Source organism: Paracoccus pacificus (assembly GCF_042680785.1).
Taxonomy (GTDB): Bacteria; Pseudomonadota; Alphaproteobacteria; order Rhodobacterales; family Rhodobacteraceae; genus Paracoccus; species Paracoccus pacificus.
Map to the genome: position 1 here is coordinate 1 of NZ_JBHUEN010000031.1, position 54,876 is coordinate 54,876.

The 54,876-nt window shown below is 65.9% G+C and carries 58 protein-coding genes and 1 tRNA gene (1 of these 59 only partly in view); 26 read left to right on the forward strand and 33 right to left on the reverse strand.

Going from position 1 to position 54,876, the window contains the following annotated elements; genetic code table 11:
• Positions 1-27: 27 nt before the first annotated feature.
• The 3 genes from ACFSCT_RS10755 to gltX all read right to left on the reverse strand — a co-directional run bounded on the left by ACFSCT_RS10755 (position 28) and on the right by gltX (position 2,513).
• Positions 28-765, reverse strand: a complete 738-nt coding sequence (locus ACFSCT_RS10755; protein ID WP_379142638.1) for a TIR domain-containing protein — start codon at positions 763-765, stop codon at positions 28-30.
• A 244-nt stretch (positions 766-1,009) separates the two neighbouring features.
• A tRNA-Met gene (locus ACFSCT_RS10760) sits at positions 1,010-1,086 on the reverse strand.
• A 107-nt stretch (positions 1,087-1,193) separates the two neighbouring features.
• The gene (gene gltX / locus ACFSCT_RS10765) at positions 1,194-2,513 is read right to left on the reverse strand and encodes a glutamate--tRNA ligase (protein WP_379142639.1); all 1,320 of its coding nucleotides are present in this window, start codon (positions 2,511-2,513) and stop codon (positions 1,194-1,196) included.
• Between the two features lie 78 nt (positions 2,514-2,591).
• On the opposite strand from gltX, the gene ACFSCT_RS10770 reads away from it, so the two are divergent.
• Both ACFSCT_RS10770 and ACFSCT_RS10775 read left to right on the forward strand, forming a co-directional pair.
• A complete protein-coding gene (locus tag ACFSCT_RS10770; protein WP_379142641.1) occupies positions 2,592-2,999 on the forward strand; it encodes a metallopeptidase family protein in 408 nt (135 codons plus the stop codon).
• Positions 2,996-3,943, forward strand: a complete 948-nt coding sequence (locus ACFSCT_RS10775; RefSeq protein WP_379142642.1) for a 1-phosphofructokinase family hexose kinase — start codon at positions 2,996-2,998, stop codon at positions 3,941-3,943. The genes ACFSCT_RS10770 and ACFSCT_RS10775 overlap by 4 nt, the downstream gene beginning before the upstream one ends.
• An 85-nt stretch (positions 3,944-4,028) precedes the next feature.
• Here ACFSCT_RS10775 and ACFSCT_RS10780 read toward each other — a convergent pair whose 3' ends face one another.
• From ACFSCT_RS10780 to ACFSCT_RS10835, 12 genes are all read right to left on the reverse strand, one after another.
• The gene (locus tag ACFSCT_RS10780; RefSeq protein ID WP_379142643.1) at positions 4,029-4,835 is read right to left on the reverse strand and encodes a purine-nucleoside phosphorylase; all 807 of its coding nucleotides are present in this window, start codon (positions 4,833-4,835) and stop codon (positions 4,029-4,031) included.
• Positions 4,832-5,206, reverse strand: coding sequence for a hypothetical protein (locus tag ACFSCT_RS10785; RefSeq protein ID WP_379142644.1), 375 nt, complete (start codon positions 5,204-5,206; stop codon positions 4,832-4,834). Before ACFSCT_RS10785 ends, ACFSCT_RS10780 begins: the two co-directional genes overlap by 4 nt.
• The gene (locus tag ACFSCT_RS10790) at positions 5,190-6,242 is read right to left on the reverse strand and encodes an ABC transporter permease (protein ID WP_379142645.1); all 1,053 of its coding nucleotides are present in this window, start codon (positions 6,240-6,242) and stop codon (positions 5,190-5,192) included. Before ACFSCT_RS10790 ends, ACFSCT_RS10785 begins: the two co-directional genes overlap by 17 nt.
• A gap of 3 nt (positions 6,243-6,245) precedes the next feature.
• Entirely contained in the window at positions 6,246-6,512 is a 267-nt protein-coding gene (locus ACFSCT_RS10795; RefSeq protein ID WP_379142646.1) for a hypothetical protein, read from the reverse strand.
• Positions 6,509-7,606, reverse strand: coding sequence for an ABC transporter permease (locus ACFSCT_RS10800; protein ID WP_379142647.1), 1,098 nt, complete (start codon positions 7,604-7,606; stop codon positions 6,509-6,511). Before ACFSCT_RS10800 ends, ACFSCT_RS10795 begins: the two co-directional genes overlap by 4 nt.
• 19 nt (positions 7,607-7,625) lie before the next feature.
• The gene (locus ACFSCT_RS10805) at positions 7,626-8,126 is read right to left on the reverse strand and encodes a hypothetical protein (RefSeq protein ID WP_379142648.1); all 501 of its coding nucleotides are present in this window, start codon (positions 8,124-8,126) and stop codon (positions 7,626-7,628) included.
• Between the two features lie 14 nt (positions 8,127-8,140).
• Positions 8,141-9,805, reverse strand: coding sequence for an ABC transporter ATP-binding protein (locus ACFSCT_RS10810; protein WP_379142649.1), 1,665 nt, complete (start codon positions 9,803-9,805; stop codon positions 8,141-8,143).
• Positions 9,805-10,794, reverse strand: coding sequence for a BMP family lipoprotein (locus ACFSCT_RS10815; RefSeq protein WP_379142650.1), 990 nt, complete (start codon positions 10,792-10,794; stop codon positions 9,805-9,807). Before ACFSCT_RS10815 ends, ACFSCT_RS10810 begins: the two co-directional genes overlap by 1 nt.
• Positions 10,795-10,868: 74 nt before the next feature.
• Entirely contained in the window at positions 10,869-11,300 is a 432-nt protein-coding gene (locus tag ACFSCT_RS10820; RefSeq protein ID WP_379142651.1) for a GNAT family N-acetyltransferase, read from the reverse strand.
• Positions 11,297-11,962 (reverse strand): tRNA (adenosine(37)-N6)-threonylcarbamoyltransferase complex dimerization subunit type 1 TsaB, encoded by a 666-nt coding sequence (gene tsaB / locus ACFSCT_RS10825; RefSeq protein ID WP_379142652.1) that lies wholly within the window; start codon positions 11,960-11,962, stop codon positions 11,297-11,299. The genes ACFSCT_RS10820 and tsaB overlap by 4 nt, the downstream gene beginning before the upstream one ends.
• Positions 11,952-12,521: a NifU family protein gene (locus ACFSCT_RS10830; protein ID WP_379142654.1), complete on the reverse strand. Its 570-nt coding sequence runs from the start codon at positions 12,519-12,521 to the stop codon at positions 11,952-11,954. Before ACFSCT_RS10830 ends, tsaB begins: the two co-directional genes overlap by 11 nt.
• Positions 12,522-12,675: 154 nt before the next feature.
• Complete coding sequence (locus tag ACFSCT_RS10835; protein ID WP_379142655.1) at positions 12,676-13,131, reverse strand: universal stress protein; 456 nt, start codon at positions 13,129-13,131, stop codon at positions 12,676-12,678.
• 243 nt (positions 13,132-13,374) lie between these two features.
• Between ACFSCT_RS10835 and ACFSCT_RS10840 the strand changes: the two genes are divergently transcribed.
• The gene (locus ACFSCT_RS10840) at positions 13,375-14,073 is read left to right on the forward strand and encodes a sugar transferase (protein ID WP_379142656.1); all 699 of its coding nucleotides are present in this window, start codon (positions 13,375-13,377) and stop codon (positions 14,071-14,073) included.
• Here the strand turns inward: ACFSCT_RS10840 and truA are convergent.
• Complete coding sequence (gene truA, locus ACFSCT_RS10845; protein ID WP_379142658.1) at positions 13,973-14,821, reverse strand: tRNA pseudouridine(38-40) synthase TruA; 849 nt, start codon at positions 14,819-14,821, stop codon at positions 13,973-13,975. The two genes, ACFSCT_RS10840 and truA, sit on opposite strands and share 101 nt — an antisense overlap.
• Before the next feature lie 86 nt (positions 14,822-14,907).
• Between truA and ACFSCT_RS10850 the strand changes: the two genes are divergently transcribed.
• Both ACFSCT_RS10850 and ACFSCT_RS10855 read left to right on the forward strand, forming a co-directional pair.
• Entirely contained in the window at positions 14,908-16,308 is a 1,401-nt protein-coding gene (locus ACFSCT_RS10850; protein ID WP_379142661.1) for a YcjX family GTP-binding protein, read from the forward strand.
• A gap of 54 nt (positions 16,309-16,362) precedes the next feature.
• Positions 16,363-17,550: a YcjF family protein gene (locus ACFSCT_RS10855; RefSeq protein WP_379142663.1), complete on the forward strand. Its 1,188-nt coding sequence runs from the start codon at positions 16,363-16,365 to the stop codon at positions 17,548-17,550.
• Positions 17,551-17,597: 47 nt separating this feature from the next.
• On the opposite strand, the gene ACFSCT_RS10860 is transcribed toward ACFSCT_RS10855, so the two are convergent.
• The 4 genes from ACFSCT_RS10860 to folK all read right to left on the reverse strand — a co-directional run bounded on the left by ACFSCT_RS10860 (position 17,598) and on the right by folK (position 21,520).
• Entirely contained in the window at positions 17,598-18,314 is a 717-nt protein-coding gene (locus ACFSCT_RS10860) for a DUF2062 domain-containing protein (RefSeq protein WP_417629387.1), read from the reverse strand.
• A gap of 32 nt (positions 18,315-18,346) precedes the next feature.
• Positions 18,347-20,467, reverse strand: a complete 2,121-nt coding sequence (locus ACFSCT_RS10865; protein WP_379142890.1) for a RelA/SpoT family protein — start codon at positions 20,465-20,467, stop codon at positions 18,347-18,349.
• Between the two features lie 28 nt (positions 20,468-20,495).
• Positions 20,496-20,852 (reverse strand): DNA-directed RNA polymerase subunit omega, encoded by a 357-nt coding sequence (gene rpoZ, locus ACFSCT_RS10870; RefSeq protein WP_379142665.1) that lies wholly within the window; start codon positions 20,850-20,852, stop codon positions 20,496-20,498.
• 71 nt (positions 20,853-20,923) lie between these two features.
• Positions 20,924-21,520, reverse strand: coding sequence for a 2-amino-4-hydroxy-6-hydroxymethyldihydropteridine diphosphokinase (gene folK / locus ACFSCT_RS10875; RefSeq protein WP_379142667.1), 597 nt, complete (start codon positions 21,518-21,520; stop codon positions 20,924-20,926).
• 115 nt (positions 21,521-21,635) lie between these two features.
• Between folK and ACFSCT_RS10880 the strand changes: the two genes are divergently transcribed.
• From ACFSCT_RS10880 to ACFSCT_RS10905, 6 genes are all read left to right on the forward strand, one after another.
• Positions 21,636-22,205, forward strand: a complete 570-nt coding sequence (locus ACFSCT_RS10880) for a LabA-like NYN domain-containing protein (protein WP_379142669.1) — start codon at positions 21,636-21,638, stop codon at positions 22,203-22,205.
• A gap of 105 nt (positions 22,206-22,310) precedes the next feature.
• Entirely contained in the window at positions 22,311-23,267 is a 957-nt protein-coding gene (ispH, locus tag ACFSCT_RS10885) for a 4-hydroxy-3-methylbut-2-enyl diphosphate reductase (protein WP_379142670.1), read from the forward strand.
• 56 nt (positions 23,268-23,323) lie between these two features.
• Entirely contained in the window at positions 23,324-23,929 is a 606-nt protein-coding gene (locus ACFSCT_RS10890) for a glutathione S-transferase family protein (RefSeq protein ID WP_379142671.1), read from the forward strand.
• Positions 23,926-24,528 carry a LysE family translocator gene (locus ACFSCT_RS10895; protein WP_379142672.1) on the forward strand — a complete coding sequence of 201 codons (603 nt, stop codon included), beginning with the start codon at positions 23,926-23,928 and terminating at the stop codon, positions 24,526-24,528. The genes ACFSCT_RS10890 and ACFSCT_RS10895 overlap by 4 nt, the downstream gene beginning before the upstream one ends.
• The gene (gene rnhA / locus ACFSCT_RS10900; RefSeq protein ID WP_379142673.1) at positions 24,525-24,992 is read left to right on the forward strand and encodes a ribonuclease HI; all 468 of its coding nucleotides are present in this window, start codon (positions 24,525-24,527) and stop codon (positions 24,990-24,992) included. Before ACFSCT_RS10895 ends, rnhA begins: the two co-directional genes overlap by 4 nt.
• Positions 24,989-25,618: a trimeric intracellular cation channel family protein gene (locus ACFSCT_RS10905; protein WP_379142674.1), complete on the forward strand. Its 630-nt coding sequence runs from the start codon at positions 24,989-24,991 to the stop codon at positions 25,616-25,618. The genes rnhA and ACFSCT_RS10905 overlap by 4 nt, the downstream gene beginning before the upstream one ends.
• Here the strand turns inward: ACFSCT_RS10905 and ileS are convergent, their stop codons facing one another.
• Positions 25,619-28,561: an isoleucine--tRNA ligase gene (ileS, locus tag ACFSCT_RS10910; protein WP_379142675.1), complete on the reverse strand. Its 2,943-nt coding sequence runs from the start codon at positions 28,559-28,561 to the stop codon at positions 25,619-25,621.
• Positions 28,562-28,746: 185 nt separating this feature from the next.
• Between ileS and ACFSCT_RS10915 the strand changes: the two genes are divergently transcribed.
• Complete coding sequence (locus tag ACFSCT_RS10915) at positions 28,747-29,922, forward strand: FAD-dependent oxidoreductase (RefSeq protein ID WP_379142677.1); 1,176 nt, start codon at positions 28,747-28,749, stop codon at positions 29,920-29,922.
• 33 nt (positions 29,923-29,955) lie between these two features.
• On the opposite strand, the gene ACFSCT_RS10920 is transcribed toward ACFSCT_RS10915, so the two are convergent.
• Positions 29,956-30,423, reverse strand: a complete 468-nt coding sequence (locus ACFSCT_RS10920; protein ID WP_379142680.1) for a GNAT family N-acetyltransferase — start codon at positions 30,421-30,423, stop codon at positions 29,956-29,958.
• A gap of 143 nt (positions 30,424-30,566) precedes the next feature.
• Between ACFSCT_RS10920 and ACFSCT_RS10925 the strand changes: the two genes are divergently transcribed.
• Together ACFSCT_RS10925 and ACFSCT_RS10930 are read left to right on the forward strand one after the other, a co-directional pair.
• Positions 30,567-30,968 (forward strand): group III truncated hemoglobin, encoded by a 402-nt coding sequence (locus ACFSCT_RS10925; RefSeq protein ID WP_379142682.1) that lies wholly within the window; start codon positions 30,567-30,569, stop codon positions 30,966-30,968.
• A gap of 145 nt (positions 30,969-31,113) precedes the next feature.
• Positions 31,114-31,551, forward strand: coding sequence for a hypothetical protein (locus tag ACFSCT_RS10930; protein WP_379142892.1), 438 nt, complete (start codon positions 31,114-31,116; stop codon positions 31,549-31,551).
• A gap of 45 nt (positions 31,552-31,596) precedes the next feature.
• On the opposite strand, the gene ACFSCT_RS10935 is transcribed toward ACFSCT_RS10930, so the two are convergent.
• From ACFSCT_RS10935 to ACFSCT_RS10950, 4 genes are all read right to left on the reverse strand, one after another.
• Positions 31,597-32,514: an MBL fold metallo-hydrolase gene (locus ACFSCT_RS10935; protein WP_379142683.1), complete on the reverse strand. Its 918-nt coding sequence runs from the start codon at positions 32,512-32,514 to the stop codon at positions 31,597-31,599.
• Between the two features lie 132 nt (positions 32,515-32,646).
• Entirely contained in the window at positions 32,647-33,408 is a 762-nt protein-coding gene (locus tag ACFSCT_RS10940; RefSeq protein ID WP_379142685.1) for an ABC transporter permease, read from the reverse strand.
• A complete protein-coding gene (locus ACFSCT_RS10945) occupies positions 33,405-34,331 on the reverse strand; it encodes an ABC transporter ATP-binding protein (protein WP_379142686.1) in 927 nt (308 codons plus the stop codon). The genes ACFSCT_RS10940 and ACFSCT_RS10945 overlap by 4 nt, the downstream gene beginning before the upstream one ends.
• 69 nt (positions 34,332-34,400) lie before the next feature.
• Positions 34,401-35,099: a GcrA family cell cycle regulator gene (locus tag ACFSCT_RS10950; RefSeq protein WP_379142688.1), complete on the reverse strand. Its 699-nt coding sequence runs from the start codon at positions 35,097-35,099 to the stop codon at positions 34,401-34,403.
• Positions 35,100-35,238: 139 nt separating this feature from the next.
• Between ACFSCT_RS10950 and ACFSCT_RS10955 the strand changes: the two genes are divergently transcribed.
• The 3 genes from ACFSCT_RS10955 (at position 35,239) to ACFSCT_RS10965 (ending at position 37,818) form a co-directional block, all read left to right on the forward strand.
• A complete protein-coding gene (locus ACFSCT_RS10955; RefSeq protein ID WP_379142691.1) occupies positions 35,239-36,063 on the forward strand; it encodes an ABC transporter permease in 825 nt (274 codons plus the stop codon).
• Complete coding sequence (locus tag ACFSCT_RS10960) at positions 36,060-36,455, forward strand: VOC family protein (RefSeq protein ID WP_379142693.1); 396 nt, start codon at positions 36,060-36,062, stop codon at positions 36,453-36,455. The genes ACFSCT_RS10955 and ACFSCT_RS10960 overlap by 4 nt, the downstream gene beginning before the upstream one ends.
• A gap of 181 nt (positions 36,456-36,636) precedes the next feature.
• Positions 36,637-37,818, forward strand: a complete 1,182-nt coding sequence (locus ACFSCT_RS10965) for an aspartate aminotransferase family protein (RefSeq protein WP_379142694.1) — start codon at positions 36,637-36,639, stop codon at positions 37,816-37,818.
• A 115-nt stretch (positions 37,819-37,933) separates the two neighbouring features.
• On the opposite strand, the gene efp is transcribed toward ACFSCT_RS10965, so the two are convergent.
• Positions 37,934-38,500: an elongation factor P gene (gene efp / locus ACFSCT_RS10970; RefSeq protein ID WP_379142697.1), complete on the reverse strand. Its 567-nt coding sequence runs from the start codon at positions 38,498-38,500 to the stop codon at positions 37,934-37,936.
• Positions 38,501-38,596: 96 nt separating this feature from the next.
• Here efp and epmA point away from each other — a divergent pair, with 96 nt between their 5' ends.
• Together epmA and argF are read left to right on the forward strand one after the other, a co-directional pair.
• Positions 38,597-39,658, forward strand: a complete 1,062-nt coding sequence (gene epmA / locus ACFSCT_RS10975; RefSeq protein ID WP_379142700.1) for an EF-P lysine aminoacylase EpmA — start codon at positions 38,597-38,599, stop codon at positions 39,656-39,658.
• A gap of 194 nt (positions 39,659-39,852) precedes the next feature.
• Positions 39,853-40,779 (forward strand): ornithine carbamoyltransferase, encoded by a 927-nt coding sequence (argF, locus tag ACFSCT_RS10980; RefSeq protein ID WP_379142701.1) that lies wholly within the window; start codon positions 39,853-39,855, stop codon positions 40,777-40,779.
• A 33-nt stretch (positions 40,780-40,812) separates the two neighbouring features.
• Here the strand turns inward: argF and hrpB are convergent, their stop codons facing one another.
• Complete coding sequence (gene hrpB / locus ACFSCT_RS10985) at positions 40,813-43,233, reverse strand: ATP-dependent helicase HrpB (RefSeq protein ID WP_379142703.1); 2,421 nt, start codon at positions 43,231-43,233, stop codon at positions 40,813-40,815.
• Positions 43,234-43,378: 145 nt separating this feature from the next.
• Between hrpB and ACFSCT_RS10990 the strand changes: the two genes are divergently transcribed.
• The 4 genes from ACFSCT_RS10990 to ACFSCT_RS11005 all read left to right on the forward strand — a co-directional run bounded on the left by ACFSCT_RS10990 (position 43,379) and on the right by ACFSCT_RS11005 (position 45,918).
• Positions 43,379-44,452, forward strand: a complete 1,074-nt coding sequence (locus ACFSCT_RS10990; protein WP_379142705.1) for a bifunctional transcriptional activator/DNA repair enzyme AdaA — start codon at positions 43,379-43,381, stop codon at positions 44,450-44,452.
• A gap of 163 nt (positions 44,453-44,615) precedes the next feature.
• Positions 44,616-44,906: a 50S ribosomal protein L28 gene (gene rpmB / locus ACFSCT_RS10995; protein ID WP_379142707.1), complete on the forward strand. Its 291-nt coding sequence runs from the start codon at positions 44,616-44,618 to the stop codon at positions 44,904-44,906.
• A gap of 136 nt (positions 44,907-45,042) precedes the next feature.
• Entirely contained in the window at positions 45,043-45,387 is a 345-nt protein-coding gene (locus ACFSCT_RS11000) for a hypothetical protein (RefSeq protein ID WP_379142708.1), read from the forward strand.
• Positions 45,388-45,417: 30 nt separating this feature from the next.
• The gene (locus ACFSCT_RS11005) at positions 45,418-45,918 is read left to right on the forward strand and encodes a copper chaperone PCu(A)C (RefSeq protein ID WP_379142711.1); all 501 of its coding nucleotides are present in this window, start codon (positions 45,418-45,420) and stop codon (positions 45,916-45,918) included.
• 48 nt (positions 45,919-45,966) lie between these two features.
• Here ACFSCT_RS11005 and ACFSCT_RS11010 read toward each other — a convergent pair whose 3' ends face one another.
• Genes ACFSCT_RS11010 through ACFSCT_RS11020 form a run of 3 tightly spaced genes read right to left on the reverse strand, consistent with a single transcriptional unit; the run spans position 45,967 to position 50,346 of the window.
• Positions 45,967-47,373 (reverse strand): FAD-binding oxidoreductase, encoded by a 1,407-nt coding sequence (locus tag ACFSCT_RS11010; RefSeq protein ID WP_379142712.1) that lies wholly within the window; start codon positions 47,371-47,373, stop codon positions 45,967-45,969.
• Positions 47,374-47,378: 5 nt separating this feature from the next.
• Entirely contained in the window at positions 47,379-48,041 is a 663-nt protein-coding gene (locus ACFSCT_RS11015; RefSeq protein ID WP_379142714.1) for an arylesterase, read from the reverse strand.
• A gap of 40 nt (positions 48,042-48,081) precedes the next feature.
• On the reverse strand, positions 48,082-50,346 hold the full coding sequence (locus tag ACFSCT_RS11020) for a heavy metal translocating P-type ATPase (RefSeq protein WP_379142716.1): 2,265 nt from the start codon (positions 50,344-50,346) through the stop codon (positions 48,082-48,084).
• Between the two features lie 491 nt (positions 50,347-50,837).
• Here ACFSCT_RS11020 and ACFSCT_RS11025 point away from each other — a divergent pair, with 491 nt between their 5' ends.
• Both ACFSCT_RS11025 and mnmH read left to right on the forward strand, forming a co-directional pair.
• Positions 50,838-51,431, forward strand: a complete 594-nt coding sequence (locus tag ACFSCT_RS11025) for a L,D-transpeptidase (RefSeq protein ID WP_379142717.1) — start codon at positions 50,838-50,840, stop codon at positions 51,429-51,431.
• A gap of 10 nt (positions 51,432-51,441) precedes the next feature.
• Positions 51,442-52,518 (forward strand): tRNA 2-selenouridine(34) synthase MnmH, encoded by a 1,077-nt coding sequence (gene mnmH, locus ACFSCT_RS11030; RefSeq protein ID WP_379142894.1) that lies wholly within the window; start codon positions 51,442-51,444, stop codon positions 52,516-52,518.
• On the opposite strand, the gene ruvX is transcribed toward mnmH, so the two are convergent.
• Both ruvX and ccmI read right to left on the reverse strand, forming a co-directional pair.
• Positions 52,506-52,973 carry a Holliday junction resolvase RuvX gene (ruvX, locus tag ACFSCT_RS11035; protein WP_379142719.1) on the reverse strand — a complete coding sequence of 156 codons (468 nt, stop codon included), beginning with the start codon at positions 52,971-52,973 and terminating at the stop codon, positions 52,506-52,508. The genes mnmH and ruvX overlap by 13 nt on opposite strands.
• Positions 52,970-54,205, reverse strand: coding sequence for a c-type cytochrome biogenesis protein CcmI (ccmI, locus tag ACFSCT_RS11040; RefSeq protein ID WP_379142721.1), 1,236 nt, complete (start codon positions 54,203-54,205; stop codon positions 52,970-52,972). Before ccmI ends, ruvX begins: the two co-directional genes overlap by 4 nt.
• Before the next feature lie 160 nt (positions 54,206-54,365).
• Between ccmI and ACFSCT_RS11045 the strand changes: the two genes are divergently transcribed.
• Positions 54,366-54,876, forward strand: partial view of a sarcosine oxidase subunit beta family protein gene (locus ACFSCT_RS11045; RefSeq protein WP_379142723.1) — the start only. The gene runs 782 nt beyond the window's last position; 511 of the gene's 1,293 nt are visible here — the first part of the coding sequence; the start codon lies at positions 54,366-54,368; the stop codon falls past the right edge of the window.

Below are 54,876 nucleotides of genomic sequence, written 5' to 3' on the forward strand. Positions count from 1 at the left end.
GACCTGCTACCGTGGAACTTCAAGCCGTCAAGCTAAGTCGACAGTGGGGGCCAGCGACCGCTTACAATCATCCAGATAGTTCATCAACTCGTCGCCCGCTGGATCAAGCCGCTCGGGCGGGCGGAACCGCTCAAGTTCAGCGGTGAACTTCTCAAGGTATTCTTGAGCTGCTCCCTTTGCGAAGGATTTGCTGTTCGTCAGCGCGTCAACGGCTCGTCTGGACGCAGCACCCGTCGGCATCCGAACGGCGTCTTGATCGTTCGTGATATAGTGCGGGGCGGTTCCGAGTTCCGGCTTCTTGTGAAAGGGCTTGTCGAATAGCCATCTAAGAAGTTGCTCAAACCTTTCGGTTCGACGACTGTCGTCGGTGAAGTCCACGAAAATCCGCGAAGTGTAGTAGGCTGGAACAAGCGGCTTTCCATTCTCATCGTTCTCTCGGACACAAACAACAAACTTGCCTTCGTCTCGTTTGGCAAAAATCTCACTTGAGATGATCTGCGCTTCGGTACCCGCCCCGCCCGCTCGAAGGTTGGACTTTTCTACATACGCGCGGTCAGAAACGATGATGACCTTATCGACCGAGGTGTCTGTGACCATCCGCTCCATGAATGCCGAAGCTTCGCCCCCTTCCCGCAAGTCCCACTTGTCGAGAACGATGTCGACACCAGATTCTACAAGATCACAGGCGAGGCCAAGCACCCATTCTTCGTGTTCCGGGCTGCTCCAACTATATGAAATGAATGCTCGCGGGGCTTTATCCGGCAACTTGATTCCTCCTGTGGTCCCATTGTTATGGAGGAGCTATTGCCCGGGACGTCAAGTGGGTTGCCCGATTGTGGGAACTCCATTCTCAGCCGGTGATGACTCGGCAAGGTCGGCGAGTCATCAAAAAGTCATCATTTCGCTGGGACATACTGGAACGCATCGAGACGCCAGATAACAAAAAACCCAGCGATTGCCGGGTTTGCGTTGGGTCGCGGTCTATCTGGGACGCATGGAAACGTATTATTGGTAGCGGAGGAGGGATTTGAACCCCCGACACAAGGATTATGATTCCTCTGCTCTAACCAACTGAGCTACTCCGCCACGGGTGGGGGGGATGTAAGGTGGTCTGGCGGGGGCGTCAAGTAGATTGTTGCCCTGCACCCGCGCTCCGTTCCGTCCCCCGTTAAGCCCGCCGTTACGTCCCCGGTTCAGCGTGCCTTCACGACCTGCAAAAGCGGCATCACCTCGGCCATTTCGGGGCCGTGGTCCAGTCCGGTCAGGGCGCGGCGCAGGGGCATGAACAGCGCCTTGCCCTTGCGGCCGGTGGCCTCTTTCACCTGCGCGGTCCATTCCGACCATGTTGTGTCCGTATAGGGCGGCGGCGGCAGCAGAGTCATGGCCTCGGTGACGAACGCGGCATCCTCGGGCGCGATCTGGGGCGTCGCGCCTTGGCTGAAGATGGTCCACCACTCGGCCAGATCGTCCAGCTTGGTGATGTTATGCGAGGCCACGCGCCAGAACCGTTCGGCCAGCGCGTCGGGAACGCCCAGGGCGGCAACCCGGTCCCTGACCACCGCGAAGGGCAGCGCCTGGTTGCGGGCGCGGGTCAGCGGCCACAGATCTTCGGCATCGAATTTGGTCGGCGAGGCGCCGAAATGGCTCAGCTCGAACCCGGCCGCGATCTCGTCCAGCGACAACAGCTCGACCGGTTGCGACGATCCCAGCCGTGCCATCAGCGATACCAGCGCCTCGGGCGCGACGCCCTGTTCGCGCAGATCGCGCAGCGACAGCGTGCCCAGCCGTTTGGACAGTTCCTCGCCCTGCGCGCCGGTCAGCAGGCTGTGATGGGCGAACCGCGGCGGCTGGCCGCCAATGGCACGCATGATCTGTATCTGGGTCGCCGTATTGGTGACGTGGTCGGCGCCCCGCACGATGTCGGTAACGCCCATGTCGATATCGTCGACCGAGCTTGCAAAGGTGTACAGCACCTGCCCGTCGTGACGGATCAGCACCGGGTCGCTGACCGACGCCGCGTCGATCGAGATCGGGCCGAGAATCCCGTCCTCCCACTCGATGCGGTTCTGATCCAGAAGAAAGCGCCAATAGCCCGCGCGGCCCTCGGCCCGCAGGGCGGCCTTCTGGTCGTCACTCAGCGCCAGACCGGCGCGGTCATAGACCGGCGGGCGGCCCATGTTCAAAAGCTTCTTGCGCTTCAGGTCCAGTTCGGTCGGGGTCTCGAAAACCTCGTACAGACGACCCTCGGCGCGCAGTTGATCGGCGACCTCGGCATAGCGGTCCAGCCGGTCGGATTGCCGTTCCATCCGGTCCCAGTGCAGGCCCAGCCATTCCAGATCGCGCTGGATGCCATCGGCGTATTCCTGTTTCGAGCGTTCGCGGTCGGTGTCGTCCAGCCGCAGGATAAAGGTTCCCCCGGCTTTCTTCGCGATAAGATAGTTCATCAGCGCGGAACGCAGGTTGCCGATATGGATATGTCCGGTCGGCGAGGGGGCAAAACGGGTGGTGGTCATGGCACTCTCCTGATCGTGCCCGCTCTTTCACAATGGCCGCTTTTTGTCCATATCAGGGGCAGCCCGAAAGGATTTGCCATGAACGAGCTGAGTGAACTTGTTGCCCCCGACGCCGCGATGATCGAGCGGCTGGCCCGCAGCGCGATGGCGACGCTGCCCGCCGCCTTCGCCGGTCCCGCCCAAGAGGTGAATCTGCGGGTCGAGGAATTCGCCCCCGAGGAATTCCTGCACGATCTCGACATCGACGACCCGTTCGAGCTGTCCGGCCTGTATGAAGGTATTCCGATGACCGAGAAATCGGTCAGCGACCCGCAGACCGACCCGGATACTATCTGGTTGTTCCGGCGTGCCATTCTGGACGAATGGGTCAGCCGGGGGGATGTGGCGCTGGGGGCGCTGGTCACCCATGTGGTGGTCCATGAACTCGCCCATCACTTCGGCTGGAGCGATGACGACATCGCCAAAATCGACCGTTGGTGGGAATGACCCAGGCCCCGATCCTGACCGTCACGCTGAACCCGGCGCTGGATATCTCGACCGCGGTTGATCACGTGCGGCCGGATGTAAAGCTGCGCTGCGATGCGCCGGCGATCGATCCCGGCGGCGGCGGTGTCAACGTCAGCCGCGCGATTGCCGTGCTGGGCGGCGAATCAACCGCCGTCGTCGCGCTTGGCGGCCCGGTGGGCCAGCATATCGCCGACATGCTCCGCGCGGTGGGACTGCCGATGATCGCGATACAGGCGCCGGGCGACACCCGGCAGTCATTCGCCGTCATCGACCGCGAAAGCCGTCAGCAATACCGCTTTGTTATGCCGGGGCCGGAGTGGTCAAAGGCCGACACCGACCGCTCGCTTGACGTGATCGCCAAGGCGGCGCGTGCCGGGTTTGTGGTCCTGTCGGGCTCGAACCCGCCGGGCGTCGGCGCGGAATACGCCGCGCGTCTGGCCGAACGTCTGACACGCGGCGATGCCGGGCTGATCGTCGACACCTCGGGCGCGGCGCTGAAAGCGGTGGCTGAAGGCGGCCACGGCGTCGCGTTGCTGCGCATGGACGCCGAAGAGGCCGCGGGCCTTGCGGGACGAGAGCTGACCGCGCGGGCCGACACCGCCGCATTCGCGGCGTCGCTGGTCGCCGCCGGGGCCGCGCAGGCGGTAATCGTCGCCCGTGGCGGGGACGGCAACATCATCGCGTCGGGGGGCGGCGCATGGCATGCCGAGGCCGCGAAGGTCGAGGTGGTCAGCAAGGTCGGCGCCGGGGACAGCTTTGTCGCCGGCTTCACGCTGGGCCTCGCGCGCGGGCATTCGCCGCAGGACGCGCTTGGGCTGGGCGCGGCCATGGCCTCGGCCACCTGCATGACACCCGCGACCGAGTTGTGCCGCGCCGAGGATGTCGAGCGGCTGTTCGCCGCCCGTGTGATCTCACGGCTTTAGGGGGCGACCGGGACGTTTGCGAATACCGCGCGGCATTCCCTTCATCCGTTATGTGAGAAGAAACCGGGCGCCGCCATCGAAGCGGTCAGGCGCGCTCCAACCCCTCGCGCAGATAGCGGCGCAGCACCCGTTCCAGCTTGCCCGCGCCAAGCGGCGCCATCTGTTTGGTGTGGTCGTGGCTGATCGCCTCATCCGACAGGCCGGCGCCCATGTTGGTGATCACGCTGATTGCCGCGCAGCGCAGGCCAAGAAAGCGGGCAAGGATGATTTCCGGCACCGTCGACATCCCGACCGCGTCCATGCCCAGAATGCGGGCGGCGCGGATTTCGGCCGGGGTTTCAAAGCTGGGGCCGGAAAACCAGCCATAGACCCCCTCGGGCAGGTCCACACCCTCGGCTTTCGCGGCATCGCCCAGCGCCCTGCGGATCCCGGGGTCATGGGCGTCGGTCATCGGCACGAAACGCGCATCGGTCTTTTCGCCGATCAGCGGGTTCATTCCGGCGAAAGCGATGTGATCGGACAGCATCATCAGACCGCCGGGCGGAATCTCGGGGCGCAACGATCCGGCGGCGTTGGTCAGGATCAACTGCGTGCAGCCAAGCCCCCGCAGCAGTTGCAAGGCCGGTCGCATGGCGTCGGCGCGACCGTTTTCGTAATAATGCGCGCGGCCGCCCAGCACGGCGACCCGGCGTCCCTCCAACTGACCGATCACCAGATTGGGGTTGTGGCCCGAGACACCGGCATGGGGCATTCCCGGCAATTCGGAATAGGGAATCGCCACGCCTTCCACCGCCTTTGCCAGATGCCCAAGCCCCGAGCCGAGGATCAGGGCCAGTTCGGGCGGCGCGGCGCCGGCGCGGTCATGCACAAGGGCGACGGGATCCTGGGTCATTTCAGCGCCGCCGGTTCACCGATTTCGGTCGCTTCAAACAGGATCAGCCGTATGCGCGAGCCGTCCATCTCGATCTCGGCCTTTCCCTTCAGACTGCAGGGGGTGCCGCCTCCGAACATGGCGAACTTGCAGTCCGCCAGCCGCTTGCGCGCCGCGCGACCGGCATCGAGCACCACGGGATAGGTCCGCCCGGCGCCATCCCGGAACGCCAGCGCCTCATCCTCCATGACATTGAGGCCCGCGCCGATATGCCCGTCGATCTCGACTTCCTTGCCGATGATCCCGGCCAGCGCCGTGTCGAGCGTTTCCGCCTGCCCGGCAAGCGGTATGATCGCAGCCAGCAGGACCAGTAACCTAGCGTTCCTTGACATAGGGTTCTCCGCCCGCGCGCGGCGGGATGGCGCGGCCGATGAAGCCGGCGAGGATGATGACGGTCAGGATATAGGGCAGCGCCTGCATGAACTGTGCCGGCAGGCTGATCGGGCCGATCGTCAGGTTCGGGTAGTAATTGGCGATGGCGGTCAGGATGCCGAACAGGAAGGTGGCACCCATCGCATACCAAGGGCGCCATTTGGCGAAGATCAGGGCGGCCAGCGCGATATAACCCCGCTCGGCGGTCATGTCCTTCACGAAGCCCGCCGACAGGGCGGTCGACAGATAGGCCCCGGCGAAACCACAAAGAACCCCGCAGATCAGCACCGCTGCAAAGCGCAGGCGGGTGACGGATACACCGGCCGTGTCGACCGATGCCGGATTTTCCCCGACCGCCCGCAACCGCAGCCCGAACCGGGTGCGGTACAGAATCCACCATGTCAGCGGCACGCAGAGCACCGCGAAATAGACCAGAATCGAATGGCCCGAAATCAGGTCGCGATAGATCGGCCCGATGATCGGCAGGGGCGCAAGCGCATCCGCGCCCGGCAGCGTGATCTCGGTCATGCGGGGATAGCTGGTCAGCGCCTTCACCGTATCCGGCCCCAGAAACCGGCCCAGAAAGTCGCGGAACGGCTGGGTGATCGCATCAAGCTCGGCCCCCACCGACAGCGACGGCGTGCGGCCGCCCAGATGGAACAGCTTCTGCCCCAGAAGCACGGTCAACCCGGACGCGAGGAAGTTGATCGCCACGCCGGAAATCAACTGATTACCCCGGAAGGTGATCGAGGTGACACCATGCAGCGCCGCCAGAAGCACCGATGAGAGGATACCGGCAATCAGCCCCAGCCACACGTTTCCGGTCAGCGCCGCCACCGTGGCCGAGGCGAAGGCGGCCATCAGCATCTTGCCCTCAAGCCCGATGTCGAAGATGCCCGCGCGTTCCGAAAACAGCCCGGCCAGACAGGCCAGCAGCAGGGGCGTCGACAGCCGGATCGCGCTTTCAAGGATTTGCAGGATGATGTTGAAATCCATGGGTCAGCCCCGATCCGTTGCCAGCCGGAAGGCGACATAGGTCAGAAATGCGCCGCTAAACGCCTCGATTCCGCTCCGCGCGCGGGCATAGGCCAGCCGGAAGGGCGTCGCGGACAGCAGCACCGCATAGGCAGCAAGTCCCGCCAGCGACAGCAGAAAAGCGCCCGCGACGAATGCCGCGATAACGGGGCCGGGCGAGGCCACGGCCACCGCCTGAACGGCATAGGCCGCAGCGAACCCGGGCAGCCAGGGGATCAGCGCGTCGATCATCCGCGTCTCCGCAGGGCGCGGGCGGTGAAGAACCGCTCCAACGGCATGCGCACCATATTGTCCAGCGCGCCGGTGAACAGGATGACCAGCGCCTGTATGACGATGATCAGCTCGCGCGGGATGCTGGTCCAAAGCGCAAGCTCACCGCCGCCCTGATACAGAAACCCGAACAGAAGTGCTGCCAGCACGATGCCGGCGGGATGGTTACGGCCCATCAGCGCCACGGCGATGCCGATGAAACCGGCGCCCTCGACCGCGTTCAGAACCAGCCGCTCGGCTTCGCCCATCACGTTGTTGATCGACATCAACCCGGCCAGCGCGCCCGAAATCAGCATGGCGATGATGGTGATCTGGGTGGGCGAGATGCCGGCGTAACGCGCGGCGGGCTCGGATTTGCCGAAGGCGCGGATCTCATAGCCGAGACGCGTCCGCCAGATCAGCAGCCACACCCCGAATGCGGCGGCCAGCGCGATGAACAGGGTGATGTTGGCCGGGGTCTTGTTCCCCCATTGCAGGCCAATGCTTTCGGCGAGCTCCCACAGCTTCGGCAGTTGCGCGCCGGGCGGAAAGCGGGCGGTCGCCGGGTCCTGACTGCCCGTCGGGCGCAGGTAGTTGACCATGACATAGTTCAGAAGCGAGGCCGCGATGATGTTGAACATGATCGTGGTGATGACGATATGGCTGCCGCGCTTGGCCTGAAGCCATGCGGGGATGAACGCCCATAGCGCGCCGAAAACGGCGGCGCCCACCGATGCGGCCAGCAGCGCCAGCGACCAGTGCGGCCAAGGCAGCGCCAGCGCCACAAGCGCCACCCCAAGCCCGCCAAGCGTCGCCTGACCCTCACCGCCGATGTTGAACAGCCCGGCATGATAGGCGACGGCCACGGCGAGCCCGGTAAAGATGAAATTCGTCGCGTAATACAGCGTATAGCCCCAGGCATAGCTGGACCCGAGCGCCCCCACGACCATCGTGTTCAGCGCCTCCCACGGGCTTTCGCCGATCGCCAGAACCACAAGGGCCGAGATGGCAAAGGCCAGCACCAGCGAAATCAGCGGCGTCAGGATGACATCCGCCCATTTCGGCATCTTGTCCATCAGTCACGCACCCTTTCCGCTACCACTCATGCACCTGCGTCATCACCCGGTCCGGTTGCAGAAGCTGGTCGCAAAAGCGCGTAAACGCCGCCGCGTCCGCCATGCGCGGCGTGGCGTCCAGCGGTCGCCCGCTGTTCAGCGGATAAAACAGCGTTTCGCGGCGCGGGTCGCGCGTCGTCGGAAAGGCGTTGCGATGCAGCGCGACGGTGGCGACGCCGGTGCCATTGGTGCCACCGCCCCAATTGGCCACGCAGCGGCCATCGCGCGCGGTTGCAAGGCTTTGGTTGCCATTGGTCCCGGCAGCGCGCAGAACGCAGGCGGTTCCCTTGTCGGTGCTGGCGCAACTGGCGCTGCCCGAGGCTTGCAGGGTGGCAAGCGGCGCCGGGTCGGCCCAGGCGCCCCCGGGGGTCCGGGCCAGCAACAAGGCCTCGGGTCCGTCCGGGGCGGCGTTCGGAAAAAGCACACCGGGGCCTGACTCGGCGCAGGCCGTCAGGCCAAGAACGAAAGTCAGCGCGATCATTGGGCTTAATGGTTTCATGCGGGTTCTCCCGGCAAATTCTCGACATGTTTCTGGGCGGGCGGAATGCCCGCTTCTGGCAGGTTGTCCGCATCCGCGGGTGGTTCGGCGACGCCGGCCATCAGCAGGCCAAGCTCTTGCGCGGTGGTCTCGGCGGGCAGGCGCTCGCCCATGATGCGGCCGTCGAACATCACCGCGATGCGGTCCGACAGCGACATGATCTCGTCCAGTTCGACCGAGACCAGCAGCACCGCCTTGCCCGCGTCGCGCAGCGCGACGATGCGCTTGTGAATGAATTCGATGGCGCCGATGTCCACCCCGCGCGTCGGCTGGCCGATCAGCAGAAGGTCGGGGTTCCGCTCGATCTCGCGGGCGACGACGATCTTTTGCTGATTGCCGCCTGAAAAGTTGCGGGCGGCCAGTTCGGGGTTGGGGGGACGTATGTCGAAACGTTCGATCTTGCCGGCCGCGTCGGCGCGGATCGCGACCCGGTCCTGCATCGGGCCGTTGCTGAATTCGGGGGCGTCCTGATAGCCGAAAACGCAATTCTCCCAGGCGGTGAAATCCATGATCAGCCCCTCGACCTGCCGATCTTCGGGAACATGGCCGATGCCGCGCTTGCGGCGGGTGCCGGCGTCCGAGCGCGCCCCGGTCAGATCCAGCGACTGCCCGTTCACCAGAACTTCGCCCGAAACCTTGCTGCCGGGTTCGGGATAGCCGCCCAACAGTTCCAGAAGCTGGGTCTGGCCGTTGCCGCTGACCCCGGCGACGCCCAGAATTTCGCCGGCCCGGATGTTCAGGTCGATGCCGCGCAGGCGTTCCACCTTGTCATTGTCGATCAGCCGCAGGTTCCTGACCTCCAGCACCGGCGCGCCAGGGGTCGCGGGGGATTTCTCGACCCGCAGCAGGACCTTGCGGCCGACCATCGCCTCGGCCAGTTCGGCGGGCGAGGTCTCGCGCGTGCGGAAATGGGCGACCATCTCGCCGCGCCGCATGACCGAGACATTATCGGTGATTTCCATGATTTCGCGCAGCTTATGGGTGATCAGAACGATGGTTTTCCCCTGTTCCTTCAAACCGCGCAGGATCCGAAACAGATGGTCCGCCTCGGCCGGGGTCAGGACGCCGGTCGGTTCGTCCAGGATCAGGATGTCGGCCTGACGGTACAGCGCCTTCAGAATCTCGACCCGCTGCTGGTGGCCTACCGAAAGTTCTTCGATGACCTCGTCGGGATCGACGTTCAGCTCATATTCCTTGGCCAGACGCTGCAATTCGCCGCGCGCGCGCCGAAGCGAGGGGCGCAGCAGCGGCCCGTCCTCGGCCCCGAGGATCACGTTTTCCAGAACGGTGAAATTCTGGACCAGCTTGAAATGCTGGAAAACCATGCCGATGCCGGCTCGGATCGCGGCCTGACTGTCGGGAATGGACACGGGCCGCCCGTTGATCAGGATCTCGCCCGAGTCCGGTTTGTAAAACCCGTAGAGGATCGACATGAGTGTCGATTTCCCGGCACCGTTTTCACCGATAATGCCGTGGATCGTGCCTTTCGCGACGGTCAGGCTGATGTCGCGGTTCGCCTGTACCGGGCCAAACGCCTTGCTGATCCCGCGCAACTCAATGGCGGCAGGGGCAGAGTTCACGCTCTGCCCCTGCGAAGGGCTTTGGTCAGGCGCAGGGGCCATCAGGATACGGGGCAGCTGCTGTCAGAGGTATAGTTGTGGACCTTCACCTCGCCCGATTTGATCTTGGCGGTCGCGTCATCCAGCGCCTTCTGGATCTCGGACGTGATCAGCGGCTTGTTGTTATCGTCCATCGCCACGCCCACGCCATCGGATGCCACGTCCCACAGGTTTGTGCCGGGTTTCACGTCGGGGCCGGCCTTGAACGCGTCATAGACGGCATTGTCCACCCGCTTGATCGCCGAGGTGAGCACTTTTCCCGGGTGCAGGGGGTTCTGGTTGCTGTCGACGCCGATGGACAGGATGCCTTCGTCCGCCGCGGCTTGCAGCACGCCGATCCCGGTGCCGCCGGCTGCCGCATAGATCACGTCGGCGCCCTGCGATTTCTGCGCTTTCGCCAGTTCCGCGCCCTTCACCGGGTCGTTCCATGCGGTGGGCGTGGTGCCGGTCATGTTCTGGATGACCTTGGCGTCGGGATTGGCGGCTTTCACACCCTGCACATAACCGCAGGCAAAGTTGCGGATCAGCGGCACGTCCATGCCCCCGATAAAGCCGACCGTGCCGGTCTTGGTCGCGGTGCCCGCCATCACGCCGGCCAGATAGGAACCCTGTTCATCCGCGAATACGTTCGACTGCACATTGGGCTGGTCGACCACGCTGTCGATGATGACGAATTTCGTCTCCGGGTAATCGGGCGCGACCTTGTTCAGCACCTCGGCAAAGGCAAAGCCGGTCATGACCACCGGGTTGGCGCCGGTTTCGGCCAGCCGCCGAAGCGCCTGTTCGCGCTGCGCCTCGGACTGCATTTCCAGTTCCTTGTAGGTGCCGCCGGTTTCGGCCTTCCAGCGTTCGGCCCCGGCAAAGGCGGCCTCATTGAAGGATTTGTCGAACTTGCCGCCCAGATCATAGATCAGCGCCGGGTCGGCCAGCGCTGCACCAGACGCCAGCGCCAGTGCCGCCGCCGAGGCCAGCAGGGTTTTCGAGATGAACATTTTTCCTCACCCATTTTGCGCGGGTCTGATCGCCCGCAATATGATGGGGATTAGGCGACAAGGGGGGCAGGTGGTCAACCGGATTCTTGTCCGGGCCCCAGCGTCAGATTCATCAGAACCGCATCAAGCGGCGGATGGCCGGCGAGGCGGTAATAGCCCTTGCGCCGCCCTGCAACCTGCCAGCCGTTCGCCAGATACAGCGCCTGCGCGGCCAGATTATCCGCCGCAACCTCAAGAAATGCGCGGCGCGCGCCGCGTCCCCGGGCAGCATCGGCGAAGGCTTGCGTCAGCCTGCCTCCGGTCCCGGCGCGCCGGGCGGCGGGTTCGACGGCAAGGGTCAGCAACTCTGCCTCATCCAGAATCGTGCGCCCCAGCAGAAAGCCGTCGCGCCCGGACAGGGCAAAGACGCCGGGCGTGGCCAGAAACGCGGCGAATTCCGGTTCGGACCATGGCCGGGGGTTGGTGAAGGACGCAGCATGGATCGCCGCCATGCGCGCCGGCGTCACGGGATGATCCGGGGCGCGGGATCGCGCGGCGGCGCGGCGTCGGCGGGGCGCAGATAGATCGGCGCCGGGCGCGTGACGGCATCACCTGTCAGCGCGCGGGCGCGGGCGATGCGGGCGATGGCAACGGCCAGCGGGTAGACGGGGGCAAGCGGGTAGGCGGGGGCAAGCGGGTGGGCGGGGGCAAGACCCGCCGGCGCGCCCGGGCCGGTGGACGGCAACCCGTCATCGGGAAGCTCGCGGATCAGCCGGATCTGGCCCTCCGGCTGGCCCGGGTCGGCCGGGAATTCCTGACAGATCATCTCGCCCCGCGCCGCCGGGATGATCACGCGCAACGGGCGGGGCAGGTCCAGCGCCATGGCATCCGGCCCCGAAACCCCGATCGCCGGGATGCCAAGCGACAGCGCCAGCCCGCGGGCCGCAGCGACCGAGATCCGCACGCCGGTGAAATTCCCCGGGCCGATACCGACACCGATACGGGACAAATCCTTCCAGTCGGCGTCAGCACCCTTCAGCAGGTCTTGCAGCAGCGGAAACAGCCGCTCGGCCTGACCTTTCGTCATCGGCTCGACGGTTTCGGCCAGAACCCTGTCGCCCGACAGCAAAGCGGCCGCGCAATGCGCGGCCGATGTGTCGAATCCCAGCGTCAGATCGCTATCCGGCAACGGGCCGGACCTCGACGACCTCGGGGATGTAATGGCGCAGCAGATTCTCGATCCCCATCTTCAGCGTCAGGGTCGAGGACGGGCAACCCGCGCAGGCACCCTGCATATGCAGATAGACCACGCCCCGATCGAACCCGTGGAAGGTGATGTCACCGCCGTCCTGCGCCACGGCCGGGCGCACGCGGGTGTCCAGCAATTCCTTGATCTGGACGACGATCTCGGCATCCGGGCCGTCGCCATGGGTCGCGTGACCGCCGGCGGCGGCCGCTGCGGCTTCCGTGACCGCCGGGGCGCCGGACTGGAAATGCTCCAGTATCGCACCAAGAACCGAGGGTTTGATGTGATCCCAGCTCGCATCGGCGGATTTGGTCACCGTGACGAAATCCGAGCCGAGGAAAACGCCGGTCACGCCGGGAACGGCGAACACCCGCGCGGCCAGCGGGCTGGCCCCGGCAGCCTCGGCGTCGGGGTAATCGGCGGTGCCCGTCCCCAGCACCGGTTCACCGGGCAGGAACTTCAGCGTGGCGGGGTTTGGCGTCGTCTCGGTCTGAATGAACATCGGATGCTCCTTTGGTCCGTGATATGGGGATCCGCACCCGGCCGAGTCAAGCGCCCCAAACGCCATTCGGCGGGCAAATCGACCGATGCGCCACGGCAATGCGACGCCCCCCCGTGGGCATGAGTATGGGGATGGGGATGGGTATGGGCATGGGTCAGGTGATCCGTTCCAACCGTTCCTTGGGGATGTCGCCGGGCACGATGGTCACCGGGCAGGGCAGGGTGCCCAGATTTCGCATGATATGGGCGACGATGGGGCCCGGGCCGGCCTTTTCGCTGCTGGCGCCCAGAACCAGCACCCCGATATCGGTATCCTCGGCGATCTGAGAGGTGATCTCAGTGGTGACGTCGCCTTCGCGGATGACCAGTTCCGGAAAGATCTGGTGGCGGTCGCGCATCCACTTGGCGAAAACCTCGAAATGCGCCTCGATCCTTTCGCGCGCCTCGGCCCGCATCACCTCGGCCACGCCGAAGCCGTGCTGGATTTCGTCGGGCGCGATGACCGACAGAACCGTGACGCCCCCGCCGGTTTTCGAGGCCCGCATCGCGGCGAAGCGCATCGCGTTCAGGCACTCTTTGGTGTCATCCAGCACGACGAGGAATTTGCGCATCGGGCAGCCTTGTGTTGCGTGATCGGCATGCGACCGCCGATGGACTGTGGCGCAAGCGGGCGCAGCTTACAAGTATGGCAAGAAACCGATGCTTCGCCGACACAATCCGGCCCGGCCGCGTCCGGGGTGGTTGACCATAAGGCGAGGCTGCGATTTACAGGCGGAAATCAGTCACAGGCCGCCCCATTGTGGGCCTTTGGTTACGGGTCGATCTAACAACATGCCAGCCGGCGTTGCAGCCAAATGACGTTCAGCAAGCGCCTGTTTGACATCTGCTTTGCATTGATCCTGCTTATCCCCCTGGGGGCGATCATGCTGGTGACGGCGCTGGTTATCCTGATCCGCGATGGCCGTCCGGTGATCTACGTCTCGGAACGCATGCATGCGCCGGGCAAGCCCTTCGATCTGATCAAGTTCCGCACCATGCGCCACTCGGACGAGGATCAGGGCGTCTCGGGCGGTCACAAGGACTGGCGGGTCACGCCGCTGGGGGCATTTCTGCGCAAGACCCGGCTGGACGAGCTTCCGCAGCTTTTCAACATCCTGAAAGGCGATATCAGCTTTGTCGGCCCCCGGCCGCCGATGCGCGAATATGTCGAACGCCAGCCCGAGATCTATGCCGAGGTTCTGAAAAGCTGGCCGGGGGTGACCGGGCTTGCCTCGCTGGTCTATCACCGGCACGAGGAACACATCCTGCGACAGTGCAAGACCGCGGCCGAAACCGACGCCACCTATGTGCGCCGCTGCATCCCGGCCAAGGCCAAGCTGGACCTGATCTATCAGAAAAACCGCACGTTGTGTCTGGATCTGTGGGTGATCTGGACGACGTTGCAGCTTGTCGTCATTCGTCGCGGCAAGCAGCGCGGGGGGCCGCCGCGTCCGCCGCGTCGGACGCATCCGCATCATCAGGCGCCGGCGGAAACGGCATCGGATCATAGCTGACGCCGGTCAGATACAGGCCGTCCGGCGGGCAAACCGGCCCGCATGCGGCACGGCTCCGGGCCGCCAGCGCCTCGGCCACACGGGCGGGTGGCCAGGCGCCCGCGCCCACCCGCTCCAGCGTGCCGACGATCGACCGCACCTGATTGTGCAGGAAACTGCGGGCCGCCAGATGGAACCGGTATTCGGTGCCGCCCGGAACGGCATGCGCGGTGATATCGATCCGGTCCAGCGTCTTGACCGGGCTTTTCGCCTGACATATCGACGAGCGGAAGGTGGTGAAGTCATGCCGCCCGATCAGATGGCGCGCTCCCTCCCGCATCGCATCGGCATCAAGCGGGTTCAGCACCTGCCAGACCCGCCCGCGATCAAGTGTGGCGGGCGCGCGGCGGGCCAGAAGCCGAAAGGTATAGGCGCGCCCAAGCGCCGAAAAGCGGGCGTGGAAATCGTCATCGACCGGCGCCACCGCCAGAATGGCCACCGGCGCGGGTTTGAGATGCCAGTTCAGCGCCTCGCCCAGCCGGAACGGATCCCACGCGCGTTGCATGTCGGCATGCGCGACCTGTCCGGTGGCGTGCACGCCTGCATCGGTCCGCCCCGCCGCCGCGATCCGCGCGCCCTCGGCGAAACCGGGGTCGAGCCGGGCCAGCGCGGTTTCCACCGCCCCTTGCACGCTGGGCTGGTCGGCCTGCGCCTGCCATCCGGCAAAGGGACCCCCTTCATATTCGATCTTCAGCGCATATCTGGGCATAGGGTCCCATAACCTGCTTCAGTGCGAATGGGAACGGGGGGTCGGCGGCCGCGTTATGTCACTGGAATTACGGCAGGGATTTCCGAATGGGACTTGGTGATATGGCCGACGACGTGATGCGCGGCGTGGGCAGTCTTGGCGGTTGGTTCGATCCGACCATCCGGTTGGGTGTGACCGGCCTGTCGCGGGCCGGCAAGACCGTGTTCATAACCTCGCTGGTGGCCAATCTGCTGGACCGGGGCCGGATGCATGGGCTGAAGGCGGCGGCGAACGGCTCGATCCGCGCCGCATGGCTGCAACCCCAGCCTGACGACACCATCCCGCGCTTCGATTACGAGAAATACCTGAACGCCATGACCGGCGCCCATCCCTATTGGCCCGAAGGCACCCGCAGCGTCAGCGAGCTGCGCCTGTCGCTGCGGGTCCAGCCGGGGGGGCTGCTGGGCGGGTTCCGGGGGCCGCGCACGGTCAATCTGGATGTCGTCGATTATCCGGGCGAATGGCTGCTGGACCTGCGGCTGATGACCAAGGATTACGCCGAATGGTCGGCCGAGGTGCTGGCGCGCATGCCCGGCAGGCCGCTGGCCGAGGAATACCTGTCCCGACTCGCCTCGGTCGATCCCGCGGCCCGCTACACCGAGACCGAGGCGCAAGAGATCGCCGGCGCCTATACCGCGCAACTGGCGGCCGCGCGCGATGCCGGTTGGTCCGATTGCACGCCGGGGCGCTTCCTGATGCCGGGCGAGATGGCCGGATCGCCGGCGCTGACCTTCGCGCCCCTGCCGCCGCGCCCCGAAAACGCCGGCCGGTCCAGCCTGTGGCGCGAGTTTCAGCGCCGCTACGACGCCTATAAGTCGCAGGTGGTGAAACCCTTCTTCCGCGAACATTTCGCCCGCATCGACCGGCAGGTCGTGCTGGTCGACGTGCTGGGCGCCATCCATGCCGGCCCCGCGGCGGTCGAGGATATGCGCCGGGCGATGGCCGATATCCTGACCGCCTTCCGCCCCGGGCGCGCGGGCTGGCTGGCGCAGCTTCTGGGCGCCCGGCGGGTCGAGCGGATCCTGTTCGCCGCCACCAAGGCCGATCACCTGAACCATGTCCAGCATCCGCGCCTGACCAATATCCTGACCGCGATGCTGCGCGAGGCGCGGGACCGGGCCGATTTCTCGGGCGCGCGGACCGAGGCCATGGCGATCGCCGCCCTGCGCGCCACCACCGAGGAAACCATCCGGCAGGATGGCGAGGAATTGCCCGCGGTGCGCGGCACGCTGCTGGATGGCCGTCAGGCGGTGCTTTACCCCGGCGAGCTGCCGGCCGACCCTGCGGCCCTGCTTGCGCCGGCCCGGGAAGGCGCGCCGGCGTGGCTGGACGGCGATTATGCGGTCATGGATTTCGCCCCGGCAGCCCGGACGCTCAAACCCGGCGACGGGCCGCCGCATATCCGCATGGACAAGGCCATCGAGTTCCTGATCGGGGATCGCCTGTGATGATGCGCGACCGCCATCCGAACCGCCCGTGCACGACATGATAAGGGCCGCAACATGACCGACGATTCCAATGCCCCCGGACAGCCCCCGCGCCGCCGTGGCCCGGTGCTGATCGACCTTGGCCCCAGCGCGGCACCGCGCGGCGATCGTGGCCAGCCGCCGGACCTGACCGACAGCCCCGAACCCGGCGCCGAACGCCCGCGTCCGCAGGTCAGGATCTCCGGCGATGATGCTGGAGGCGGTCCCGGCCACGCCCCGGCCGATCCGCCGCCGTCGCCGGCCGACGTGCCGCCGATCAGCGACGATCCCGGGCCGGCAGGAATGCCGTCACCCCGGACCATGGAGATGGTGACGCGCATCGCCTCGGCCCGGCCATCGCCGATCGTGCGGTTCTTCATCAACACCGGCGTGGCGCTGTTCACCTTTTTGCTGTCGGTGGCGGCGCTCAGCTATATCTCGAACCTGATCACCCGGTTTCCGTTTCTGGGCTGGATCGGTGCCGGGCTGTTCATCCTGTTCACCCTCGCCGCCTTGGCGATGGCGTGGCGTGAATACCGGGCATGGGCCCAGTTCGCCCGCATAGACGCCATCAGCCGCGACTCGGCCGCCGCGCTGGAATCGGGCGATCTGGGCGCGGCGCGGGCGGTGGTCGGCAAGGTCACCGCGCTTTATGCGAACCGGCCGGAACTGCAATGGGGTCGCGCGCGGCTGGCCGAACGCGAGGGCGAGGCTTTCGATGCCGTGACCTTGATCGGGATGGCCGAAGCCGAACTTCTGGCGCCTCTGGATGCGGCGGCAAGACGCGAGATCGAGGCCGCCTCGCGCACTGTCGCGGCGGCCACGGCGCTGGTGCCGCTGGCATTCGCCGATGTCGCGACGGCGCTGGTCGCAAACCTGCGCATGATCCGCCGAATGGCCGAGATCTATGGCGGTCGCGCGGGCGCGGTCGGCGGCTGGCGGCTGGCGCGAAACGTCATGGCGCATCTGGTCGCCACCGGCGCGGTCGCGGGCGTCGACGACATGGTTCATACCGTCGCGGGGGGCGGCCTTCTGGCCAAGCTGAGCCGACGCTTTGGCGAGGGCGTGATCAACGGTGCCCTGACCGCCCGCGTCGGCATCGCGGCGATGGAGGTGTGCCGCCCGCTTCCCTTCGTGAACCTGCCGCATCCGCGCGTGACCAATATCGTCAGCCGCGCCCTGACCGGGCTGTTCGGGCGGGGTGACGACGAAAAGTCGGCCTGAGGGTCGGCCTTCGGCCCCCGATCCGCGTCACGCGGCAGCGGCGCGCGCTAGTCTTTCTTTGGTGCGGTTTCTTCCGGCGGGTCTTGGTCGCTGGTCGCGATACCCTCCAGCGGCGCGGGCTCGACCGGGACCGCGCGGGTGCGCAACGCGCCCTCATCCCGCAGCTTGGCGATCCGCGCCGCCATGAGTTTCGCGCGCCGACGGTGATAGGCCCGGATGACCGGCACGGTGACGTAATAGACGATCACGCTGGCGATCAGCCCCGGGATCAGCCCGCCGACCAGATAGGGCAGGAATATGTCGTGGAAGAACAGATAAAGCCCGTCCCAATGGGCTTCCTGGCTGGTGAAGATGGACGTGATGTTGTGGGTCAGATCCTCGCTTGCCCTTGCGAAGGCGCGGAAGATCCCGCCCGGGCTCAGCGCCCCTTCGACCCCCAGCATCCAGCGGCCCAGGGTGACCGAGGTCAGCGCGATGAACGGCGTGGTCAGCGGGTTGCCAAGGAACGTGCCGAGCAGGGCCGCCAGAATATTGCCCCGGATGATCCAGGCCACCGCCGCCGCCGACAGAAAGTGAAAGCCGAAAAACGGCGTGAACGACACGAACATCCCCGCCGCGGTGCCCCGACCGATCTTTTGCGGCTGATCGGGCAGACGGCGAAGGCGGTGGACGACATAGGTTCCGGCCCGGCGCCAGCCGCCGCGCGGATAAACCATTTCCGTCGCCATCTGAACGTAGGTTTTGGGGTTTCGGCGTTTGAACACGATCCGGCCTTTGTCTTGCCCCGCCGCCCGGCTCAGGGCTTCAGCGAGGGATCGCGCACACGATGCACCTGCGCCACGTCGCTTTCCGCCTCGAGCGCGGTCAGCAGTGAATGCAAATGCTCGACATCCCGCAGTTCGACCACGACGGTCAAACTGTAAAAGTCCGACTTGCGATCAGTGAATTCAAGATCCGAGATATTCGCCCCGTGCGATCCGATCAAGGTGCATATGCGGCCAAGCACCCCGGCATCGTTGCGGATCGTGATCCGGATTGTGGCCGAATAGGCTGCCGGATGGCGTCCTTCGTGCCAGTGCAGATCGACCCAGCGCTGGGGCTGATCCTCGAATTCGGCAAGGACCGGGCAGTCAATGGCATGGATGACCACGCCCTGCCCGCGATAGGTGATGCCGACGATCCGTTCGCCCGGAACCGGCTGGCAACAGGGCGCACGGCGAAAGTTCTGATCGGCCTCAAGACCCGCGACTGCCTTGTCGACCTGCACCAGCGTTTCATCCGGCCGGTCGCGGGCAAGCTCGGGATAGATCGCCTCGACCACCTCGCGCGCGGTCAGTTCGGCGCTGCCGATACGGGCCAGCACCTCGGTTTCGTCCGGCAGGGCCAGCGTGCGGGCGGCGGCGCGCAACGCCTTGTCCGTCACCCGCCGGCCGACATGTTCAAAAGCGACGCGGACAAGTTCCGCCCCAAGTCGCACGAAGCGGTCGCGATCCTCGTCGCGCAGGCTTTTGCGGATCGCCGCCTTGGCGCGGCCGGTCACCACCACATCGAGCCAGGTCGATTGCGGCCGCTGGCCGCTGGCGGTGATGATCTCGACCAACTGGCCGTTCTTGAGCCGCGACCACAGCGGCACCCGGATACCGTCGACCTTGGCGCCGACGCAGCTGTTGCCGATCCGCGTGTGGATCGCATAGGCATAATCAATCGGGGTGGCGCCCTTGGGCAACTGGATCACGTCGCCCTTGGGCGTGAAACAGAATACCTGATCGGAATACATCTCAAGCTTGACGTGTTCCAGAAAATCGTCGTGATCTTCGCCGCTTAACCGTTCGGTCAGGCTGCTGACCCATTCGGCCGGGTCCACGGCAAAGGGGTTCTGGGTGCGCACGCCGTCACGATAGGCCCAATGCGCGGCGACCCCGGCCTCGGCGACCTCGTGCATCTGGCGGGTACGGATCTGCACCTCGACCCGCTTGCCATCGCGCCCCGACACCGTGGTGTGGATCGACCGGTAACCGTTCGATTTCGGCTGGCTGATGTAATCCTTGAACCGCCCCGGAACCGCCCGCCAACGCTGATGGATCAGGCCGAGCGCGCGATAGCAGTCGGCCTCGGACCGGGTGATGATGCGAAAGCCGTAGATGTCCGACAGGCGCGAGAAGGCAAGCTGCTTTTCCTGCATCTTGCGCCAGACGCTGAACGGCTTTTTCGCCCGCCCGAAGACGTCGGCCTCGATGCCGGCCTTTTCCAGTTCGGCCCGGATATCGCTGGTGATCTTCTGGATCACATCGCCGGATTCACGCTGAAGGGTCACGAAGCGCCGGATGATCGAGTTCCGCGCCTCGGGGTTGATGACCTTGAAGGCCAGATCCTCAAGCTCCTCGCGCATCCATTGCATGCCCATGCGGCCGGCCAGCGGCGCGAAGATATCCATCGTCTCGCGGGCCTTCTGGATCTGCTTTTCATGCCGCATCGAGCGGATCGTGCGCATGTTGTGCAGCCGGTCGGCCAGCTTGATCAGAATGACCCGCAGGTCGCGGGACATGGCCATGAACAGCTTGCGGAAGTTTTCGGCCTGTTTGGACTGCGCCCCGCCAAGCTGAAGGTTGGTCAGCTTGGTGACGCCATCGACCAGATCGGCGATTTCGCGCCCGAACTTGTCGGCGATATCCGCCCAGGTCGAGCGGGTGTCCTCGATGGTGTCGTGCAAAAGCGCCGTGACGATCGTCGCATCGTCAAGCTGCATTTCCGTCAGAATCGCAGCGACGGCGACGGGATGGCTGAAATAATCCTCGCCCGACTGGCGCTTTTGGCCGTCATGCATCTGCTGCCCGTATTCGTAGGCACGGCGGATCAGGTCGGCGTTGGTCTTTGGGTTGTAATTGCTGACAAGCGTAATCAGGTCGTCGGCGTCCATTTCCCGCTCGGCGACGGCTGTATCCACGTCAGTCGCGTTCCTGCGCTTCCATCATCATGCGCAGCATACGCTCTTCGGATTCTTCATCCGCGGGCTTCGGACGATCGACCTCGGCACCCAGCAACAGGGCGATGGCGTCGTCTTCGGGCTCATCAACCTCGATCTGGGTCTGGGTCTGTTCGATCATCCGTTCGCGCAACTGATCGACGGGCTGGGTTTCATCGGCGATTTCGCGCAGCGCCACGACGGGGTTCTTGTCGTTGTCGCGGTCGATGGTCAGCGCGCTGCCGGCGGCGATTTCACGCGCACGATGGGCGGCCAGCATTACAAGGTCAAAGCGGTTAGGAACCTTGTCGACACAATCTTCGACTGTCACGCGGGCCATTGGGTCACCTATATCTGCGAATCGGGCATGGAAGTGCGGAAAGCGTTACTTGGTCAGCCACGCGGGAAATGTCAAGAAACAAAGGCCCGAACCGCGCTGCGTTCGGTCTCGGGCAGCGCCGCCAGCATCGCCGCGACCGAGGATTTCAGCCGTGGATGCACCCAGTCTGGCGCAACCTCGGCCAGCGGCGCAAGCACGAATGCGCGGTCCTGCATGCGCGGATGCGGCAGGATCAGCCGGTCCGGGGCGATTTCGCGCTGTTTTTCGGGGGAAAGCCCGCGCCACCGGTCCTGTTCCTCGTCGTCGGGCAGAACCAGATCGCCCATTGCAATCAAATCTATGTCAATCGGCCGCGCGGACCATCTTTGCCCGGAAATGCGTTCGCGGCCCAGATCGGCCTCGATCCCGTGCAGCACGGCCAGCAGCGCCTCGGGCGCAAGGGTCGTGTGCAGCGTCAGCGCCGCATTGGTGTAATCCGGCCCGGAACCGGCGGGAAAGGCCGGCGTCGTCCAGTAGCGGCTGACCGCCAGAAGCCGGATCCCGGGCGATTCCACCAGCATCGCGATTGCCCGGCCAAGGGTCCGCGCCGGGGATTGGCCGGCCTGGGTCAAATTGCCGCCCAAGGCACAAAGTGCGATGTTTTCGTGATTAAAAACAGCGTTTCCCATGACGATTACCTTGTGACATGATTTTATTTTGGCTACGTCAGGAAAACTAAATTCAAGGTCGCATGGTTGCGGCATGCTCCGCCATAACGGGGGCCTGCCTTGGTGAAGGGAACCAATGTTCTATAAAGATGATCGTTTGGCGATGTTCATAGACGGTGCCAATCTTTTTGCCGCAGCACGGGCATTGGGATTCGAAATTGACTATAAACTATTGCGGCAGGAGTTCGAGCGACGCGGCAAACTGCTGCGGGCGTTCTATTATACCGCGTTGCTGGAAACGGAAGAATATTCACCGATCCGACCTTTGATTGATTGGCTGAATTACAACGGCTATTCGCTGGTGACCAAACCGGCAAAGGAATATACCGACGCCTTCGGCCGGCGCAAGGTCAAGGGCAACATGGATATCGAGCTTGCGGTCAACGCCATGGAACTGGCCCCCCGGCTTGACCACGCCATCCTGTTTTCCGGCGACGGCGACTTTCGTCCGCTGGTCGAAAGCCTGCAGCGGCAGGGGGTGCGCGTTTCGGTCGTCTCCACCACCCGCAGCCAGCCGCCGATGATCGCGGATGAGTTGCGCCGACAGGCCGATAATTTCATCGAATTGGATGCGCTGCGCGATATCGTCGGGCGACCGTCCCGGACGAACACGTCAGAACGCAGCGAAACCATCACCGAAACCTAGGACCGGGCGGCCGGCGGGCGGATACCTGGGGTCGCGGGACGGGCGCAGCGAAGCACCGCGTCCGTCCGGCTGGACCTTGCACCGAGAGTTCGGCATAACGCGGCCATGGAACAGCAAAAGCCACCTTTGCATCTTTATCTGGCCGCGCCGCGTGGTTTTTGCGCGGGCGTGGATCGCGCCATCAAGATCGTCGAACTCGCGCTGGAAAAATGGGGTGCGCCGGTCTTTGTGCGGCACGAAATCGTGCACAACAAATTCGTGGTGGATTCGCTGCGTGACAAGGGCGCGGTCTTTGTCGAGGAACTGGACGAGGTGCCGGACGACCGCCCGGTGATCTTTTCGGCCCATGGTGTGCCGAAATCGGTTCCGGCCGAGGCGCGGCGGCGCGAAATGGTTTTTGTCGATGCGACCTGTCCGCTGGTGTCAAAGGTGCATGTCGAAGCCGAGCGGCATCACGGCGACGGGTTGCAGATGGTCATGATCGGCCACGCCGGCCACCCCGAGGTGCTGGGCACGATGGGGCAATTGCCCGAGGGCGAGGTCATTCTGGTCGAAACCGTCGATGACGTGGCGCGGATCAGCCCGCGCGATCCCGCCCGGCTGGCCTTCATCACCCAGACCACATTGTCGGTCGACGACACCGCCGCCATCGTCGCCGCGCTTCAGGCGCGGTTCCCCGCGATCGTGGGACCGGCGAAGGAAGACATCTGCTATGCCACCACCAACCGTCAGGCGGCGGTCAAGGCGGTGGCGCCGCTGATCGACGCGCTGTTGGTGATCGGGGCGCCGAATTCGTCGAATTCGCGCCGTCTGGTCGAGGTGGGCCGCGCCGCCGGTTGCGCCTATTCGCAACTGGTGATGCGGGCCGATCAGATCGACTGGCGGGCGATGGCGGGCATCCGCGCCGTCGGCGTCACCGCCGGGGCGAGCGCGCCCGAGGTGCTGATCAACGAGGTCATCGACGCTTTCCGCGCCCGTTTTGAGGTGACCGTGGAGGTGGTCGAGACGGCGCAGGAGAACGTGGAATTCAAAGTGCCGCGTGTCCTGCGCGAACCCGCCTGACCGGGGGCGCTTCGCCCCCCGGACCCCCCGAGGATATTTTGGCAAGGAAGACGGTCATGAAGCTTTACTCGATGCCCTCGTCGGGAAACTCCTACAAGGTGCGCCTGTTGCTGGCTTTGCTGGGGCGCGCGGTCGAGATCGTCGACGTCGAGGATAATTCGGCCGAAATTCAGCGCGCCAAATCGGACGGCATGCTGCCCTTTGGCAAGGCGCCGGTGCTGATGCTGGACGATGGCCGGCTGTTGCCCGAATCGAACGCGATTCTGGGGTTTTTGGGCGAAGGCACGGCTTTCGTGCCCGCCGATCCGTTCGCGCGCGCGACGATGAACGGCTGGATGTTCTGGGAGCAGAACCAGCATGAGGGCACGGTCGCGGTCCGGGCGGCGCTGCTGAATTATGCGCATCGGCGGCATCTGGCGACGCCCGAGCGTCTGGCCGATCTGCTGGAGCGTGGTCACGCCAATCTGCAGATCATGGAAACGCGGTTGCAGGCGCATGACTGGCTGGCGGCGGATGCGGTCAGCCTGGCCGATATCTGCCTTTATGGCTACACCCACAGTGCCGGCAGCCGGGGTGGGTTTGACATGGCGCGTTTTCCGGGGATCAATCGGTGGATCGAACGGATCGCGTCCTTGCCCGGCTACAAGGGATTATCGGAATGAGCGTCGAATATCTGCTGACCGCCTTCATCGTCTGCCTCGCACCCGGAATCGGGGTCGTCTATACCTTGTCGGCGACGCTGGGCGGCGGCTTCAGGGCCGGCTTCTGGGCCGCCTTGGGCTGCACCATCGCGACCGTGATCCATATGGTCGTGGCGATGGCGGGTCTGGCGGCGGTCCTGCATACCAGCGCGGTGCTGTTTCAGGCGATCAAATTCGCCGGTGTCGCCTATCTGCTGTGGATGGCATGGGCGGTGCTGAAGGATCGCGGCGGCCTGTCGGTAAAGCCGGCCGCGCCCGAGACGGCCGGGCGGCTGGTGCGGCGCGGGATTCTGCTGAATATCCTGAACCCCAAGCTGCCCCTGTTCTTCATGGCCTTCATCCCGCAATTCATGCCGCCCGGAAGCGGCATGCCGATGCTGATCGAACTGGGCGCCGGCTTTACCGCGATGACCTTTGCGGTATTCCTTGGCTATGTCCTGCTGGCCGCGACCGGCCGCGAGCGTCTGTTGGGCAGTGAGACGGCGATGACATGGATGCGGCGGACCTTCGCGGCCTCTTTCGCGCTGCTGGGCCTCAAGCTGGCGACCGAGCGCGCGTGACCGAGCTGTTCGCATGGACCGATGGCGCATGCAGCGGCAATCCCGGCCCCGGCGGATGGGGGGTGCTGATGCGCGCGATGGACGGCGAATCGGTCCGGAAAGAGCGCGAGCTTTCGGGTGGCGAGGCCGATACGACCAACAACCGGATGGAACTGATGGCCGCGATCTCGGCGCTTGAGGCGCTGCGGCGGCCAAGCCGGATCACCCTGACCACCGACAGCGCCTATGTGAAGAACGGCATCACCCAATGGATGCAGGGGTGGAAGCGGAACGGCTGGCGCACCTCCGACCGCAAGCCGGTGAAGAACGCCGAACTGTGGCAGCGGCTGGATCAGGCGGCGGCGCAGCACAAGGTGACGTGGAAGTGGATCAAGGGCCATGCCGGCCACCCCGAAAACGAACGCGCCGATGCTCTCGCCCGGCAAGGCATGGCGCCCTACAAGCCCCAGAAGGGTGCCGCGTGAACACCGGGATACTGATCCCGCTTCTGGATTACGCCAGCGTTCTGGTCTTTGCCCTGACCGGGGCGCTGGTCGCCAGCCGCAGCCAGCTTGATCTGGTCGGCTTCATCTTTTTCGCGACCCTGACCGGGATCGGCGGCGGCACGCTGCGCGATCTGCTGTTGGGGGGGCCGGTGCTGTGGCTGGCCCGTCCGGGGCTGATCCTGATGGCGGCGGCGGCGGCGGTGTTGGTGTTTTTCACCGCGCATCTGCTGGAAAGCCGCTATCGCGCGTTGTTGTGGCTTGACGCCTGTGCGCTTGCGGTGGCGGTGCCGGCGGGGGTGGGCGTCGCGATCGACGCCGGCGTCAGCCCGGTGATCGTGGTCGCGATGGGCATCATCACCGCGACCTTTGGCGGCCTGATGCGCGATGTCGTCGCAAACGAGGTGCCCTTGGTCCTGAAACAGGGCGAGCTGTATCTGACCGCCGCATTCGGCGGCGCCTTGGCCGCGGTCCTGCTGAGCCACGCAGCGATGCCGCGCTCCGTGGCGCTGATCGCCTGCGGTGTCGTGACCTTCATCCTGCGCGCCGGCAGCCTGACCTGGGGGTGGCGGCTGCCGGTCTATCGTTCGCGCCCGCCGCGCGTCTGATCAGCGGCCCATTTCGGTCAGGGCCGCATCACAGCGCGCGCAGGTATTGGGATGCGCATGCGTTCCCACATCGGGAAGCACCTTCCAGCACCGTTCGCATTTCTCGCCCTCGGCCAGTTCAAACACCACGCCGACGCCCGGAATGTCGGGCAGGCGGAACGCCTCGGCAGGGATCGGATCGCCGGTCACCACGATATCCGAGGTGATGCAGAGATCGGCGAAATCGACCTGTTTCAGCGCCTCGAGCACCTGCGCGTCCTCGACATGGACGACGGGCGCCGCCTCGAGACTCGCACCGATGACCTTGGCGGTGCGCTGAACCTCCAGCGCCGCGGTGACCACACGGCGCACACGGCGCAGCCGATCCCATTCATCGGCAAGGGGTTCGTTCAGCCAGTCGGCGGGTGTCGCCGGGAAGTCGTGCAGATGCACGCTGTCGTCATCGGACGGAAAGCGTGACAGCCAGACATCCTCCATGGTGAAGGGCAGCATCGGGGCGAGCCATGTGACCAGCCGGTGGAACAGCAGGTCCAGCACCGTCCGCGAGGAACGGCGGCGGATGCTGTCCGGCGCGTCGCAGTAAAGCGCGTCCTTGCGGATGTCGAAATAGAAGGCCGACAGATCGACCGTGGCGAACTGGAACAGCGCCTGAAACACGCCCTGAAAATCATAGGCGTCATAGCCCTGGCGGACCCGGTGATCCAGTTGCGCAAGCCGGTGCAGCACCCATTGCTCCAACTCGGGCATGTCTTCGGGGGCGACGCGTTCGGCCTCGGTGAAGCCATCGAGGTTGCCCAGCATGAAGCGCAGCGTGTTGCGCAGCCGGCGATAGCTGTCGGCGGTGCCCTTCAGGATTTCCGGCCCGATGCGCTGATCGGCGGTGTAATCCACCTGCGCCACCCAGAGCCGCAGGATATCGGCGCCGTATTGCTTGATGACCTCGGCCGGCACGATGGTGTTGCCCAGCGATTTGGACATTTTCATGCCCTTCTCGTCCAGCGTGAAGCCATGGGTCAGCACGCCGCGATAGGGCGCGCGCCCCATCGTGGCCGACGCCTGCAGCAGCGAGGAATGGAACCAGCCGCGATGCTGGTCGGTGCCTTCCAGATACAGGTCGGCGATTCCGTCGGGCGAGCCATCGGCGCGGTCGCGGATCACGAAAGCATGGGTCGAGCCTGAATCGAACCAGACATCCAGCACGTCCATGATCTGGTCGTAATCGTCCGGGTTCAGGTCATTGCCAAGAACCTGTTCCTTGAAACCCTCGCGATACCAGACATCGGCGCCTTCGGCCTCGAAAGCCTCGACGATGCGCTTGTTGATGCGGGGGTCACGCAGCAGGAAATCCGGATCGGTGGGTTTCGCGCCCCTTTTGACGAAAGTGGTCAGCGGCACGCCCCAGGCGCGCTGGCGCGACAGCACCCAGTCGGGCCGGTTCTCGACCATCGAGAAGATGCGGTTGCGCCCGGTCTGCGGCGTCCATTTCACAAGCTGGTCGATCGAGGTCAGCGCGCGCTGCCGGATCGTGCGGCCATATTCGCCCATGCCGTCGTCCAGATCCTTGTCGATGGCGGCGAACCATTGCGGCGTGTTGCGATAGATCAGCGGCGCCTTGGAACGCCAACTATGCGGATAGCTGTGCTTGATCTTGCCCTTGGCCAGCAGCGCGCCCGCATAGGCCAGTTGCTTGATATTCTCGACATTGGCCGCGCCGTCCTTGCCATCCGGCTGGATGATGAACTGACCGCCGAAAAGCGGCAGATCCTTGCGATAACTGCCGTCGGGTTCGACGTTATAGGTCATCGGCAGACCGTGTTTCAGGCCAAGCTGATAGTCGTCGTCGCCGTGGCTGGGCGCATTGTGGACGAAGCCGGTCCCGGCGTCGTCGGTGACGAAATCGGCCGCCAGCAGCGGAACGTCATAGTTCCATTCGCCTTCGCCGCCCTCGATCCCGCGATAGGGGTGGGCCAGAACAAGGCCCTGCAACTCCGAAGCGGGCACGTCGCGCAGACGCTTGTGGCTTTCGACCCGGGCCGATTGCATGACGCTTTCCGCAAGGACGTCGGCCAGCACGAGTTTCTCGCCCGGCTTCGCGGTCGAATTCTCGGCAACCTCGCCGACCTCATAGAGACCATAGGAGATATCCGGGTTGAACGACACCGCGCGGTTCTGCGGGATCGTCCAGGGCGTCGTGGTCCAGATGACGACCGATGCGCCGTCCAGCGCGTCGCCGACGGGCTTAAACCGCACCCAGATCGTATGGCTGGTATGGTCGTGATATTCGACCTCGGCCTCGGCTAAGGCGGTCTTTTCGACCGGCGACCACATCACCGGTTTCGACCCCTGATAAAGCGAACCGTCCATCAAAAGCTTCATGAACTCCTCGGCGATGACCGCCTCGGCGTGGAAGGCCATCGTCAAATAGGGGTCGTCCCATTTGCCGGTGACGCCCAGACGCTTGAATTCCTCGCGCTGGATATCGACCCACCCCTCGGCGAAGCGGCGGCATTCCTGCCGGAACTCGATCGTGTCGACGGCGTCCTTGTCGAGGCCCTTCTGGCGATACTGTTCCTCGATCTTCCATTCGATCGGCAGGCCGTGGCAGTCCCAGCCGGGCACATAGCGCGCATCGCGGCCCATCATCTGCTGGGACCGGGTGATGAAATCCTTCAGCACCTTGTTCAGCGCGTGGCCGATATGCAGATGACCGTTCGCATAGGGGGGGCCGTCATGCAGGATGAAGGGGCGGCGGCCTTGCGCCTTTTCGCGCAGGCGGTCATAGACCCCGATCCGTTCCCAGCGGTCCAGCCATTCGGGTTCGCGCGCAGGCAGGCCGGCGCGCATGGGGAATGCGGTCTCGGGCAGAAAGACGGTGTCGCGGTAGTCGGTGCCGGTGTCGGTTCCGGTGTTTGTGCCGGTCTTGGTGGCGGTCGTATCGCTCATAGGGCGGGAATCCTTCGATGGCAGGGGCAGGCATGCGCAACCCGGCGGCGAGGGGTCCCTACGCCGCCGGGCGGGTAATTCGATGAATCCGGCCCATGCTGAACATGGGGCGGGTTATAGGAAACCGCCATGGCCCCTGCAAGCGCGCTTGCGCTTGGGCGAAGGGTGCGGCAGCAAGCCCGGTGATGAGATACAAGATTGCCATCGTGGGCGCCGGTATCGGCGGACTTGCAAGCGCGGCGCTGCTGGCGGGCGACGGCCATGACGTGACCCTGTTCGAGCGGTTCGAACAGGCCCGTCCCGTCGGCTCGGGCCTTGTGATCCAGCCGGTCGGCTTGGCTGTTCTGGATCTGATCGGTGCGGGCGGGGTCGTGCGGGCGCTTTCCAGCCCGATCGCCCGGATGTCGGGGCATGAGGCCGCAAGCGGGCGCCCCGTGCTAAACGTGTCCTATCCGCAGGATGCGCCCGGTCGCGGCATCCATCGCGCCGCATTGTTCGGCGTGCTGTGGGATCAGGTCGCGACCCGTGGGGTGCCGGTGGTGACCTCGGCCCGGGTCGCATCGGCGCCGCAAGCCGGCGGTTCACGCCGGCTGTTGCTGACGGACGGGCGCGATTTCGGCCCGTTCGATCTGGTCGTTGATGCCAGCGGGGCGGGATCGGCGCTGTCGCCGCTGCGGGCGCGGGCGCTTGGTTATGGCGCGATCTGGGGCACCGTGCCATGGCCAATAACCGATTTCCCAAGGACCGAGCTGCGCCAGCGTTACCGTGCCGCCCGTCACATGGCCGGGGTTCTGCCGATTGGCCGTTTGCCGGGTGATCCCCAACCGCGTGCCGCGATTTTCTGGTCGATGCCACTGGCAGGGCTGGATGCGTGGGGAACCACCCCGCTTGAGGCATGGCGCGACACTGTTACCGGGCTTTGGCCGCAGATGGCGCCGTTTCTGACCTCGATTCGGCGGAATGATCAGATGGTGACGGCGCGCTATAGCCACGGCACGCTGCGTCGGCCCTGGTCGCCGGGGCTGGTCCATATCGGGGACGCCGCGCATCGCGCCAGCCCGCAACTTGGGCAGGGGGCGAATATGGCGCTGCTGGATGCGCTGGCGCTGGCCCATGCACTGCGCGGCCCGCTTGACGACGCGCTGGCGGATTACGCCGCCATGCGTCGCTGGCACGTCCGCGTCTATCAGGGGATGAGCGCGGTTTTCACGCCGATGTATCAATCCGAAAGCCGCAGCCTGCCGGTGCTGCGCGACCGGATCCTAGCGCCCCTGTCGACCATGCCGGTGGTGCGCTCGGTGCTGACCCGCATCGTCGCCGGCACGATGATCCCGCCGCTTGCCGGGGTTCGCGCGCCGTAGCGTGCCGTCGCGGGTCGCTGTCAGCGGTTCCAGTCAGCGATTTCCGGCGCCGCTCAGCGGCATCTCGATTCGCGGCAGCATCCGGCCCGGCCATGTCGTCGAAGGCACCTGACCCGTAGTGACCGCGCCCAGACGGTGATAAAAGGCTTCGGCATAGGGGTCGGCATCCAGCACGAGGACCCGGGCGCCGGAACGCGCCGCCCGATCGACCGCCCAGTCCCACAGCCGGCGACCATGGCCGCACCGCAAACTGGCGGGATCGACGAACAGCCGGACTAGGACCGCCTGCGCCCCGTCAAGCGCAAGCTGCGCAACCGCGGCGGGCCGGCCGTCGCTTTCCGACACCACGACATGATCGCGGGCCAGATCGGCGGTCGTCACCGCAAGCTCGGCCGCGCAGGCCGCCATGAAGGCCGGGCTGTAGCCCCAATGCGCCTTCGAGCGCATGCAGATCGCGGTCAGTTGCTCCAGTTCAGCGGGATGGGCGGGGCGAATGGTCATGCGGTATTCTTGGCGCGCCCCCGGCGAAGTGCAAGCCCCGCCCGGCGCACCCGTGCGGCCCTCCCCATGCGGCCCCCCCATGCGCCTCCCATGCGACCCATTGTCCGGTTGATCCGCGCCGTCGCAGCTTTGAATATGGCGCCATGATTCCGCCGCGCTTTCCCGTCACCCCGGAACAGATCGACCGCGTTGTCGCCGTATTCTATGCGGCGGTGCGCCGGCATGAGGTTTTGGGCCCGGTCTTTGGCAATCACGTCACCGACTGGCCCGCGCATGAGGAAAAAATCGCGCGTTTCTGGAAGAACGCCATCCTCTATGAACGGAATTACGGCGGCAATCCGATGCAGGTGCATCTGGCGGCCGGCGACGTCAGGGCGGCGCATTTCGCGCCGTGGCTGGCGCTGTTCGATGAGACCCTGCGCCGCACCCTGCCGGCGGAAACGGCGGCCGCGTGGTCCACGCTGGCGCATCGGATCGGCGCGGGCCTGCGCATGGGTGTCGAGGACCTGCGCGAGCGGCGCCCCGGGCCGTTCATCCTGCGCTGAAGGCCGATCACGCAGCCGTGGCTTTCGTAAATGCCCGCCATGACGCAGATTATCCGCCATGACGCGCTTTTCTTATCATTTGTGGTCCCGGTCTTTGTTGCCCCAGTCTTTGTGGTCCCTACCTTCGCGGCCCCTGTTCTTGTCGGTGATTGCGCTGGTTCTGGCGCTGGTTGCCGCCGCGCCGGCCCCGGCGCAGAAATACGCGCCCGGCACCGGACCCAACCCGATCATCATCCGCAACAACGCCGGCGGCAATGTCATGGAGATGGTCCGCTATCGCCAGAATCTGGCCCGCAGCGGGCGACCGGTTCAGTTCCGGGGGTATTGCGATTCCGCCTGCACCATTCTGACCACCTTGCCGAATTCCTGTCTGGGTCCGGGGGCGATGATCGGGTTTCACGCGCCGCGCATCCCGCATACCAAGATCATCCCGCCGCTGGTCGACGAGATCATGGGGAATTTTTATCGCAACGGGATCAGGCAAAAGTGGTTTTCGACCTGGCGCCATCAACTGAAGATCCAGCGGATCGACGCCAAGACCTACGCCCGGCTGGACCCCGAAGTACGGCTGTGCAGGCGCTAGCCAAACCGGGGCCGCTGCCGTCCCATAGCGCCGATCTCGGCCGTCCTATCCGGCGAACTGATAGGTCGCCGGGACGAAGCGGAAAGATCCCTCGCCGTTCGGTGCGATAAAGCCAAGCGCCGGAAAGGGCATGTGATAGCCGATGAAGGGCATCCGGGTCTCGGCCAGTCGGGCAAGAATGTTCAGGCGGGTCGTGGCGCCCATGTCCTTGTCCACATCGAAGCCGACATGCCAGTCGGGCCGCTGGACCGAATAGACATAATGGTTGAACGAATCGCCGGTCAGCAGCAGCCGCTGGCCGTCGCTTTCCAGAAGATAGGTCGTATGACCGGGCGTATGCCCATAGGCGCCGCCGGCGGTGATTCCGGGCACGATTTCCTCGGCATCCCCGATCTGACGGGCGTTCGCGACCAGCGGCGCGACCTTGGCCGTATAGGCATCGCTGGGATTGGCCGCCCAATAATCGTTCTCGGGCTTGGCAAAGATCAGCGTCGCATTCGGAAAATTCGGCGTGTCACCCGCCATCAAGCCGCCGACGTGATCGCCGTGCATATGGGTCAGCACGACATGGGTGACATCGCCCGGCGCATATCCGGCCACGGTCAGCGAGGCGTTCGTGTTCTCGGGGTTCAGCCCGGTGTCGAACAGGATCAGCGCGTCCGGCGTCTTGACCAATATGGGCGTGAAGGAATTTCCGGTGCGGTCGGCCGGGATGAAGTTTTCCTCGCTGAGCTTCTGGAAGGCGGCCGGATCGGCGCCGATACCGTAGGTGTCGATCGGTTTCTCGCGCATCGCCTCGCCGGCGAGCAGGCTGGTCACCTCGAACTGGCCAAGCATGATTTTCTGCGCGCGGCCCGCGAAGGCGGGTGCCTCGGGCTCGGGTGCCGCGGTCTGGGCGCGAAGGGGCAGCGCCACAAGCGCCGGAAAGGCGCCAGCGGTCAGCATTGCGGTTCTGCGTGTCATCTTCAGTCCGGCCATCGTCTCGCTCCACCATATTGTTCAATGCGAACAGCTTAGGCCGGGCGGCCGGGCTTTTCGCATGAAACATGCGTGATCATGGGCGACGGGCGTTGCACCGCCCCCGCATGCGTCGGGTTATTCGCGCAGCCGCCAGCCGGTCTGGAAGATCCAGCGAATGATGACCAGACAGACGGCGATCATCAGCGCGACCGCGAACAGCGACACCCCGACCGGCACGTCGGCAAGATCGAAGAACGACCAGCGAAAGCCCGAGATCAGGTAAAGCACCGGGTTCAGATGCGCGACTTTTTCCCAGAACGGCGGCAGCATGTTGGCCGAATAGAAGGCCCCGCCAAGGAACACCAGCGGCGTGATCACCATCATCGGGACGATCTGCAACTGCTCGAACGACTTTGCCCAAAGCCCCAGAATGAACCCGAGCAGCGAAAACGCCAGCGCCGTCAGGATCAGAAATGCCAGCATCCAGAACGGATGCGCGATGTGGACCCCGACGAAATAGAAACTGGTCAGCAGGATCACCAGCGCGATCATGATAGACTTGGCGGCCGCCGCCCCGACATAGCCAAGGGCCACCTCGACCCAGCCGGTGGGCGAGACGAGGATTTCGTAGATCGTGCCCGAAAACTTGGGGAAATAGATGCCGAAACTGGCGTTCGATACCGATTGCTGCAACACCGTCAGCATCATCAGCCCGGGGACGATGAAGGCACCATAGCTGACGCCCTCGACCGATTGGATGCGGCCGCCGATGGCCGCGCCGAAAACTACGAAATACAGCACCGTCGACAGCACCGGCGAGGCGAGCGACTGCCAGATGGTCCGGAAGAACCGCGTCATCTCGTGATGAAAGATGGCGTAGACGGCGGGCCAGTTCATGCCTTTTCCTCGACCAGATTAAGGAAAATATCCTCGAGCGACGATTGGTGGGTGGCGACATCGCGCACGGTTATGCCCCGCGCCGCCACATCGCCCAGCAGACGCGCAATGCCGGTGCGCTCGGCATGGGCGTCATATTCATAGACCAGGCTGAGGCCATCGCCCGACAATTGCACCTGCTTCGGGTCAAGGCCCTCGGGCAGGGCGTCCAGCTTTTCGTCAAGCTCGATAGTCAGTTGCTTGCGGCCGAACTCGCCCATCAGATCGGTCTTGTCGCGGCACAGCAGCAGCTTGCCACGGTTGATGACGCCGATGCGATCGGCCATCTCCTCGGCTTCCTCGAGGTAATGGGTGGTCAGGATGATGGTCACGCCATCGGCCCGCAACTGGCGCACCACCTGCCACATCTCGCGCCGCAGGGCGACATCGACCCCGGCGGTCGGCTCATCAAGAAACAGGACCTTGGGGCGATGCGCCAGTGCCTTGGCGATCAGCACCCGCCGCTTCATCCCGCCCGACAGTTCGATGGTCTTCGCGTCGCGCTTTTCCCAAAGCGACAGGCTGCGCAGAACCTGCTCGATATAGGCCGGGTCGGGCTTTTCGCCATACAGGCCGCGGGTGAAGGCGACGGTGTTGGCGACTTTCTCGAACGGCTCGATGGCGATTTCCTGCGGCACCAGACCGATCAGCTTGCGGGCCTTGCGATAATCCGTGCGGATGTCGAAGCCGCCGACCCGCACCGTGCCCCCGGTCGGCACGACCAGCCCGCAGATGATCGAGATCAGCGTGGTCTTGCCGGCGCCGTTCGGCCCCAGAAGCGCGATGATCTCGCCTTCGCGAATGTCCAGCGATACATCGTCCAGCGCCTTGGTGCCGCTGGCGTAAGCCTTTGACAAATGGTCAATTTCAATGATGTTCGGCACGGTGAAACCCTGAAGGATGGGGCGCGGAAGCGGCGCGGGTTCGTTACAGGGACGGCGCGGCGGCGCGGATCAGCGCCGCCGGTCCCGGCGCGAGCTCATCGGCTGGAACGCGACTGCGACATGGGTCTCGCAATAGGGTTTGCCGGATTGCGAGGGCAGACCGCAGAACCAGAACTTGTCGGTCGCCGGGTCGCCGATCGGCCATTTGCAGGTGCGTTCGGTCAGCTCCATCAGCGAAAGCTTGCGGGCGGATTTCTCGACCTCTCGCATCGAGGCGAGTGCTTCGGGGCTGATCTCGTTCGCCGAAGGCTGCGGCGGCAGCGGCTGTCCCGCCGGAACGATCGGGCGGCGGTTCACAAAGGTCTGCGGCGCGGCATCGCTGCTGTTGTCGGTCTCATCCGCGTCCGCCTTGCTGGCCTCGGCACGTTTCGGCTCGGGCGCAGGTGCAGCGGCGCGTTCCGGGGCTTCGGCCGCGCGGCCGGCGGGGCGTGCGGGCGCCGGGCGCGCCGCCGCCGTGGCGGCCGGGGCGGCGGGTTGCGATGCCGAGGGGGTCGCGGCGGCTGGTGCGGCGGGTGTCGCGGCCGGTGCCGATGCGGGCGTCTGTTCGGCTTCGGCATCGTCATTGCGGTTCGACAAGCCCAGCCGGTGGACCTTGCCGATCACGGCGTTGCGGGTAATTCCGCCCAGTTCTTTCGCGATCTGGCTGGCAGACTGACCCTCGGCCCACATCCGCTTGAGCGTCTCGACACGTTCATCTGTCCAGGACATTTTGGCCTTTCCTGCCGGCGCAGCGGTGGCCAGCGGTCATCTTTCGGATTTCAGGTTCATTCCGGCCTGTTGCGGCTGGATGTGTTGAAATACATGGTGTGGCGATGCAATTCAAGGACAGGATAGGAAGGAATGGCCGATGACCCAGCCCGCGATTGACCGGCTTCGCCCCACGGCCATGGGGGTGCGGCGGTTCAGATCCGTCAACTGGCTGGGCACGCTGACCCTTGCCCGGCGCGAGATTCGCCGCTTCATGGCGGTCTGGCAGCAGACGATCTTCGCGCCGCTGATGACGGCGGGATTGTTTTTGACCGTCTTCGCGCTGGCGCTGGGGCGCGGCCGGACCGAGGTGATGGGCCTGCCCTATCTGGCCTTCATGGCGCCGGGCATTTTGATGATGACGGTGATCCAGAACGCTTTCGCCAACACCTCCAGCAGCATCATCAGCGCCAAGATGCAGGGCAATATCGTTGATACGCTGATGCCGCCCCTGTCGGCGGCCGAGTTGCTGAGCGGTTATCTTGCCGGCGCCGTGGCGCGGTCGCTGATCGTCACGGTGGTGCTGGCGGCGGGGATGATGCTGGTGCTGCATCTGGGCATCGCCCGCCCGCTGTGGGCGCTGGGTTTCGTCGTTCTGGGGGCGCTGATGATGGGCGGGTTGGGCATGCTGGCGGCAATCGTCGCCAACAAGTTCGACCAGATGGCGGCGATCACCAATTTCGTCATAACCCCGCTTTCGTTCCTGTCGGGCACCTTCTATTCGGTCGAGGCATTGCCCGAACCGTTCCGCGCGCTGACCCGCTGGAACCCGATCTTCTATCTGATCGACGGCGCCCGGTTCGGCTTTGCCGGGGTCAGCGATGCCTCGCCGGTTCTGGGGCTGGCGATCTGCACCGTGACCACCGCGCTGATCCTTGCGCTGACCTGGCAGTGGCTGCGCACCGGCTATCGGATCAAGCCATGAGCACGCTTGCCCTGATCACTCTGGTCGTCGACGATTACGACCGCGCCATCACCTGGTTCCGCAAGGCGCTGAATTTTTCGCTGATCCAGGACAGCCCGGCGCGGACCGACGACGGGCGGCCAAAGCGCTGGGTGGTTGTGGCGCCGGCGGCAGGGGGCTGCGCGGTGCTGCTTGCGCAGGCGGATGGGCCGGCACAGGCCGCGCGGATCGGGGACCAGACCGGCGGCAGGGTCGGGTTTTTCCTGCACAGCACCGATTTCGACGGCGATTATGCCCGCATGCGCGGCGCCGGCGTGGTTTTCGAAGAGGCGCCGCGCTGTACCGATTATGGTCAGGTGGTCAAATTTCGCGACCTGTGGGGGAATCGCTGGGACCTGTGGCAGCGAAATTAAGCCTTGCCGCGCCCCCGGTTTTGCCGCATGGAATCGGCCATGATCATATGGAACACCCCTGTCAGCCGTCCTCGACGCCGCTAGGTGCGCGACCCCGCATGTCCGGCGGAAAACGGGCGGAATCCAACCTTGGTCACATCATCTTTCGACGCCATAGGGCCTTAATCAGCGGAGCCTTCCCATGTCCGATTTCCCGCATGTCCTGCCGACATATAACCGTGCCCCCCTTGCCTTTGAACGCGGTGAAGGATCCTGGGCCATCGCGGCGGACGGCACGCGCTATCTGGATCTGGGCGCCGGCATCGCGGTCAATGCGCTGGGGCATGCCAACCTCGAACTGGTCGCGGCGCTGACCGAACAGGCCGGGCGGATCTGGCATGTCTCGAACCTGTATCAGATCCCGCAGCAGGAAAAGCTGGCCAATCTGCTGGTGGATAATACCTTTGCCGACACGGTATTCGTCACCAACTCGGGCACCGAGGCGGCCGAGCTGGCGATCAAGATGGCCCGGAAATACTGGGACCATGCCGGCGATCCGGACCGTTACGAGATCCTGACCTTCGAGGGTGCCTTTCACGGCCGTTCGACCGGGGCAATCGCGGCTTCGGGCTCGGAAAAAATGGTCAAGGGCTTCGGGCCGCTGATGCCGGGTTTCGTGCATCTGCCGTTCGGCGACGTGGAGGCGATGCGCGCCGCGATCAGCGACCGCACCGCCGCCGTGATGATCGAGCCGATTCAGGGCGAGGGCGGGATCCGCGTCCTTCCCGACGCGGATCTGCGCCTGATCCGGCAATTGTGCGACGAAACCGGCGCGCTTCTGATCCTTGACGAGGTGCAAAGCGGCATGGGCCGGACCGGCCGTCTGTTCGCCCATGAACATGCCGGCATCACCCCCGACATCATGATGGTGGCCAAGGGCATCGGCGGAGGTTTCCCGCTGGGCGCCGTTCTTGCCACGGAAAAGGCGGCTTCCGGGATGACCGCCGGCTCGCACGGTTCGACCTATGGCGGCAACCCGCTGGCCTGCGCGGTCGGTGCGCGGGTGATGGAGATCATCGCCACCCCGGCCTTTCTGGCCGAAGTCAGCCGCAAAGCCGGGCTGTTCCGCCAGAAACTCGAGGGGCTTGTCGCCGCCCATCCGCAGGTTTTCGAAAGCGTCCGGGGACAGGGGCTGATGCTGGGCCTGAAATGCAAGGTGGCCCCTGCCGATGTGGTCAAGGCGGGCTACGCCGAGCATATCCTGACGGTCCCGGCGGCCGACAACACCCTGCGGCTGCTGCCGCCGCTGAACATCAGCGACGAGGAGATCACCGAGGCCGTCATCCGGCTGGACCGCGCGGCGAAGCGGGTTGAGGAAGCGTGAAAGCCGGGTGACCCCGGCGCATTCGGGCGGGCGCGAAAGGAAAGCAGATACAAAAAGGCCACCCCCGCCGATCGCCGAGGTGGCCCTTTTTCATTGCCGCGGTCGGTCGGGACGATCAGTCCTTGGCGCGCTCGACGTAGCTGCTGTCCTCGGTGTTCACCACGACGCGGGTGCCGGGGCCGATATGCGGGGGCACCATCACGCGGACGCCGTTCGACGCCACCGCCGGCTTATAGCTCGATGACGCGGTCTGCCCCTTTACCACCGGCTCGGTCTCGACGATCTCGACGGTGACCTTCTGCGGATATTCGATGGCGATGGCCACGCCCTCGAAGGTTTTCAGGAACACCCGCGCGCCCTCGGTCAGCCAGACCTTGCCATCGCCGACGACATCGGCGGACACGGCGAGTTGCTCGTAGGTTTCGGGTTCCATGAAGTGGAAACCTTCGCCGTCCTCGTACAGATAATCATACTCGCGCTCATCCACGGTGGCCTTTTCGACCTGCTCGGTCGTCCGCCACCGCTCGCTGACCTTCACGCCGTCGCTGATACGGCGCATGTCCACCTGCGTGACCGGCGTGCCCTTGCCGGGGTGGAAGTTTTGGGCGGTCAGGACGACATACAGCTTGCCGTCCATATCGACGACATTACCCTTGCGCAGGGACGAGGCGATGACTTTCACGGGATCTTCCTTCGTGTTAACGGGACGCGCCCTGGGCGCGGTTTGCCGGGCAAATAGCCTATTGAAAGCGAATTCGCCAGCCGAAAGCCGAGTGATATGACAATCAAGCCGGATAAGGCGCCGGGCGCGTGGTGGAATTCGGCGCGCCACGCCGACCGCCGCCCGCTGCTGTTGACCCGGAACCGGACCCAGCGCGCGATCCGCGACTGGTTCGAGGAGAACGGCTTTACCGAGACCGATCCCGCATGTCTGGCCGTCAGCCCGGGCAACGAGGCGCATCTGCACGCCTTTGCGACCGACGCGATCGGGACTGACGGGGCGGTTGCCCGGCGCTATCTGCATACCTCGCCCGAATTTGCGATGAAAAAGCTGCTGGCGGCGGGCGAGGAACGGATCTTCGCCTTTGCCCATGTCTGGCGGAACCGGGAATCCGGGGCGCGGCACGCGGCCGAATTCACCATGCTTGAATGGTACCGCGTCGGCGAAGGTTATGAGGTGCTGATGCAGGATTGCGCCGCGCTTCTGGCCATTGCGGCGCGGGTGGCGGGGGCCGCGACGATGCGATCGGGCGATGTCACCTGCGATCCGTTCGCCGCACCCGAAAGGCTGTCGGTCGCGGACGCCTTTGAACGCCATGCCGGTATCGACCTGCTGGCGACGCTGGACCGGGACGGCACGCCTTCGGCCGAACGTCTGCGGGCGGCTATGGCGGCGGCGGGGCTGCGCGCCGCGCCTGACGACACCTGGTCCGACATGCTGTCGCGCATATTGGTCGAAAAGATCGAGCCCCGGCTGGGCCATGGCCGCGCGACCATCCTTGACCGTTATCCGGCTGTCGAGGCGGCGCTGGCCCGCCGCGCGCCCGATGACGACCGCGTGGCCGAACGGTTCGAATTGTATGTCTGCGGGGTCGAACTGGCCAACGGGTTCGGCGAGCTGACCGATGCGGCCGAGCAGCGTCGCAGGTTTCAGGCCGAGATGGACGAAAAGCAGCGTGTCTATGGCGAGCGTTATCCGCTGGATGACGATTTTCTGGATGCGCTGGCCCATGTGCCCCCGGCAAGCGGGATCGCCTTGGGTTTCGAGCGGCTGGTGATGCTGGCCACGGGCGCGCCCCGGATCAGCGACGTGATGTGGACCCCCGCCGCCGCACCGTGACGGTATCCGCACAGCGATCGACGGCCGCCGCTGACCGCAGCAGCCGCTAACCGGGCCCGCCCGCGTTGCGGCCCGCAGATCGCGGCGAACGGATTGGTGGGGGATTGGCGGACGGATTACCGGGCGCCGATTGCCGCCCCTTGACCGCGGACTTCCGGGCGGGTCAAGTGCGACATCAGCATCCGAAGGCCAATATGACGAATTTTCTGGACATCCACACCACTGACAAGGCCGCGCTGCGCGGCATGATCGAGGCGGCGAAGCAGATGAAAACCGCGCGCGCCGGCCAGCCGAAGGGCGCGCCGGATGCCGAACAGCCGCTGGCCAATCGCATGGTCGCGCTGATCTTTGAAAAGCCCTCGACCCGGACGCGAACCAGTTTTGACGTGGGCGTGCGCCAGATGGGCGGTCAGACGATGGTGCTGTCGGGCAGCGAGATGCAGCTTGGCCATGGCGAGACGATCGCCGACACCGCGCGCGTTCTGTCCCGCTATGTCGACATGATCATGATCCGCACATTCGAGGAACTGACGCTGCACGAGATGGCCGAATATGCCTCGGTCCCGGTGATCAACGGGCTGACCAACCGCACCCATCCCTGTCAGGTCATGGCCGATGTGATGACGTTCGAGGAACATCGCGGCTCCATCGCCGGGCGCAAGATCGTCTGGGCCGGCGACGGCAACAACGTCTGCGCCAGCGTCGTGCATGCCGCCGGGCAGTTCGGTTACGACTTTACCTTCACCGGACCGCCGACGCTGGACCCCGAGGCCGAGGCGCTGGATTTCGCCCGCGCGCAAGGCGTCGGCGTCACCATCGAACGCGACCCGATGAAGGCGGTTGAGGGCGCCGATCTGGTCTTTGCCGACACCTGGGTCAGCATGCATGATCCGCAATCGGCGCGCGAGCGGCGTCACAACCAGTTGCGCGGCTATCAGGTGAACGAGGCGTTGATGGCCCGCGCCAAGCCCGATTCGCTGTTCATGCATTGCCTGCCCGCCCATCGCGATGACGAGGTGACAAGCGCGGTCATGGACGGCCCGCATTCAGTGGTCTGGGACGAGGCGGAAAACCGGCTGCATGCGCAGAAGGCAATCATGCGCTGGTGCCTGGGCGTCTGATTTACCGCTTTTACCGCCGCATCGCCCACGGCGTCAGGTCCCGCGCGGCTTGGCCCTGACGGTCGGCTCGGCCTCGGTCGGGTCCTCGGGCCACGGGTGGCGGGGATAGCGGCCGCGCATGTCCTTGCGCACATCGGCATAGGAATTGGCCCAGAAGCCCGGTAGATCCGCCGTCACCTGCACCGGCTTTCCGCCGGGAGACAACAGCGTGATGCGCAGGGGCAGGTTTTCGGGGCCGACGACCGGATGGCGGGTGACGCCGAACAATTCCTGAAGCCGCAACTCGATCGCCGGCATCGCGCCGGAATAGTCGATGGGCACCGCCCGGCCCAGCGGCGTGCGGAAATGCGACGGCGCAAGACGATCCAAGGCCTGCTGGCCGTCCCAGCCGATCAGGGCCTTCAGCGGCTCGGTCAGGTCCAGCGCGCGCAGGTCGGCCAGCGTCCGGCGATTGCTCAGCCACGGTAAAAGCCATGCCGGATCGGCCAGAAGCGCCGCATCGCCGACATCCGCAAGCCCGGTCAGCGCGATCCGAGCGCGCAGCCGCGTGGCCGCCGCCGTCCATGGCAGCCCGTACTGTCGCAACCCGTCAAAGGCGGCTGCGGCCAATGTCTCGGGCGGGGCGTCGTCCCAGATGCGGTCGGACAGGATCAGCGCGCCCAGTTTTTCCTGCTGCCGGGCGATGACCCTGCCGTCGCGCCGCGACCATTCGCTGAACGAAACGGTTTCGATCCGGTCGCCATGCAACCCGCGCAATTCGGGCTCGGTCAGGGGGGCGGCCAGCCGCACCCGCGCCTCGCTGCGGTCGCCGTCCAGATCGGCCACGGCCAGCAGGCGGTCCCCGGCCAGCGGATCGCCGGCGGGCAGGATCGCGCCCTTGCCGCCCGACAGGATGAAACGCGGCTCATCCCCCTTGCGGCGCTGGGCGATGCGGTCGGGATAGGCCAGCGAAAGCATGGCGCCGTGTGACAGCCCGCGATCTTCGGGGGCGAGGCGTTGCAGCCGTCTGGCCTCGGCCCGGATACGGTCCAGCGCGGCGCGGTTGGCCTGCCACGGGTGGCGGTCCTGATAGGCGCGCAGGTCGCGCAACGCCGTCAGCCGCAGGGTCAGATCGACGGGGGCGCCGGTCAGCGGATCGCGGTCGGCCAGCAATGCCGCAACCGGCGCGGCGCCGGCACCGGCACGCATCAGCATATGCGCCAGACGCGGATGCAGCGGCACCCGGGCCAGCGCCCGGCCGTGGTCGGTGATCCGGCCGCCCGCGTCCAGCGCGCCGAGATCGGCCAGCAGCAGCCGCGCCTCGGCCAGCGCCGGGGCGGGGGGCGGGGTCAGAAAGGCCAGATCGCTGCCGTCCGAGCCCCATGCCGCAAGCTCCAACGCCAGCCCGGTCAGGTCGCCGACGGCGATTTCGGGTGGCGGATATGCGGGCAGCGCGCCTTCCTCGGCTCGCGCCCACAGCCGATAGCAGATGCCGGGCGCCACCCGGCCGGCGCGGCCGCGGCGCTGTTCCGCCTCGGCCCGGCTTACCCGTTCGGTCACCAGCCGCGACATGCCCGATGCGGGATCGAACCGCGCCCGCCGCGCCCGTCCGCCGTCGATCACCACCCGCACATCGGGAATGGTCAGCGAGGTTTCGGCGATGGCGGTGGCCAGAACCAGTTTTCGCCCGCCGTCCGAGGGTGCCAGCGCCGCCCGTTGCGCGGCGAAATCCATCGCGCCGAACAGCGGCTGGATCTGTAGATCCGGCAGATCCAGCGCCGCCGCGACCCGCCGGATCTCGCCCTCGCCGGGCAGAAAGGCCAGCATGGCGCCGCCGGTGTCGCGGGTTTCGGCCGCGGCTTCGGCGATCAGCGTGGCCATCTGCGTTTCCCACCGGGCCGAGGCGGGCAGGGGCCGCGGCAGCCACCGCGTTTCAACCGGAAAGGCGCGGCCCATGCTTTCGATGACCGGCGCCCGGTCCAGAAGTCCGGCCACCGGTTCGGCGTCCAGCGTCGCCGACATCACCAGCACGGCCAGATCGGGGCGCAGCGCCGCCCGGCTTTCCCAGACCAGCGCGAGGCCAAGGTCGGCATTCAGATTGCGTTCGTGAAATTCGTCCATGATGACCGCCCCGATGCCGGGCAGATCGGGGTCGGACTGGATCATCCGGGTCAGGATGCCTTCGGTGACGACCTCGATCCGGGCGCCCGGCACGCTCTGGCCCCGGATGCGATACCCGACCCGGTCACCGACCGTTTCGCCCAGCACCTCGGCCATGCGCTCGGCCGCCGCGCGGGCGGCAAGGCGGCGGGGCTCCAGCATCAGGATGCGGCCTTCGATTTCGGGCATCAGCGCGATGGGGACGCGGGTCGTCTTGCCGGCCCCCGGCGGCGCGATCAGCACCGCCCGGCCGTGATCGCGGATGGCGCGAATCAGATCGGGCAAAGCATCGTCGATGGGCAGGCGGTCGGTCATGCCGCCCTTATCGCCGGGGGGACGCTCCATTGCCATAGGGCGGCGGCGCTGGCATGAAGGCGGGTGCCGGAATTAACCGCCCGATTTCACGCCGCACCCTTCCGGCGGCCGTGGCAAATTCATGTGGCACCCCTGGGGACAGAAGATGACCAAGGAGCCCGATTTGTTCGATCTGCCCGACCCTCAGACGCTTTACACGGCGCTGCAATCCCGCGATCCCTCCTATGAAGGCCGTGCCTTTGTCGGGGTCACCACCACCGGCATCTTCTGCCGGCTGACCTGCCCGGCGCGCAAACCCCTGGCCCAGAATTGCCGCTGGTTCGGCACGGTGGCCGAGTGTCTGGATGCCGGGTTCCGCCCGTGCCGGCGCTGCCACCCCATTGCCACGCAGGCCGAGGGCGATCCGGCCGTTCAGCGCCTGCTTGCCGCGCTCGAGGCCGACCCGGGCCGGCGCTGGTCCGAGGCCGATGTGCAGGCGCAGGGCTTTGACCCTTCGACCATCCGGCGGGCGTTCCGGCGGCATTTCGGCATGACGTTTCTGGAAATGGCCCGCCATGCACGGCTTCGTCAGGGTGTGACCCGGCTCAAGACCGGCGATCCGGTGATCGAGGCCCAGCTTGACGCGGGCTTCGATTCGGCCAGCGGCTTCCGTCAGGCTTTCGCGCGGCTGTTCGGTCATGCGCCGAAGGCGATGCAGGGGGCGGCGGGGTTATGGGCGGATTGGATCGATTCGCCCTTGGGCGGGATGATCGCGGTGGCCGACAGCCGCAGCCTGCACCTGCTGGAGTTCGTCGGGCGCAAGGCGCTTCCGGCCGAGCTGAAACGGCTGTCCAAGGGCGCGGGCGGACGTATCGGTCTGGGCCGCACGCCGGCGATCGACCTGACCGAGGCGCAATTGCAGCCGTATTTCGCCGGGCAATCCGGCGGGTTCAGCGTGCCGCTGACCCTGCACGGCACGCCGTTTTATCGTGCTGTCTGGCAGCAATTGCAGCGGATTCCGCCGGGTCGCACGGTCAGCTATGGCCAGTTGGCGCGCGAACTGGGCCGCCCCACCGCGACGCGCGCCGAGGCGCAGGCCAATGGCGCCAACCAGATCGCCATCCTTGTTCCCTGTCACCGCGTGATCGGCGCCGACGGCAGTCTGACCGGCTATGGCGGCGGGCTGTGGCGCAAACAGGCGCTGATCGAGCTTGAAACCCGCATCGCCGGGATGGCATGACCAAGGGCACCCGCTGCCCGTCCGTGCTTGCGGAAACGCTTGACGGGCGGCGCATGTTGAATTATCCCCCGCGGACGGATTTCCGGGCGCTGCCTCAGGCGGTGCCCTTTCACTTTTGGGGCTGCCCGATGCGGCCCGGACAAACAAACGAAGGATTACGCCCATGTCGCGCGTCTGCGAACTGACCGGCAAAGGCCCGATGACCGGGAACAATGTCAGCCACGCCAATAACAAGACCCGCCGCCGGTTCCTGCCGAATCTGAACGAGGTGACGCTGATCTCTGACGTGCTGGGCCAGTCTTACGCCCTGCGCATCTCGGCCGCGGCGCTGCGTTCGGTCGATCACCGCGGTGGTCTTGACGCGTTCCTCAGCAAAGCCAAGGACGTCGATCTGTCCGACCGCGCGCTGAAGATCAAACGCGAGATCGCCAAGGCGCAGGCCGCCCAGGCCTGATCACCCTTGCCGGAGTGACGGTTGCGCCCCGCCGGTGACGGCGGGGTTTTCGGTTATGGGGCAGCGACCATCCGGCGCAAGTCGGAGATGCAGATTTTTGCTGCGTGCCATCCCGGCATGGGCTACTGAGCGGTGCATGCGCCTTTGGTTCCGCCTTGCCCTGATCTGCATCCTGATCCTGACCGGTCAATCGCTTGCGGTTGCGCGCGGACAGGCGCGGGCCGACGGGCAAATCGTGATCTGCGCCGGCACCGCCTATACGACGATCTGGGTCGACCGCGACGGCAAGCCGGTCGAGCAGCCGCATCTTTGCCCGGACATGGCGCTTGGCCTGATGGCCGCCGTCGCCGTGCCGCAGGATGCCGTGGTGACCACGATCGCGCAGATGCGCCGGCTTCAGCCCGCGGTTCCGTCCTATTCTCTCAACACACCCGTCTTGTCCCCGCAGGCCCGCGATCCGCCGCTTTGGCGCGACGCCTGACCTCAACCACGTAATTTATAGGACAAGATGATGAAACGGATGCTTTTCATTGCCGCCTGCGCGGCACTTACGCCGATGGCGGCACTGGCCCATGACGGGCTGAAAATCGACGATCCCTATGCGCGCGTGACGGGGGCGAAAGCCACCAGCGGCGCGGCCTTCATGAATATCGAGAACCACAAATCGGTCGCCTGCACGCTGAGCGGTGTCAGCACCGATGTCGCGGAACGGGCCGAGCTGCACACCAGCACCACCGATGCGAACGGCGTGACGAAAATGGTCAAGATCGAAAATGGCATCGAAATTCCCGCGAACGGCGCGCACCCGCTGACCCGTGGCGGTGATCACCTGATGCTGATGGGGCTGAAAAAGCCGCTGGCCGACGGGGACAAGTTCGCCGTCAGCTTCGATTTCGGCGAATGCGGCAAGCTGGATGCGGAAATTCCGGTCGATTCCGCGCGCAAGCCTGATGCCGGCGCCGCGGGTGGCGAAAAGGTCGACCACCAGATGCACATGCCCGCCGCGCAGTAATCGCGGCGGACAGCGGGGGGACGCGGCCGGACCGGTCGCGCCGCCCCGCTATTTCGGGATGGTTTTTCCGGGGTTCAGGATGCCCTGCTGATCCAGCGCCTGACGAATCACCCGCATCACGTCCAGCGCTACGGGGTCTTTCAGCGCCGCCATCGTCGGCAGCTTCGACACCCCGATGCCATGTTCGGCGGAAAAACTGCCCCCCAGCGCGACCGCTTCCTCGCTGATCGCCTGACGCAGGTCGTTCTGCAAACCGTCATCGTCGCGCGACGGGTAAACCGTGTAATGCACGTTGCCGTCGCCCAGATGGGCGACGATCATGATCCGCGCCTGCGGGTCCAGTTTCGTGATCCGCGCCCGCATCCGGTCCAGATATTCGGCCACCGCGCCAAGCGGCACGGCGATATCGGTGTCGACAATGGGCAATTCGTTCAGCGTGATCTCGGCCGCCGATTCGCGCATTTCCCACATCTTGCGCCGCTGCGCATCGCTGCTGGCGACGGCCGCGTCGGTGATCTGACCGGCTTCCATCGCGTCGGACAGAACCGTTTCGATCGCATCGCGCAGGGGCGGCGCGCCCTCGGGTCCGGGATCGGAAAGCGCCGGCGCCGTCGAGGCCGCCTCGATCAGCAAGTTGACCGGCCCGGTCGTGATCGGCGGCAACAGGTCGGGGCGATAGCGCGCCAGCCGGTCCATATAGATGTCGGGCATGTATTCGAACGCCTCGACCCCGCCGCCGCTGGCCGCCTGCAACGCGTTCAGCAGGCTCAGCGCATCCTCGAGCCGCGCCATCGCCACCACGGCGGTCACATGGGCGCGGGGCAGGGGCGACAGCTTCAGCACGGCGGCGGTGATGATGCCCAGCGTCCCTTCGGCGCCGATGAACAGATCGCGCAGATCGTATCCGGTGTTGTCCTTGTGCAGCGCGCTCATCAGGTTCATCACCCGGCCATCGGCCAGCACCACCTCGACCCCCAGACACAGGGCGCGCATATTGCCATAGCGCAGCACGTTCGACCCGCCCGCGTTGGTCGACAGGATGCCCCCGATCCGGGCCGAGCCGCGCGCGCCGAAGGTCATCGGAAAGCCAAGGCCCAGCGGCGCCAGTTCCTCGTGCAGGGTTTGCAATATGACGCCCGCCTCGACGGTGGCGGTGCGGGCTGCGGGGTCGATGTCGCGAATGCGGTTCATCCGTTCGGTCGACAGCATGATGGCGCCCTCGGCCCGGGTGCCGCCGTTCAGCCCGGTGTTGCCGCTGACCGGGACCACCGAGACGCCATTCTGGCCCGCCAGTTGCAGGACGGCCGAGACCTGCGCCGTATCGCGCGGCCGCACCACCGCCAGCGGCCGCCAATGGTATTTGCCGGTGGCATCGCGGCCCAGACCGCCGGCCTCGGCGCCGTCCTGCACGGCGTTTTCGCCACAAATCCGGCGCAACGCGGCGATCAGATCCATTTCGGTCACTCCTTGGCTTGGGCCTTGGTTTGGGCCTTGGTTTGGGCAATCAGCTCGATGACCTTCGGGCCGATCTCTTCGACCATCAGCTCGACACCCGCTTGGGCGGGGTGAAGCCGGTCGGACTGAAGGATCTTGCGCCGCTCGCGCTCGGGCTGGGAAAGGCGGCGGAAGGGCGCGATCATGTCGGGCACCAGCAGCACATCCTGCTGGCTGGCGATGCTTTGCCAGATCGCGTCGAATTTTTGCCGGTACGGGGCCGAGCGGACCGGCAACGCATAAATTCCCAGCAACAGGACCGGGCGCTGCCTGGCGCCTTGTGCGCTGTCGATGATCGTGTGCAGGTTGCTTTTGATGCCGTCCGGATCGAACCCGACCAGCATGTCGTTGGCGCCAAGCTCGATGATGACGGCGTCGGTATCGGGGGGAACCGACCATTTGATCCGGACCCGACCGCCAAAGGTCGTATCGCCGGAAAGCCCGGCCTGGATCAGCGTCACGTCATAGCCGCGCACCGACAGCCAGCGTTCAAGCGTCGGCACCAGCCCCTGATCGGGGGGCAGGCCGAACCCCGCCGCGATGCTGTCGCCAAAGACGACGATGCGGGTTTCGGCCCATGCGGCAAGCGGGGTCAGCAGCAGGATCAGGGTCAGTGCGATGCGCTTCATGGCCCAACCCTAGCCAGCAATACCGCCAACGGAAAGCCCGTCACGCGCGACGCAGACGCAGGGCGTTCGTCACCACGAAAGCGGATGAAAGCGCCATCGCCGCCGCTGCCAGCATCGGCGACAGCATCGGGCCGCCAAAGGGCGCCAGAACCCCCATCGCGACCGGGATCAGCAGGATGTTGTACCCGAACGCCCAGCCGAGATTCTGGCGGATGTTGCGCATCACCGCACGGCTAAGCGTGATGCTGCGCGGGACCGCCGCGACATCGCCGCCCAAAAGGACGACCTCGGCCGATTCGATGGCGACGTCCGTGCCCGACCCGATCGCGATACCCACGTCGGCGCTGGCAAGCGCGGGGGCGTCGTTGATGCCGTCGCCGACAAAGACCACGCCTTCGCTGCCCAATGCGGCAAGGGCTGCCACCTTGCCGTCGGGCATGACGCCGCCGTGGATCTGGTCAATGCCGAGCTTTCCGCCGATGGCGCGCGCCGTTTCCACCCGGTCGCCCGAGATCAGCGCCGTGCTCAACCCCAGCCGGTGCAGCCCGGCGATCGTGGCCGCGCTGTTGTCGCGCAACCGATCTGCGACGAAAAGCACGGCGAGATGGCGGCCATCTACCGCCAGATGAATAACCGTGTCACCTTCAGCCGCGCGCTGATCGGCCGCGGCCATCAGGTCCGGGTCGGGGACAACCCCCGCGGCCTCGAGCGCCGCGATATTGCCGACGACGACCGGCTTGCCTTCGACCTCGGCGGTGAAGCCCTTGCCGGTGTCCGCCATGCCCCGGCTGGCTTGCGGAAGCGCCAGCCCGCGTTCCCGCGCGGCGCTGACGATGGCCTGCGCCAGCGGATGCTCGGACAATGTTTCCGCAGCAGCCGCCAGTCGCAGCAGATCGTTCGGATCGGCGCCCGGCGCGGTTTGCATGTCGACCAGAACCGGGTGTCCCATGGTCAGCGTGCCGGTCTTGTCAAAGGCCACCAGTCTGGCGCGGGCCAGCCGCTCCAACGCGTCGCCGCGCCGGAACAGGATGCCAAGCTGGGCGCCCCGCCCGGTGCCGACAAGGATCGAGACCGGCGTCGCCAGACCCATCGCGCAGGGGCAGGCGATGATCAGGACCGAGATCGCTGCGACCAGCGCATGGGTCAGCGCCGGGGCGGGGCCAAAGGCCAGCCACAGCACGAATGTCAGCGCCGCGATGCCGATCACCGCCGGCACGAAGATCGCGGTGATCCGATCGACCATCGCCTGAACCGGAAGCCGCGCCGCCTGCGCGTCCTCGACCATGCGGATGATCCGCGCCAGCGTGGTGGCGGCGCCGGTCGCGGTGACCCGGAATTTCAGCGGGGCATTGCCGTTCACCGTGCCGCCGGTGACCGTGTCCCCCGGCCGTTTCGCGGCGGGCAGCGGCTCACCCGTCAGCATCGATTCGTCGATTGCGCCCTGCCCTTGGATCACCACGCCATCGACGGCGACACGCTCGCCCGGGCGCAGGATCACCACGTCGCCCGGATGCAGATCGGCGACGGGAACCTCGGCCAGCACGCCATCGCGTTCGACCCGGGCGCTTTGCGGCGTCAGATCCAGCAGGCGGCGAATGGCCTGACCGGCCCGCCCGCGTGCCCGCGCCTCCAGCCAGCGACCCAGAAGGATCAGGGTGACGATGGTGGCGGCGGCCTCGAAATACACCTGCCGGGCGTCGGGCGGCAGGATCTGCGGCAGAAGGGTCGCGACCGCCGAATAGGCAAAGGCGGCCGAGGCGCCCAGCACCACCAGCGCGTTCATCTCGGGCTGGCCGCGCAGCAGGGCGGGAACGCCGTGGCGGTAGAACACCCGGCCCGGGCCGGCCAGCACGATCAGGGTCAGCACCATCTCGGCCAGCCACAGCATGCGGGTTGGGATGATGGTCGTGATCCAGTGATGGAAGCCGGGGAACAGATGGCCGCCCATCTCGACGATGAACAGCGGCAGGGTCAGGACCAGCGCGATCAGAAAGGCGCGGCGCAGCGCCTTCGCCTCGCGCGCGTCGGCCATGGCGGGGTGATCATGGCTGCGGTCATGGTCCGCATGGGTGACCGCTTTGGCCTGATAGCCGATCTTGCGCACGGCTTCGATCGCCGGGGCGGGGTCGCGCGGGTCCATCTGCACGCGAGCGCGGCGGGTGGCGAGGTTGACGCTGGCATCGGTCACGCCCGGGACGGCGCGCAGCGCGCGTTCGACCCGACCCGCGCAGGACGCGCAGGTCATCCCGGTGATGTCCAGATCAAGCCGGGCGTCCGGGTCCGAAAAGGGATGTGTATCCTTCATGGCTTCTTCCTGTTCCGAATGAGGCTGGGGGGCTTCGGAACAGGTCGGGCGGACCATGGGGGCGCCTGACGCGCATGCGCAACCGCTCGCGGTTTTCCAGACCGGCGATGCGGGTCAGCGCGTCGATGGCGGCGATCGGGCGGGTGTGTTGGCGGAAAAGGGCCGGGACCGCAGTCGCCGGACGCCGATGACAGCGACAGCCGCGCAGCCCGCTGCCACGGCAGGCATGCGCCGCCCGCGTGGCCATACGCCGGGGGGCGCGGCCAGCCGCCGGGTCGGGCGATCTGCTGCAAGGGGACATGGCCAAGGGCATCCGCTTCATCCTTTTCACCATATGAGGTAGTTGCCTGCCGGCCACGACACAAGTCCCACACCCGGCTATGACGGTCTGGTGAGTTGATTATCCACGCCAATCTGGCATATCCGTTCGCTGAACACCCCATTTCAGGCGCCAAGCCATTTCGCGCCTGCCGCCAGCCACAGGATTTCCGATGCAACGCCGCCAGCTTCTCGCACTGTCCCTACCGCTGATCGTCGCCCCCGCAACCGTCATGGCGCAGGTCGCGAAATCGCCCGAACCGGCGGCCAAACCGGCCAAGACCAAAACCTCCAAGGTCGATCCCTACGCGCCGACGCGGGTCGCCATCCGCCCCGATTTCGAGGTCGGCAGCATCGTGGTGGTCAGCAAGGATTTCTTCCTTTACCACGTCGTCGCCCCCGGCGTAGCCATCCGCTATGGCGTGGCGGTCGGCAAGGACGAACTGGTGTGGAAAGGCAAGGCGCATGTCGGCCGCAAGACCGAGTGGCCCAGCTGGAAACCCACGCCCGAGATGATCAAGCGCAAGCCCGCCCAATACGGCAAGTACAAGGACGGCATGCCGGGCGGCCCCACGAACCCGCTGGGCGCCCGTGCGCTGTATCTTTACAACGACAAGGGTCAGGATACCGCCATCCGCATCCACGGCACGACCGAGCCGAACTCGATCGGCCGCGCGGTGTCGAACGGCTGCCTGCGGATGCGCAACGAGGCGGTGATGGGGCTGTATGATCAGGTTCCGATCGGGACCCCGGTATACGTCTACTGATCCAGTGGATCTGACATTGGCCTCGGTCGGGCTGGCGGTTGCAGGCCAGCCCGACCTGCCCGCGTTCGACGATGTCATCGACGTGCGCAGCCCCGGCGAGTTTGCCGAGGATCACCTGCCCAGCGCCATCAACCTGCCGGTTCTGGACGATGCCGAGCGGGCGCAGGTCGGCACGATTTACAAACAGGTCTCGGCATTCGACGCACGCCGGATCGGCGCGGCGATGGTCGCGGCGAACGCGGCGCGGCATCTGGCGACCGTGCTGTCGGACCGCGGCGGCGGCTGGCGGCCGCTGGTCTATTGCTGGCGCGGCGGTCAGCGCTCGGGGGCGTTCTCGACCATTCTGGAACAGGTCGGCTGGCGCGTCTCGCGGCTGCAGGGCGGCTATAAGGCGTGGCGGCAGCTTGTGACCCAGCGGGTCGAGCAGCGCGGCTTTGATGCCCCGCTGATCGTTCTGGATGGCAACACCGGCAGCGCCAAGACCGAGATCCTGTCGCGGCTGGCGGCGCGGGGCATCCAGACCGTGGACCTTGAGAGCTTGGCCAATCACCGGGGCAGCCTGTTCGGGCATATGCCGGGCGGCCAGCCCGCTCAGAAGCTGTGGGAAGGCCGGCTGGCCCTGGCGGTCGAGCGGCTGGACCCCGCCCGCCCGGTGGTGGTCGAGGCGGAAAGTTCCCGGATCGGGGATCTGATGGTGCCGCGTGCGATCTGGCGGGCGATATGCGATGCGCCGCGGATCCGGCTGGCGGTGCCGGCGGCGGCGCGGGCGGCGCATGTGGCCCATGTCTACCGCGCCGAGATGGCCGACCCGCAGGCGATACTGGGTCCGATCGAGGCCCTGTCAAAGCTGCACCCGGCCGAGCGTATCGCCGAATGGCAGGCGCAGGCGCTTTCCGGCGACTGGGCCCGGCTGGCGCAGGGGCTGATGCAGGACCATTATGATCCACGCTATGAAAAGCACCGCGCCCGTTACGACCGGCAGGAAAAGCAGGTGATCTCGGCCCCGCGTCTGGACGAAGCCGGGCTTGAGCAACTGACCGATCGGGTGGCAGCGGCGGTCGGGCGGCTTGCGGCTCAGCCCAGATAGGACAGCCGGTCCAGCGCGCCTTGCAGGATATAGCCGGCCGCGACCTGATCAATGACTTCGGCCCGGCGGCGGCGCGAGGTGTCCGCTTCCAGAAGCGCCCGCTCGGCCGCGACGGTGGACAGCCGCTCGTCCCAGAAGGTGATCGGCAACGGGGTCAGCCGTTCCAGATTGCGGGCGAAGGCGCGTGTCGACTGGGCGCGGGGGCCTTCGCTGCCATCCATGTTGCGGGGCAGACCCAGCACCAGCCCGGCCAGCCCGCGATCCTTAGCGATCTGCAACAGCTCGGCCGCGTCGGCGGTGAATTTGCTGCGCCGGATCACCTTCAGGGGCGACGCGACATGGCGCAGCCCGTCGCTGACCGCCACGCCGATGGTCTTGGTGCCAAGATCGAGCCCCGCCAGCGCGCCGCTGCGGGGCAGGGCGGCGGCGAAATCGGCGATCTCGTCAAAGGTCATTGCAGCCCCGCGCTCGTCGCGGCCGCGTCGACCAGCGTAAGCGATGCCGGCTCGGATGCGAAACGGGTGCGGGCCTCGTCCCAGATCGCGCGGGCGCGGTCGGTTTTGCCCAACGTGCCCAGCGAGGTGATCAGCCGCGCCCATTCCTCGGCCGTCCCGCCCTGTTCAGCCAGCCGGTTTTCCAGCCCCGAAACCATGCTTTCGATGAACTTCTGACGCTCCTCGGGGGTCATGTCCTTCGCGGCGGCCACATCATCGGCGGTCGGGCCGGCGGGTGCGCTGTCTTGCGGCTTCGGCGGCTCTGGCACCACATAGCGGGCGTCACCGGCCAGCCACGCCAGTTCCGGCATGACCGGCCGGATCGTCGCCGCCCAGCTTGCATCGGCGGGCGCGATCTCCAGCAGCCGTTTCCAATAGGTGAAGGTCAGGTCGGGGCGACCGTTCTGGGCCTGAAGCAGCCCACCCAGATACAGGCCCTGCGGGTCGTCGGGGTCGCGGTTCAGCGCCTCGGCGATCTGGTCCTCGGCCTCGGGCGTGACCCTGTCGCCGGCCGCGCCGACCATGAAACCGGCCAGCCGGGAATAGTCACTCGCGCCGACCTTCTCGCCGCGTTCGCCGCGCAGCCGGATATATTCCTGGGCGGCGCGGGCGGCGGCGGGATAGTTCCCCAGCGCCTGCTCGACATTCGCCAGCAGGAACTGGCCCTGAGGATCGCCCGGATTGGCCGCGACGCCCTTGCGCAGCTTTTCGATCAGCGCCGCGGTTTCGGCATCGGGGCGGATATCGGGCACCTTGAAGGATTTCTCGGCCTCGGCCTGACTTGGGCGGTCGCGATAGGATTGCGCGGCCGATTCGTAGCGCGCCGCGATCGGCTGGTCGGGCAGGGTCGGGGCGCCGAGCCAGAAATACATCCCCACCGATCCGGCCAGCACGGCGGCCAGCGCGGCGACGACGAACACGCCCCGCCGCCCGGCGGCGCCCGGCCCCGCCCCTTGCGCGGCGCGGTCGGCGTCCAGAACCTTGCGGCTGATTTCCAGACGCAGGCGTTCGGCCTCGGCCGGGTCCAGCACCCCGCGCGCCAGATCGCGGTCAACCTCGGACAACTGGTCGCGATAGACCTGCAGATCAAAGAGTGCCGCCGGCTCGGCCGCCGCGCTGTTCACGCGACGCAAGGGTGCAAGCACCGCCGTGGCGATGATGGCCACCAAGCCCGCACAGATTGCCCAGAACATTACCGCCTCATTTTCGTTGCGCTTTATCATCTAGGCTTTTTCGTTAAGCTGCAAAACCCCGCACCGGCATGTCGCAAATCGTCGCAATCTGCCGCTTCTTTGCTTGAGCGTCTTTCGCATGGACTGCATTGTCCGCTGCATCCGACAGGAAGGCCGTCACATGTCCTCAGCCGTCAACTCTGCTTCTTTGCCCGGCCAGACGCCGAAACGCCGCTATTCGGTCTTTGCCATCGCGCGCGAGGCGCTGCGGTTTCACACCGGCTGGGGGCGCGCATGGACCAGCCCCGAGCCGAAGCCGCGCTATAAGGTCGTGATCGTCGGCGCGGGCGGGCATGGCCTTGCCACGGCCTATTATCTGGGCAGGAACCACGGCATCACCGATGTCGCGATCCTTGAAAAGGGCTGGCTGGGCGGCGGCAACACCGGACGGAACACGACGATCATCCGGTCGAACTACCTTCAGGACCCCTCGGCGGCGATCTATGACAAGGCGCTGAAATTATACGAAAACCTGTCTCAGGACTTGAACTATAACGTCATGTTCAGCCCGCGCGGCCTGTTGATGCTGGCACAGACCGAACATGAGGTGCGCGGCTACAAGCGGACCGTGCACGCCAACCACCTTCAGGGTGTCGCGACCGAATGGATCACGCCGGAACGGGTCAAGGAAC

Bases quoted from the DNA above. Each gene is read 5' to 3' on its own strand.
- ACFSCT_RS10815 (WP_379142650.1), bottom strand. From the start codon at position 10,794: ATGTTCATCTCGAAAACCCTGCTGGCCTCGGCGGCGGCACTGGCGCTG.
- ACFSCT_RS10800 (WP_379142647.1), bottom strand. From the start codon at position 7,606: ATGGACAAGATGCCGAAATGGGCGGATGTCATCCTGACGCCGCTGATT.
- ACFSCT_RS10950 (WP_379142688.1), bottom strand. From the start codon at position 35,099: ATGTCCTGGACAGATGAACGTGTCGAGACGCTCAAGCGGATGTGGGCC.
- ACFSCT_RS10805 (WP_379142648.1), bottom strand. From the start codon at position 8,126: ATGATCGCGCTGACTTTCGTTCTTGGCCTGACGGCCTGCGCCGAGTCA.
- ACFSCT_RS10775 (WP_379142642.1), top strand. From the start codon at position 2,996: ATGACCCAGGCCCCGATCCTGACCGTCACGCTGAACCCGGCGCTGGAT.
- ACFSCT_RS10915 (WP_379142677.1), top strand. From the start codon at position 28,747: ATGAGATACAAGATTGCCATCGTGGGCGCCGGTATCGGCGGACTTGCA.
- ACFSCT_RS11010 (WP_379142712.1), bottom strand. From the start codon at position 47,373: ATGGATCTGATCGCCGCGTTGCGCCGGATTTGTGGCGAAAACGCCGTG.
- ACFSCT_RS10835 (WP_379142655.1), bottom strand. From the start codon at position 13,131: ATGCGCAAATTCCTCGTCGTGCTGGATGACACCAAAGAGTGCCTGAAC.
- ACFSCT_RS10785 (WP_379142644.1), bottom strand. From the start codon at position 5,206: ATGTCAAGGAACGCTAGGTTACTGGTCCTGCTGGCTGCGATCATACCG.
- ACFSCT_RS10780 (WP_379142643.1), bottom strand. From the start codon at position 4,835: ATGACCCAGGATCCCGTCGCCCTTGTGCATGACCGCGCCGGCGCCGCG.
- argF (WP_379142701.1), top strand. From the start codon at position 39,853: ATGACGAATTTTCTGGACATCCACACCACTGACAAGGCCGCGCTGCGC.
- ACFSCT_RS10890 (WP_379142671.1), top strand. From the start codon at position 23,324: ATGAAGCTTTACTCGATGCCCTCGTCGGGAAACTCCTACAAGGTGCGC.
- ruvX (WP_379142719.1), bottom strand. From the start codon at position 52,973: ATGACCTTTGACGAGATCGCCGATTTCGCCGCCGCCCTGCCCCGCAGC.
- hrpB (WP_379142703.1), bottom strand. From the start codon at position 43,233: ATGACCGACCGCCTGCCCATCGACGATGCTTTGCCCGATCTGATTCGC.
- rpmB (WP_379142707.1), top strand. From the start codon at position 44,616: ATGTCGCGCGTCTGCGAACTGACCGGCAAAGGCCCGATGACCGGGAAC.
- ACFSCT_RS10955 (WP_379142691.1), top strand. From the start codon at position 35,239: ATGACCCAGCCCGCGATTGACCGGCTTCGCCCCACGGCCATGGGGGTG.
- ACFSCT_RS10795 (WP_379142646.1), bottom strand. From the start codon at position 6,512: ATGATCGACGCGCTGATCCCCTGGCTGCCCGGGTTCGCTGCGGCCTAT.
- ACFSCT_RS10925 (WP_379142682.1), top strand. From the start codon at position 30,567: ATGATTCCGCCGCGCTTTCCCGTCACCCCGGAACAGATCGACCGCGTT.
- ACFSCT_RS10840 (WP_379142656.1), top strand. From the start codon at position 13,375: ATGACGTTCAGCAAGCGCCTGTTTGACATCTGCTTTGCATTGATCCTG.
- ACFSCT_RS10990 (WP_379142705.1), top strand. From the start codon at position 43,379: ATGACCAAGGAGCCCGATTTGTTCGATCTGCCCGACCCTCAGACGCTT.
- ACFSCT_RS10940 (WP_379142685.1), bottom strand. From the start codon at position 33,408: ATGAACTGGCCCGCCGTCTACGCCATCTTTCATCACGAGATGACGCGG.
- ACFSCT_RS10790 (WP_379142645.1), bottom strand. From the start codon at position 6,242: ATGGATTTCAACATCATCCTGCAAATCCTTGAAAGCGCGATCCGGCTG.
- ACFSCT_RS10810 (WP_379142649.1), bottom strand. From the start codon at position 9,805: ATGGCCCCTGCGCCTGACCAAAGCCCTTCGCAGGGGCAGAGCGTGAAC.
- ACFSCT_RS10770 (WP_379142641.1), top strand. From the start codon at position 2,592: ATGAACGAGCTGAGTGAACTTGTTGCCCCCGACGCCGCGATGATCGAG.
- ccmI (WP_379142721.1), bottom strand. From the start codon at position 54,205: ATGTTCTGGGCAATCTGTGCGGGCTTGGTGGCCATCATCGCCACGGCG.
- ACFSCT_RS10855 (WP_379142663.1), top strand. From the start codon at position 16,363: ATGACCGACGATTCCAATGCCCCCGGACAGCCCCCGCGCCGCCGTGGC.
- ACFSCT_RS11015 (WP_379142714.1), bottom strand. From the start codon at position 48,041: ATGAAGCGCATCGCACTGACCCTGATCCTGCTGCTGACCCCGCTTGCC.
- ACFSCT_RS10920 (WP_379142680.1), bottom strand. From the start codon at position 30,423: ATGACCATTCGCCCCGCCCATCCCGCTGAACTGGAGCAACTGACCGCG.
- ACFSCT_RS11020 (WP_379142716.1), bottom strand. From the start codon at position 50,346: ATGAAGGATACACATCCCTTTTCGGACCCGGACGCCCGGCTTGATCTG.
- ACFSCT_RS10850 (WP_379142661.1), top strand. From the start codon at position 14,908: ATGGGACTTGGTGATATGGCCGACGACGTGATGCGCGGCGTGGGCAGT.
- ACFSCT_RS10880 (WP_379142669.1), top strand. From the start codon at position 21,636: ATGTTCTATAAAGATGATCGTTTGGCGATGTTCATAGACGGTGCCAAT.
- folK (WP_379142667.1), bottom strand. From the start codon at position 21,520: ATGGGAAACGCTGTTTTTAATCACGAAAACATCGCACTTTGTGCCTTG.
- ispH (WP_379142670.1), top strand. From the start codon at position 22,311: ATGGAACAGCAAAAGCCACCTTTGCATCTTTATCTGGCCGCGCCGCGT.
- ileS (WP_379142675.1), bottom strand. From the start codon at position 28,561: ATGAGCGATACGACCGCCACCAAGACCGGCACAAACACCGGAACCGAC.
- ACFSCT_RS10935 (WP_379142683.1), bottom strand. From the start codon at position 32,514: ATGACACGCAGAACCGCAATGCTGACCGCTGGCGCCTTTCCGGCGCTT.
- ACFSCT_RS11025 (WP_379142717.1), top strand. From the start codon at position 50,838: ATGCAACGCCGCCAGCTTCTCGCACTGTCCCTACCGCTGATCGTCGCC.
- rpoZ (WP_379142665.1), bottom strand. From the start codon at position 20,852: ATGGCCCGCGTGACAGTCGAAGATTGTGTCGACAAGGTTCCTAACCGC.
- ACFSCT_RS11005 (WP_379142711.1), top strand. From the start codon at position 45,418: ATGAAACGGATGCTTTTCATTGCCGCCTGCGCGGCACTTACGCCGATG.
- ACFSCT_RS10865 (WP_379142890.1), bottom strand. From the start codon at position 20,467: ATGGACGCCGACGACCTGATTACGCTTGTCAGCAATTACAACCCAAAG.
- ACFSCT_RS10965 (WP_379142694.1), top strand. From the start codon at position 36,637: ATGTCCGATTTCCCGCATGTCCTGCCGACATATAACCGTGCCCCCCTT.
- epmA (WP_379142700.1), top strand. From the start codon at position 38,597: ATGACAATCAAGCCGGATAAGGCGCCGGGCGCGTGGTGGAATTCGGCG.
- ACFSCT_RS10960 (WP_379142693.1), top strand. From the start codon at position 36,060: ATGAGCACGCTTGCCCTGATCACTCTGGTCGTCGACGATTACGACCGC.
- ACFSCT_RS10830 (WP_379142654.1), bottom strand. From the start codon at position 12,521: ATGTTCATTCAGACCGAGACGACGCCAAACCCCGCCACGCTGAAGTTC.
- ACFSCT_RS10895 (WP_379142672.1), top strand. From the start codon at position 23,926: ATGAGCGTCGAATATCTGCTGACCGCCTTCATCGTCTGCCTCGCACCC.
- truA (WP_379142658.1), bottom strand. From the start codon at position 14,821: ATGCCCAGATATGCGCTGAAGATCGAATATGAAGGGGGTCCCTTTGCC.
- ACFSCT_RS11000 (WP_379142708.1), top strand. From the start codon at position 45,043: ATGCGCCTTTGGTTCCGCCTTGCCCTGATCTGCATCCTGATCCTGACC.
- gltX (WP_379142639.1), bottom strand. From the start codon at position 2,513: ATGACCACCACCCGTTTTGCCCCCTCGCCGACCGGACATATCCATATC.